We start from the raw sequence: 55548 nt of genomic DNA, 5'->3' as shown, positions 1-55548 counted from the left end.
GAGCGTTCATGTGACGGAGTATCTCGGTGAGCGCCTGCGGCAACGCGTGAGCGACCGCGCGCGGCAGACGATGCCGAATCGCGCGATGGCCGGCTGGCAGGCCGGATTCAGGGGAATGGGAGCGGCGCTGCGTCGTCAGCGAAACACGGGCGCCGACGCGAGCGCGGTCAGCACGACCGGCATCGCGAACGCCGCGGCGACCGTCTGGAACGCGGTGATGCCGGCCATCAGCGGCGCGTCGCCGCCGAGCTGGCGCGCCATGATGTAGGACGCCGACGATGTCGGCAGCGCCTGGAACAGCAGCGCGACCGTCAGCGCGGCATCGCCGAGCCCGAACAGGCGGCCGGCGGCGAGCGTGATGAGCGGCATCGCCATGAACTTGAACGCCGACGCGACGCACACCGGCTGCAGCCACGCCCGCGCCGCATCGAATTGCAGCGCCGCGCCGACGCACAGCAGGCCGAGCGGCATCGACGCGACGCCGAGCGCGCGCACGGCCGGCTCGACGGCCGCCGGGAACGTGACGCCGCCGGCCTGCATCGCGATCCCGAGCACGCACGCGATGACGAGCGGATTCGACAGGATCTGGCGCGCGAGCGCCGCCGCGCCGAGCCGCGTGTCGCCGTAGCGCGCGAACACGAGCACGCACATCAGGTTGACGGTCGGGACGATCGCCGCGACGCATACGGCCGCGAGCGCGATGCCTTGTGCGCCGAACAGGCCGGCCGCGAGCGCGGTGCCGACATAGTTGTTGAAGCGCACGGCGCCCTGGAATACCGACGTGAAGCCGGCGCCGTCCACCCGCACGAACCGGCGGACCAGCAGGAGAAGCGCCGCGGCGAGTGCGGTCGAACCGACCAGCGCCGCCGCGAGCGGTAAAACGGGCAGTGATTGCAGCCGCGCGTTCGCGAGGCCGTCCGCGAACAGCGCGGGCAGCAGCACGTAGTAGCACAGCCGCTCGGCCTGCGGCCAGAACGCGTCGGCGATGAAGCCCGTGCGCCGCAGGCCGTGACCGAACGCGACCAGCAGCGCAACCGGCGCCAGCGCGAGCAGGACCGGGCCGATCATCGACGCGCCTTCACGCGAGCCTTGCTGGCCGCGCAGGCGGTGCGGGCCGCCGTGAGCGACAGGCACGAAAAACGGCGGAGCGAGGCGGGAATCCATCCGGCGGGCAACATGGCGACACGCAATCGAAGGAGTGACGATACCGCCAAGTTAACACGCGCAAGCAACAGGAATAATGGTTAATTATCGGGTGTTCAATGAGAAATTCTCATCGATGACGCGGTGACTTCGGCGGCCAGCGCACGCGCGAAACGTTCGGCCGGACGCGACTGGTGTTCGAGCAGGACGACCGCGCGCCCCATCTGCGGCTGCCCGAACGGCAAGCGCGTGACGGGCGGCAGCCGCGCGAGCGTTGAATCGGGGAGCGCGACGATCGCCGCGCCGAGCCCTCTCGCGACCATGCGCGCGATCGTTTCCGCGCTGTCCAGCACCATCTCCTCGCGCACGCGCACGCCGATGCGACGCAGCTCGGCGGCGATCATGCGGCCGGCCCATGCCTGCGCATCGAAGCGGATGAACGGCAGCGCATCGAGCAGCGTGACCGCATCGCGTTCCGCATGGTCGGGCGGCGCGAGCAGCCAGAAGCGATCCTCGTACAGCGTGGTCCACGTCAGTTCCGCCGGATGCGGGCGCACGGGGCGCGTCGTGATTGCCGCATCGAGTTCGCCGGCCGCGACGCGGTTCGCGAGTTCGGCGGACATCCCGGCCGACACGTGCACGCGCAGCCCCGGGTGCGCCGCGCGCAGCGCGAGCAGCGCGTCGGGCAGCGGCCCGGACAGCGCGGTCTGGATCGCGCCGATCCGCAGGCGGCCGGCCAGCTTCTTCTCGTCGCTGAGCGCATCGGGAATCCGGTCGACCAGCGCGAGCACCTGCTCGGCCTGCGCCAGCAGGATGTTGCCGGCCTCGGTGAGCACCGGCTGCCGGCGCGAGCGATCGAACAACTGCACGTTGTATTCGCTTTCGAGCGTCTTGATCTGCAGGCTCACCGCCGATTGCGTGAGGCCGATGGCTTCGCCGGCGCGCGCGAATGTCCGGTATCGGGCGATGGCGACGAGCGTTCTGAATGCGCGTAATGACATGGGTGAAGTCACGTGAGGGGCGGGATGGACAGCGGACGACAGGCATGCGGAGGGTCCGCGCCCATCGTGCCCGCACGGATTGGATCGGGCAACCGGGAACCGCTACGGCAACGGCAACGGCGGCCGACGCGCGATCGCCGCCGCGTCACACCCACAGCCGGTACATCCAGAACGATTCGTCCTCGATGAAGCGTTGCGTGAATTCGCTCGGCGAGAAACCGGTGATGCGCTTGACCTCGCGGCTCAGGTGCGCCTGGTCGGCGAACCCTTCGTCCAGCGCCAGCGTGGCCCAGTTGAACGCGGCGCCGGCTTCGTACCGGTCGCGCGCCGCGAAGAATGCGCTTTCCGTCCTGACGAGCGTGTGCCATTCGCGCAGCGATCGGCCGCTGTAGGTCTTGATACGCCGCTCGACCTGGCGCGGGCTGTGGGTATGCCGCCATTCGCGCGCCTGCAGCGCGAGGCGCTCGACCCAACTGCGTCCCGCATTGCGTAGCGACGACAGCGTCGTCGCGGGCCGTAACGCCTGCCAGCGCGGCGCAAGATGACGTTCGATCGCCGCCAGCGCATCGGCATCGCGGTCCGCGCCGACCAGCGCATCGAGCAGCGGGTGCCAGTCGTGGCCGAGGCACGCATGTGCATCGAGCACGCGGTCGTGGATGTCCGCCAGCGCGATGCCGAACAGCGCCCGCGCCGCATCGGCGGTGAAGCAGAGCATGCCGATCCGTCCGCCCGTCGGCGCCCAGGCCACGGTAGGGGCCGAATGGCTGCCCGACAGCGTCGCCGCGGCACCGAAGGGGCGCCACCGGGGCCCGTCGGACGCGTGTTCGACGAAGCCCATGTCGAGATCCCGATACCACGACACGCACACGAGCGGCGTGGCCGGAAAATGCGAGAGCCGCTGCGTGTCGCTCAATGCGACCCCGCGCGTGTCGTGCAACACGATCGCGACCACCGCGCCCTGCAGGGCAGCCGGCGCGGGGTACAGCCGTCCATGCGGCGACCGCCCGTCGCTCGGCGCGCGAGGGGCGCGTGCCAGCGGATCGGGGCACGACAGCGGGATCGATGACGGGTCGGGGAACATGACGCTGGAGTATAGGGAGCGGTCCGACGCGTGTCGATGTCGTTTGCGTTCAAGACCGCCGGCATGCCGGTGCGGACAATCCGTCCCATGAACACGCGATCCACATCCTCATGTCCATTCCATACGGGCGCCGCGGCTTCGGCGCCCGTGCTTCACCCGCCCGGCGTATGGCCGCCGGGGCCGCCTGCCGGCCTGACGGGTTGGGGTCTGTTGCGCGCGATGTCGCGCGACCTGCTCGGCACGCTGGCCGGCTGGCAGCGCGAATACGGTGATGTCATGCACTTGCGAATGTGGCCCGAGCATGCGGTGGTCGTGACCGATCCCGCGCTCGTGCGCGAACTCCTGGTCACGCATCACGATGCGCTCGGGCGCTGGGAGCGTGCCGTCCGCGTGTTTGCGGAGGTCCACGGCCATAGCGTGCTGATCGCCGAAGGCGACGCGTGGCGCGACAAGCGGCAGGCGTTGCAGCCGAATTTCATGCCGAAGGCGGTGCAGACGTTCGTGCCGTCGATCGCGGCGACGGCCGGACATGCGCTCGCGCGGTGGCCCGCGCGCGATCCGGACTGGCCGATCGAAAGCGCGCTGACGTCGCTGGCGATGGACGTGATCATGCGCACGATGTTCTCCGATGCGATCGGCGACGATGCACGTGCGGCCGAGGAGGCCGTGCGCGCGGTGAGCGCAGCGGCCAACGCCGATTTTTACTGGCCCGCGAGCACGCCGGACTGGGTGCCGTGGAAGCGCGGCAAGGCGCGGGCGATGGCCGTGCTGAAGGGGCTGATCGACCGGCAACTGCGTGCGCGTCTCGACCTGCCGACGAACGCGTGGCCCGACGATCTGCTGTCGCGCCTGTTGCGGCTGCATCGGGACGATGCGCGGCGATGGCCGCTGCAGGCCGTGCACGACGAATGCATGACCGCGTTCCTCGCGGGCCACGAGACGACGGCCGGGGCACTGACCTGGTGGGCGTGGTGCATGGCGACGAACCCGGCGGCGCAGGCCGCTGCGCGCGATGAAGTGTCGCGCGTGCTGGGCGGTGGCGCACCGTCCGCCGAGACGCGATCGTCGTTACGCTACCTGACGCACACGCTCGAGGAAACGCTGCGCCTGTACCCGTCCGCGCCGATCCTGATCAGCCGCCGCGCGTCGCGGCCGATCGTGCTGGGGCCGTGGCAGTTTCCCGCGCGGACGCTGTTCATGCTGCCGCTGCAACTCATGCAGCGCGATGCGCGATGGTTCGACGCGCCCGACGTGTTTCGTCCCGAGCGCTTTGCGGACGACGCGCCGGCTGCGCCGCGCGGAAGCTACATGCCGTTCGGCACGGGCCCGCGCGTGTGTCTCGGGCAGCATCTGGCGATGACGGAAATGACGGTCGTCGCGGCGATGATCCTGCAGCGCTACGCATTGTCGGCGCCGCACGGCATGAAGCCGCCGCGGCCGGTGCTGAACGTGACGCTGCGGCCGGACCGGCCGCTGCATCTCGCGATCGTGCCGGTGGCGGATGGGCGTTCCGCGTGAGGCGGACGGCGCGGCCGGGCGAGTGGGCCGCAGAGTCGATGGCACATCGAACGCGACGGCAGGCTCGGCTGATTCGCGTGTCGCGAACGCTTGCCGTTCGCGACGCGCAATGAAATCGAATCGTCGGAATATGAATGCGTGCCGGCCGCTGCGTTCAGCGCGACTGGCGCGGCATCGCGCAGCACCTATGCTTGAAGGGCCCAGGCCGGGCGGAGCCCAAGGAGGATGGTCATGCGCATGCTTCTCAACATACGAATCCCTCACGAGCCGTTCAACACGCTGGTGCGCGACGGCAGCGTCGGCGACGTGATCGGGCGAATACTCGAAGCGGTCAAGCCCGAGGCCGTATATTTCACGGAGCAGAACGGCGGGCGCGGGGCGGTCGTGATCGTCGACCTGAATGATCCGTCGCAGATCCCGGCGCTCGCGGAGCCGTGGTTCCTGATGCTGAATGCGGACTGCGAGTTCCGCGTAGTGATGTTGCCGGACGATCTCAAGAACGCCGGGCTCGCGCAGATCGGCGCGAAGTGGAAGTAGAAGCAGCCGGAATCAGCGCATGACGATGCCCCTGCCCGAGAGCCGGGCAGGCGGCATGACGCGGCGTTCGCGCGCGCGGCTATCGCGCAGGCTGCGATGGTTCGACGTTCGCCGCATCCCTGTCTTTCGGTCGCAAGACCAACAGCAGGCCGCTCAATGCCGCCGCGGCGACGAACACGAAAAAGAACCGTTCGTTCCATTGGCGCAGGCTGTCGGACGCCGTGCCGCCGTGATTCCCGGCCGTGGCGCCGATTTCCAGCAGGAACGTGAAGACCGCCGGCACCGGCGCGGAACCCAGGTAGGCCAGGAACGCGAACTGCAGCCGGCCGCGGGTCAGGATTGACCAGACGTCTTTCCCCATCAGGCAGGCGACCAGCATCACGGGCGGCACGATCACGAGCGATGCGGCGCTGATCGCACACAGAAACAGCCAGCCAAGTCCCACGATCGGAATGAGCGACATGAATCGGGATTCCTGCTTTTTGGGCAATCTTGTTGTCGACGGCATATCCGTATCGGCGTCACCGGATGAGCGAGGCACGCGGCGCTTCCCGGAGTGTGCCCGATTCCACGCCGGTTGCCATCCGCCGGCACCGATGCCGTCATCCGGTCGCGTCTTCCCCCAGCGCCTGGATGAAGCGCGAAAACAGCTCCGGCTGCGACGCAATTCCGAGCTTCGCGTACAAATGCCGCCGGTGCACCTTTACCGTTTCGGGTGATATCGCGAGCCGCTCGGCAATCGCCTTCGACGAATTGCCGCGCAGCACCATTCTCGCGATCGACATCTCGCGATCGGTCAGCACGCCCGCGCCGAAGCGCGCAAGCGCCTGCTCGACCCGCGCACCGAGATCGGCGTCGGGCGTTGTGCGCGCCGCGTCGCCCACCAGCCGCCAGTGCTGCCGGATCGCCGCGAGCACCCACGGCATCGCGGCCGTCAGCTTGCCGAGCGGCTCGACGTCGAACCGCGTGCCTGCACCGAGCGACAGCGACAGCAGCATGTCGGCGTTGGGTCGCACGAGGATCTGGATCTCGTCGTCGCCGACTGCATCGCGGAAGTAGCTCAGGAAATATTCGCTCTGCCGGAACAGGTCGGGCGCGACTTCCTCGAGCCGGTAGCAGCCGTCGGCGAGCCCGTCGTGCGCGGCCTGCAGGAACGGGTCGAGCAGATACACGCCGTTCAGGTAGAGCGGCACGGGCGACGCGGCGTCGGTGCCGCCCGTGTCGTATTCGTCGAGCACGAGCGGCACGCCGTCGCGGCCGATCGCGGTCGCGAGCGCATTGTCGAACGGCACCATTTCGTTGAGCAGCAGCACCAGGAACCGCCAGAAGCGCGGCTGGCCGAGATGATCGATTGCGCGGCCGAGCGCCTGGTGCATCGCGATTTCGGAAAAGAGACGATCCATACCACCACCGGAAGGGCGTAACACGAAGGGGGAATAGCGGTCCTGAAATTGGCTTCCTAGACTGCCACGCAATCAATCGGGCCCGAGTATGGGCGTTCAAAAAAAAGTGGCAAAGGATTGGCCCAAGCACAGGAGAACGAAATGGCGATGATGTCGGAATCGACGGGCACGCTGCAAGCGGCGCCTGCAACGGAAGACGCGCCGCGCGCGCTGTCGCAGACGCTCAGCGTGCGCGATGCGGTGATGATCACCGTATCGGGGGTGACGCCCGCGAGCTCGATTTTCGTGATCGCGCCGTTCGCGATCCAGCAAGCCGGCAGCGGCGCCGTGCTGTCGTTCCTGCTTGGCGGCGTGCTCGCGCTGGCATTCGCGCTCTGCTATGCGGAGCTCAGCGCCGCGCACCGCAGCGCGGGCGGCGAGTACGTGATGGCCAAGCGCGTGTTCGGCACGCTGCCCGGCTACCTGACCTTCATCACGGTGCTGTCCGTCAGCGTGTTCATCCCGGCCGTGCTCGCGAGCGGCGCCGCGCCCTACCTGAACAATGCGCTCGGCACGCATTTCAGCAACCAGTCGGTCGCGCTGACGATCGTGCTGCTCAGCTACCTGCTCGGCATGCTGAACATCAAGACGAACGCGTGGATCACGGGCGCGTTTCTCGTCGTCGAGATCGGCGTGCTGATGCTGATCGCGGGCCTCGGCTTCGGGTCGCCGCATCGCGGCGCCGACGCGCTGATCGCGCCGGTCGTCGCGAGCGGCAACGCGCTCGTGCCGGCGACGCTGGCCGCGATCGTCCCGGCGATCGGCACGGCGATCTTCTGCTACAACGGCTTCGGCTCGGCCGCGTATCTCGCGGAAGACCTGCGCGGCGGCAACCGCAATGTCGCGAAGGCGGTGATCTACTCGCTGCTCGTGATCCTCGTCGTCGAACTGATTTCGCTCACCGCGATCGTGCTCGGTGCGCCGTCGCTGACCGAGCTGACGAAGAGCGCCGATCCGATCGGCTATGTCGTGCGTTCGCTGAGCAACCCGGCCGTGTCGCGCGTGGTCAGCGGCGGGATCTTCCTGTCGGTGTTCAACGCGATCATCGCGATCGTGATCACGATGGGGCGGCTGCTGTACAGCAGCGGCCGGCACGCGCTCTGGTCGCGCACCTGCAACCGCGCCTTCTCGACGATCCATCCGCGCTTCGAATCGCCGTGGCTTGCGACGATCGCGCTCGCGGTGCCGTCGGCCGGGCTCGTGTTCGTGTCGAGCCTCGATGACCTGACCGCGTTCACGGTCGACCTGCTGCTGCTGATCTATCTGGTCGTCGGGCTGGCCGCGCTCGCGAGCCGCTTCGTGCGCCGTGACGTCGAGCATCATTACCGGATGCCGTTGTGGCCCGTGACGCCGCTCGTCGCGGTAGCCGGCGCCGCGTATACGCTCTACACCACGCTTGCGACGGCCACGAAACCGACCGACCTGATCATCATCGCCGGGCTGCTGGTCGCCGCGCTCGTGATGTATGCGGTCTGGGCGCGCCACAGTGAAGCTTTCCGCACGCTCTGATCTACGGATCGAAGGCTTGCCGTACCGAAACATCGAAACACCGAACCATTGAAAGACTGGAGGAATTGCATCATGCGCACGAGGGATCTCGGCATCCGCATCGGACTCGGCACGCCGGGCCGCTTCAACACGATCACGGACGTTCCGGGCGTGCGGGTCGGACATTGCACGCTGAACGTCGAGAACGGCGACGCATCGATCCGCACCGGCGTCACCGTCATCGAGCCGCGCGCGGGCGCCGCGCACGATTCGCCGTGCTTCGCGGGCGTGCACGTGCTGAACGGCAACGGCGACGCGACGGGGCTCGAATGGATCCGCGAGGCCGGCCTGCTGACCACGCCGATCGCCTATACGAACACGCACAGCGTCGGCGCGGTGCGCGATGCGCTCGTCGCGAACGAGCGCGAAGCGGCGGCCGGCCGCGTGTACTGGTGCATGCCGGTCGTGATGGAAACCTACGACGGGCTGCTGAACGACATCTGGGGGCAGCACGTGAGCGCCGCGCATGTGCAGCGCGCGCTGGCCGCCGCGCAGTCGGGGCCGGTTGCCGAAGGCGGCGTGGGCGGCGGCACGGGGATGATCTGCCACGAGTTCAAGGGTGGCATCGGCACCGCGTCGCGCGTGCTCGCGGCCGATGCGGGCGGCTGGACCGTCGGCGCGCTCGTGCAGGCGAACTACGGTGTGCGCGAAATGCTGCGCGTGGCCGGCTATCCGGTCGGCGAAGTGCTGCGCCACGTGCCTTCGCCATTCCGTGCGCCGGGCGCGCAAGGCGAGGCCGGGATGGGCTCGATCGTCGTGACGATCGCGACCGACGCGCCGCTGCTGCCGCACCAGTGCACGCGTCTTGCACAGCGCGCGAGCGTCGGGCTGGCGCGCGTCGGCGGCGGTACGGAGGACTCGAGCGGCGACATCTTCCTGGCGTTCGCAACCGGCAACGACGGCCTGCCGGCAGCGAACTACGGCAGCAAGGGAGCGCCGACCAGCGACGTGAAGATGGTCAACAACGACCATATTTCCGCGCTGTTCGTCGCGGCGGCGGAAGCTGTGGAGGAAGCGATCGTGAATGCGCTCGTCGCGGGTGGCGACGTCGAGTCGCGCGGGGCGCGGGTCGAAGGGCTGGGGCAGGCGCGCTTGCTGGATGCGTTGCGCGAGGTGGGCTGGCGGCCGGGGCGCGGCGCCTGAAACGGCCTGCGCCGCTTCAATCGAAGCGGCGTGGGGTGGCGCGGCGATGCGGCGATCGGCCGGGCCGCCGCTCGCCCGCGCAAGCGATGCTGCGGGCGGTGCGGGCCTGGCCGTGACGACGCGGCGTCATGCTTAGCTGCCGAAGTAGATGTTGCAGAAGCTGACGGGGCCGACACACGCGTTCGGATCTTCCTGCTTCGATTGCGAACGATCGACACGGCCTGCGGCCTTCACGGCTTCAGCGCGGTTCGCCGGTTGCTGTGCGACGTCTGCCGGTGCCGGCTGTGCGTGAGCAACAGCAGCGGTGAGCGACAGGGCAACGAGGGCGAGGTGCAGCGGCTTCATTTTGGTTTCTCCTGGGTGATTGCCAGTCTCGCTGGCAGTGAGGAAACTATAGGCTCGCACTGCTTAAAGATTAATCACCGCGGCTGTAGAGCTTATTTCCATCCGGAACAAGGATCCCGTTGCGCGCGCACCGATCGTCAATGGCGGTGCCGGTTGAACGGCGCGTCCTTGTCCAGCAGCGCGCTGCGCATGAAGTGCAGGCAGCCGACGATCCGCTGCATCCGGTGCCGCTCGTTGGGCACCGCATACCACGCCTGCAGCGTGTGCTGCGCCGCGCGGATCGCCAGATTCACCGATTTCAGCGTGCGCGCGTGATGGCCGGGCGTCGGATCGTCGAAGAAGCGCGGCAGTTCGCGCAGCACCGCGTCGATCGAGCCGGTCCAGCGCAGCGTTTGCGGCGGCTTCGATGCGCAGAACGCGTTCAGCTCGTCGCGCAGGTCGATCACCGCGTGGCCGACCTCGAGCGTCGACAGCATCCAGCGCATTGCATCGCGATGCTGTCGCGTGCGCCGCACGAGCAGCGTGCGCAGTTGCGCCATCAGGTCGTGCGTGCTCGACTGGAAGCGCTGCGCGAGGCGATCCGTCGATCCTTCGCACGCCAGCGTGACCTGGCGGCGGAGGTCGTGCGCGATGCGGCCCGTGAGCCACGGCATGTGGGTGGGGAACACGACCGCGAACACGAGCGAGCACGCGAGCATCGCGATGACGATCGCCAGGCCGTTGTTGATCAGCACCTCGGGCGTATACGCGATCACGTTGTCGGGCCCCGCGAGCAGGCAAAAGAACACCGCGAAGCCGATCCCGTAACCGGACAAGCCCGGCCGCATCGCGAGAAACGCGCCGAGGCCGAGCACCGGCGCGAGCGCGGCGCACAGCAGCGGGAAGCCGTCGATGTTCGGATACACGTAGCACAGGAACACGTAGCCGACCGCGGTCGCGAACGCCGCGCCGACGCTCATCTGCGCGACGAACTTCGGCGCGCGCGGCGACGTCGAGCTGAGCGCGCACGCGATCGCGGTGGCGATCACGGCGAGCGGGCCGCTCGGCCATTCGGAGGCGAGCCAGAACGCGCTCATCGCGCCGACGGCGACGATCGTGCGCAGGAACGCGAACCCGACGAAGAACGAATTGGTCTTCACCGCGTAGTGCGTGACCGAGCGCTCGAACGCGTGATCGTCCTGGTCGAGCGACGCATAGGTGTCGGCGTAGCCGAGATATTCGCCGATGAAGCGGTAGAGCAGCTCGATCGCGGTATCGAAGTCGAGCAGGCCGCCGGCCGCGTGCGCCTCGATATCTCGCCGCGATGCCCGCGCGGCTTTCGGCAACGCGCTGTGGAAGCGGCGCAGTTCGAGCAATGCGCCGGTGGCCGGCGCGACGCCGCGCTGCCGTTCGTCGCGCAGTGCGGCGAAGCGCTGCGCGAGCGCGTCGACGTGCGGCGCCAGCGCATCGAGCACCGCGTCCGAGCCATTGGCGCGCAATCGCTTGACGAGCTGGTGCAGCGCATGCAGTCGCGTGCACGCGTTCATGAACTCGCTGTTCAGCCGCGCGAGGCGGCGGCTGCGCGCGCGAATGTGCGGATCCTCGAACGATGCGAACGCGCGGTTGGCCTCGAAGCCGACGATGTCGTCGACGAAATCGGCGAAGCGTCGTTCGAAATCGCCGCGTGCGACGTCGCCCGCGAGCGCGCCGGCCGTGAACGCCGCGAACGTCGCGTGGCGGGTGCCCAGCGAACGCATCAGCGCCTTCGCGGAGCTGAGCGGCAGGATCAGCGCGCTGACCGCGCCCGAGCACGCGATGCCGAGCGCGACTTCCGCGGCGCGGGTGAGCGCGGACTGGAACAGCGTCTGCGGGGTCATCACGGACGGCAGCCCGATCAGCGCGGCCGTGTAACCGGCGAGCACGAAGCCGTACCAGCGGAAGTGGCGGTTGCGCACCGCGAGCGCGATGCAGGTGCCGATCCACAGCGTGATGCCGGCCATGTACAGCTCGGGCTGCTGCGCGAACAGCCCGCCGAGCGCGAGCGCGGCGACGAGTCCGGCCGCCGTGCCGAGCACGCGGTAGAAGCTCTTCGCGAACACCATCCCCGACAGCGGCTGCATCAGCACGAACACGGTCGTCATCGCCGTGCGCGGCTGCGACATCTCCAGGCGCATCGCGATGCCCATCGCGAGGAGCGCCGCGAACACGGTTTTCGCGAGGTGCAGCCAGATCAGCCCATCGCTCGCGGCCCAGTCGCGCGCCGCGTCGCCGAGTGGATCGAGCCAGGTCCTCCATCGTGCCGGTTCGATGGAAGGACGCTCGATCGCAGGTTGTGGCTTCATGAAAAGAGGGGGCCGGTACGGGGCCGGGCAGCGTGCGCGGCGCGTCCGAACGGGTCCGTTCGACTGTTGAGGCGCCGATTGTAGGAGTGCGGCGCTCGCGCATTAACGCAGCTGCGGGGAAACGATAGTTGCAGCCGGAGTAACAATCTGTCGCATCCCGTGGAGGAAAATAGCGGCTCCGCTACAGTTGCTCACAGGAATGGATACCCTACAAAACATGCGGGTGTTTTCGCGCGTCGTCGAGACGGGCAGTTTCACCGCCGCCGCGCAATCGCTGAATTCGACGACGGGCGCGATGTCGCGCGCGGTGTCGGAGCTCGAGGCGCGCCTGCGCACCCGTCTGATGAATCGTTCGACGCGCCGTCTCGCGCTCACGTCGGCCGGCGAAAGCTATCTGCGGCGCTGCCGCCAGATCCTCGCCGACGTCGACCGCGCGGAAGAAGAGGCGAGCTGCGCGCACGAACGGCCGGCCGGCGTGCTGCGCATGCACAGCTTCGCGAGCGTCGGTCATCACTATGTGTTGCCCGCGCTGACGCGCTATCACGCGCAGTTCCCGGACGTGTCGATCGAACTGTCGCTGTCGCAGCGCATGCCCGACCTGTTCGACGGCACGAGCGACATGGCCGTCGTGACCGCGTCGTCGCTGCCCGATTCGGAACTCGTGTCGCACCTGCTCGGCTCGACCTTCAGCATCCTGTGCGCGTCGCCCGACTATGTGAAACGCCACGGCGCACCGGTACGCCCGCAGGATCTCTCCGCGCACGCGTGCCTGACGTTGTGCACGCCGGCGTTCCCGACGCACGAATGGGTGCTCGAAGGGCCGGAAGGCGTCGAGCAGATCCACGTCGCGGGGCCGGTGCAGACCAATACGGCCGAATCGCTTGCCCTTGCCATCCGCGACGGCATCGGGATCGGCATGCTGCCGCTTTACTCGGCGATCGACGCGCTGCGCGACGGTACGCTCGTCCGCGTGCTGCCCGCGCATATCCTGCAGAAGATGAACGTGTACGCGCTGTATCCGTCGCGCCGCTTCGTCGATGCGAAGGTGCGGACCTGGGTCGAGATGCTGCGTGCCCAGGTGCCGGGGATGATCGCGCGCGACGTCGAGATGCTGAACGCGATCGATCGCGAACCGCAGGCCGCCTGAGCGGCGGGCGGGCACCGGCGCATTGCCGCGCTGCCGGCGTCTTCTTTTCAAGCCAATCGAGCCAATCAAGCGAACGCAACCGCGCCGCGCCTGCATGACATCGTTCACGCGGGCGCGGCGCTTCGTCATGCCGTTACGGCGCGGGCTTGGCAGCCGCGCCCGATTCCGTCGTGGGTGCGCCGGCGTGGCCGTAGGCGGCCTGCGCTGCCTTCTGTTCCGCGAGACGCTTTTCGTGGAGTCGTTCCTGCGCCGCCATGATGTCGTCCGGATAGTTGTTGACTTCGCCGCGCGCCGGGTTGTAGCCGACCGACTCGAGATCGATCAGCTCCTGCAGCACTTGCGCGCGCGTGACGGGCGACGTGGCCGACTGGGCGAAAGACAGGGCCGGTGCAGCGAGCAGGACGGCAGCGGCGGCGGTAACGACGAGCGATTTCACGAGGTTCTCCTGGGGGCGGGGTGGGCGGCCGGTTCGACGCGCGATGCGTGACCCCGACCTTTGCTGGCAGTCTACGCAGCGCCCGCGCGCGTAAAAACCCCGATTCCAGGCAGGCTGCCTTCCAGATGGCACAACATTGATGGAGGCCGCCCGCGGCCGGCGAACCCGCGTGCGAACGCAGGTTCGTGGCCGTCGGGCGACGCGGCATCGCGCCGGTCAGAAGCGCGTGCGCATGCCGATCGTGCCGACGATCTGGTTCGCCGTGCTCGATGCGCCGCCCGAGCCGTTGATGAACGCCTGGTAGCCGCGGCCCGCTGCGTGCTGATACATCGCTTCCGCATAGACGTCCGTGCGGCGCGACAGCTTGTAGACGGCCTGCAGGTCGACCTGGTGCCACTTCGGATCGGTGCCGTGCTTGCTGTCGGGGTTCGACACGCTGGCGTCCGTGTACACGTAGGCCGCGCCGAGGCTGACGGCCGGCGTCACCGCATAGCGCACGTTCACGTCGTAGTTGTTGAACGCGACCTGGCCGGTCGAGCCGAACGAGCCCGTGTTGTCGTATTGCGAACGCGTATAGACGAAGCCGACGGTGGCCGGGCCGAACCCGTAGCTGATGCCGCCGCCATACGAACGCATGCGGTCCGAGCCGATCGACCAGCCGCCCTGGTTCAGGCTCTTCGCTTCGGCCGCATCGGTCGCGCCGGGGCTCGCGCTCGTCGAGCCCTTCGTGCCGTTCATCTGCAGGTACGCGCCGGCCAGCTTCAACGGGCCGTTCGTGTAGCTCGCCGCGACGCTGTACGCGCGGTTCGCGCCGAAGTTGGTCGCGTTCGAGAACGCATGCATCGCGCCGACCTTGAAGCCCGCATAGGTCTCGCTCGTGTACTTGACCGCGTTGTTGATGCGCAGCGAGTGGTTCAGGTTGTCGTTGTCGAACGGGTGCGCGAAGCTCGCGTCGCCGAAGTCGCCGGCCGTGGCCGACAGCGGCGCGACGAAGTCGACCATCGTGTCGTACTGGCGGCCGAGCGTCAGCGTGCCGAAGCCGCTCTGGCTCAGGCCGACGTACGCGTGGCGGCCGAACAGCTTGCCGTCCTGCCCGAGCCCGCCGTTGTTCACGTTGAAGCCGTTCTCGAGCACGAACAGCGCCTTCAGGCCGCCGCCGAGATCCTCGGTGCCGCGAAACCCGACGCGGCTGCCGTTGACGGTGCCGCTGTTCAGGCGCCACAGCGACGCGCCGTTGGCGTTGTTGGTGTAGACGATGCCGGCGTCGATCAGGCCGTACAGCGTGACCGAACTCTGTGCGTGAGCGAGCGGGGCGAACAGTGCGGCGATGCATGCGCCGGCGATGAGGGTTTTTTTCAAGTCAGGGCTCCTGCGTGTGGGACTGGGAACGAAAGTTCGGCGCAAGTATAGGAACGCATCGCGCGCGCAAGGCCGCCGAGGCCGCGAGCGCACCTTTCCGGATCCGGCAAGAGTCCTTCACAAAACTGACACGATGTGTCGCGCGCGCCTGATGCCGGCGGTTTTTGCGCGATCGCGCGCGGGTGGCATCCGCTCCTCCGTGACCGGCTGTCGCGCCGCTGCAACATGCGCGGGACCCGGCGCGGCGGTTCATCGGCGTGACCGGCGCGCGGAGAACGGGGTGCTTACGCCGACGACGGGCGTCAAACGCGTATCCGGATCGACGCGGATTTGTCGCAGGCGGTGGGCCATCCCGTGCCGTCCGACGCCATGCATTCATGAAATGCATGAGTCGATTCGAAAAAGACGTTTGTCTCATGATGGGCGCCGGCCTACGATGCGGTCCTGGCGGCGGCGTGCGTGTTGCACGCCGTCTTGTCTAACCCATTCGCCGATCCCATGCGCCCCGATCTCCCGTCCGTCCCCGCATCCTCTCCGCCGGCCGCCAGCCCGTTCGCGCGCATGGCCGTCGTCACGATCCTGACCGGTGTCGGCGCGGGCCTCGGCGGCATGCTGCTCGCGCTGCTGCTGCATGCGATCCAGCACGTCGCGTACGGCTACAGCGTCGCGCAAGTGATCGGCACCGAGAGCTTCCTCACCGGCGTGACCGGCGCCGATCCGCTGCGCCGCGTCGCGGTGCTGGTCGTCTGCGGGATCGTCGCCGGCGGCGGCTGGTGGGCGTTGTACCGGTATGGCCGGCCGCTCGTCAGCATCCGCCGCGCGGTGCGTGCAGCCGATCCACGCATGCCAGTCGTCAGCACGACGGTTCACGCGTTGCTGCAGATCGTCACCGTCGCGCTCGGTTCGCCGCTCGGCCGCGAAGTCGCGCCGCGCGAGATTGGTTCGCTGCTGGCCGGGCGGCTTGCGCACGCGGCGGGGCTCACGCCCGACGACTGCCGGCTGATGGTCGCGTGCGGTGCCGGTGCGGGCCTCGCGGCCGTCTACAACGTGCCGCTCGGCGGCGCGATCTTCGTGCTCGAAGTGCTGCTCGGCACGTTCGAACGGCGTGCGCTGGTCGTGGCGGTCGCGACGTCGGCGATCGCCGCGGCCGTTGCGTGGATCGGCCTCGGCAACGAACACCAGTACACGGTGCCGCCGTTCGTGCTGAGCACGCCGCTGGTGGCGTGGTCGATCGTCTGCGGTCCGCTGTTCGGCTTCGCCGCGTACGGCTTCGTGCGGCTCACCACGCGTGCCCGGGCGAACGCGCCGAAAGACGGGCGGTTGCCCGTGCTCGCGCTGGTCAACTTCGCGATGATCGGCGTGCTCGCGATGGGGTTTCCGTCGTTGCTCGGCAATGGCAAGGGCCCGGCGTCGCTGGGCTTCGACGGCACGCTGACGATCGGTCTCGCCGCGGCGCTGCTCGTGATGAAGGTGCTGATCGAGGCCGGCAGCCTGCGGGCGGGGGCGGAAGGCGGCCTGCTGACGCCGGGTCTCGCGAACGGCGCGCTGCTCGGCGTCGTGCTCGGCGGGCTGTGGAGCCTCGTGTGGCCGGGCGCGTCGATCGGCGGGTGCGCACTGATCGGTGCGACCGCGTTTCTCGCCGCATCGATGCAGATGCCGATCACGGCGGTCGTGCTGCTGCTCGAATTCACGCGCGCGGATCACGACAGCCTCGTGCCGATGCTGCTTGCGGTGGCCGGCTCGCTGGTCGCGTACCGGTTCGCGCAGCGGCTGGCCGAGCGGCGGGCGAATGCGGTTGCGACGGTGCGCGAACACGCAGCGGCTACGCACTGACGCGCGTGAGCGGTCAGGAAGCGGGAAACGCACCGGCATCAGGAACCGGCGAGCCACCAGAGAAATTAACGGTTTGCATCCGTTCTGGTGAATACCGTTGCCGCGACGCTCGTGCTGGACGACGCCGCCGTAACGATCGGAAGTGCAAGCCGAACATCGCTGAAACGAACCGCGCGTGATCGATCTATTGCATCCCGACACACTTCTGCAGCGATCGCCGACCTGGCGGACGCGTTGTCCTCCCTGCGTTATTCACGATAGCTTTGCCAGTTCGCTCAAACTCAAACTATCAGAGAGATAATGGCAAATTCGTACAAGTACGGCATTCATGAGGGCCTGCGCCGTGAAGAATTGCTCTTGCTGATCTTCATCGAAGAAACCGGCAAGGCGTTGGGTGTAGATGATGCCGTTGGCATCGCGATGGTGTTGCTGGGGCAGCGTTTCATCCCCACGCGCGGCAAGTTCGCGAACGCAGTCAAGGGCACCTCCATCGCGTCTGTCGTTTCGCGTCGTATGTTGCCGTACGAGCTAAAGCACCGGATATTGCCTACCGTTACGTCATTCACTAGCCTTATCATGTTGCGCATAAAATTCACGCGGAATATCGGCGCGTTCGTCGGACGCGCGATTCCCGGCGTCGGGTGGGTAATGCTGGCAACGGATGTATCGCTGATCACTTATCACACGGTTAAGGCCTACAACGGCATGGTGAAGCCTGAGGATCGTCTGTATGGCTGACACATGGAAGCGTCTTGAAGCATTTATCACGGGCGATGTCGGCGGGATTCCAGTCCGTCGAATCGAACTGAGTCGGGACACGGATCTCTATCACGATCTCGACATGGAGCCGGACGCGATCGACGCGCTTATCAAGCGATGGGGAGGGACGTTCGGTGTCGACCTGTCCGCGTTCGACATTCACTATTACTACCCGTCCGCGAAGCTCGGCATGGGTTCGTTTCTCGCTGCGGTTGTCAAATCGCCGTTTAGCCTTGATGCGCGGGAGAAGTTGGGCGGCAGGTCGCTGACACTCGGAATGCTGAAAGAGGCGATGGAGCGCGGGCGCTGGGAATCGTAACCTTCTGAAGGTCGCAGGCTGCTGGCCTGACACCTGTTCATGCGAACCACGCCGGATCGCCTCGTAAAACGCAGAACGCCCGCCAGATTCATATCCAGGCGGGCGTTTTTGCGTTTGCACTTTCCGCCATCGATTCCGGTCTGCGCCCGCTGTCGGCGGTGCTTCACAGATGGGTGTTCCGAGGCCCGAATTCCGTGACGACCCTGTGACGGATTCGAGAACCTGAAATTGACCGGCGCGACGACCACCGGAGGCATCAAGGCAGACTGCGCGGTTCTGTGCAAGAATCCGCGCGTTTCCGCGCCTCCACCAACAACGACACGCGCGGACGTCCCTATCAGGAAACGAGGAGCTCAAGTTGATACAGCGCATTTCCCAATTCTTCACGCAGGTGGTCCACCGCGTGTTGCCCGACCCGTTGATTTTCGCGATCCTCCTGACGATCGTCACGTTCGCGCTCGCGTTCGGCCTCACGCCGAACACGCCCGTGCAGCTCACGACGATGTGGGGTTCCGGTTTCTGGAACCTGCTCGCGTTCTCGATGCAGATGGTGATGATCCTCGTCACCGGCCACGCACTCGCGAGTTCGCCGCCCGTGAAGCGCATGCTCGTGGCGCTCGCGAGCACCGCGCGCACGCCGGGGCAGGGCGTGATGCTCGTCGCGTTCGTCGGCGCGCTCGCGTGCGCGATCAACTGGGGCTTCGGCCTCGTGCTCGGCGCGATGCTCGCGCGCGAGGTGGCGCGCCGTGTCGCCGGCAGCGATTACCGGCTGCTCGTTGCGTCCGCCTACATGGGCTTCCTGAGCTGGCACGGCGGCTTGTCGGGCTCGGTCCCGCTCGTCGCGGCCACGAAGGGCAATCCGATGGAGAAAACGATCGGGCTGATTCCCGTGTCGGAGACGATCTTCACCGGCTACAACGCGTTCATCACGATCGGCCTGATCGTGATGCTGCCGTTCCTCGCGCGCATGATGATGCCGAAGCCCGGCGACGTGGTCAGCGTCGATCCGGCGCTGCTGGCCGAACCGCCGAGCGTCGAGCGCCAGCTCGGGCCCGACGCGACGTTCGCCGAACGGCTTGAGGAAAGCCGCTTGCTGTCGGTCCTCGTCGCAGCACTGTGCGCGGCGTTCCTCGTGCTGAAGTTCGTGCAGAAGGGCTTCGCGCTCGACATCGACACCGTGAACCTCGCGTTTCTCGCGGCCGGCATCCTGCTGCACCGTACGCCGATGGCCTATGCGCGCGCAGTGGCTGGCGCGGCGCGCGGCGCATCGGGGATCATGATCCAGTTTCCGTTCTACGCGGGCATCCAGGCGCTGATGGATCATTCGGGGCTCGCGGGCGTGATCACGAAGTGGTTCGTCGATATCGCGAACGTGCACACGTTCCCGCTGCTCGCATTCCTGAGCTCGGCCGTGATCAATTTCGCGGTGCCGTCCGGCGGCGGCCACTGGGTCGTGCAGGGCCCGTTCGTGATGCCGGCCGCTCAGGCGCTCGGCGCCGATCTCGGCAAGGCCGCGATGGCGATCGCGTACGGCGAGGCCTGGACCAACATGGCGCAGCCGTTCTGGGCGCTGCCCGCGCTGGCGATCGCCGGGCTCGGCGTGCGCGACATCATGGGGTATTGCGTGACGACGCTGCTATTCTCGGGCGTCGTGTTCGTCGCGGGGATGTATCTGTTCTGACGGGGCGACGCGAGAGACGGGCGGCGTACACGTCCGCCTCTCGCGATCCCGAATCCGGCCTGCCGTCAGCCGCGCGACCGCGCGTCCGGCCGCTCGTGTCCGTGCCGCAACGCGAGGCTGGCGAACGCCGCGATGACGAGCGCGGCCGCCAGCAGCGTCAACCCGTTCTTCGCATTGCCGGTTGCCTGTTCGATCGCACCGACGACGGTCGGTCCGACGAAGCCGCCGAGCAACCCGCACGTATTCACCAGTCCGAGTCCGCCGGCCAGTGCGTTACCGGCGAGCCGCGACGCGGGAAACGTGAAGACGATCGACTGAACGACGAAGAACATCGACGCGGCCACGCACACGCACAGGAGCCCCGCGGCAGGCGACGCATGCGCGGCGCCGACCATCCCGGCCGCCATCACGACCAGCCCCGCACACAGCATCCGGCGCGAATGCCGCGACTCGCGCGCAAAGCGCGGCAGCGTGGCGGCGCCGCACGCGGCAGCGAGCCAGGGCAGCGCGGTCAACAACCCGACCGCGAACGGCGAGAAGCGTCCCGATGCGCCGATGATGCCCGGCAGGAAGAAGATCACCGTGTAGATGGTCAACTGGTGGCAGAAGTACACGAAGATCGCGAGCCAGATCTGTGGGTCGCGCAGTGCGGCGCCGAACGCGTGGCCGCCGTGCGCGGCGACGCCTGCGTCCTGTTCGGCGGCCAGCGTGCGCTCGAGCGCGCGGCTGGTTTCCGGGGCGAGCCACGGCGCGGCGCTCGGACGGTCCGGCAGCCGTCTCCACACGACGAATGCGAGCAGGATCGCCGGAATGCCTTCGACGACGAACAGCCATTGCCAGCCGTGGAAGCCGAGCGTGCCGTCGAGTTCGATCAGCGCACCGGCCAGCGGCCCGCCGACGATATTCGCAATGCACACGCCCAGCAGGAAATAGCCGGTTGCGCGCGCACGCTCCTCGCGGCCGAACCAGTACGTCAGGTACAGCATCACGCCGGGAAACAGGCCGGCTTCGGCGGCCCCGAGCAGCAGGCGCATCACGTAGAACGACGTCTCGCCGCTGACGAATGCCATGGCGACCGACAGTGCACCCCACGTGATCATGATCCGCGTGATCCAGAAGCGCGCGCCGACGCGATGCATGATCAGGTTGCTCGGAATTTCGAAGAGCGCATAGGTCAGGAAGAACAGCCCCGCGCCGAGTCCGTACGCGGCCGATGAAATGCCGAGATCGACCCCCATCGAATGTTTGGCGAACGCGATGTTGGTGCGGTCGAGGAAGCTGATCACATATGCGGCGATCAGCAGCGGCAGGAGTTTGCGGAACAGCAGCCGGTTCAGCGACGCGCTCGCGTCGCCGGCGGCGGAAGACAGGGCCTGGGCGTGATGAGTGGACATGCGGACGACTCCGGTAAGGGCGAACCGGCGCGCACGGCAAGCACGGTGCGCCGCGTTCGGCAGATGCCGCTGCGATGCATGCAGCGGATGGGCAGACGACGGAGCCGCGCCGGCAGCGCTCGAACGGAGCGGGGCGATGATGGGCGTCCTGGCGCCGGCCGGCTCGGGCCGGCGCCTTGTCACTGCGCTTGCGGATTCTGGTGTTGGGGGGCTACCCGGCGATCAGAAATTCACCGCGTCGCCGCCCTTGAGTGCGAGCATCGTGCGCGCCTCGGCCGGTGTCGCGATCTCGAGCGACAGGCCTTCAAGCACCTGTCGCATTTTCAGGACCTGCGCAGCGCTCGATTCCGCGAGCTTGCCGGGCGCGATCCACAGCGAATCCTCGAGCCCGACGCGCACGTTCGCGCCTTGCGCGGCGCCGATCGTCGCGAGCGGAATCTGGTTGCGCCCGGCGCCGAGGATCGACCACACGTAATCGCTGCCGAACAGGCGGTCGGCGGTGCGGCGCATGTGCATCAGGTCCTCCGGATGCGCGCCGATCCCGCCGAGCAGGCCGAACACGCTTTGCACGAAGAACGGCGGCTTCGCGAGCCCGCGGTCGACGAAGTGCGCGAGGTTGTACAGATGCGAGATGTCGTAGCACTCGAATTCGAACCGCGTGCCGTTCGCGCCGCAGCGCGTGAGGATCGTTTCGATATCGGCGAACGTGTTCTTGAACACGAGGTCGCGGCTCTTCTCGAGATGTTCGCGTTCCCACGGATGCTTCAGCTCGCGAAAGCGCTCGAGCATCGGGTACAGCCCGAAGTTCATCGAGCCCATGTTCAGCGATGCGACTTCGGGCTGGAAGTGCAGTGCGGGCTGGAGTCGTTCGTCGACCGTCATGTGCGGGCTGCCGCCCGACGTGAGGTTGATCACCGCGTCGGTTTGCGCCTTGATGCGCGGCAGGAATTCGGCGAACACGGCCGGATCCTGGGTCGGCTTGCCGTCGGACGGATTGCGTGCGTGGAGGTGCAGGATCGCTGCGCCGGCCTCGGCGGCCGCGACGGCGGCCGTTTCGATCTCGTGCGGTGTGACGGGCAGGTACGGCGACATCGACGGCGTATGGATCGCGCCGGTCGGCGCACAGGTGATGATGACTTTGCGAGCGTTTGCCACGGATGGATTCCTTTCGGTGAACGATGCACGGTGCGTCAGAGCACTTCGACGTTGCCGCAGACGGAGATCGCTTGGCCCGTGATGCCGTGCCCGCCCGGCGAGCACAGGAACAGCGCGGTTGCGGCGATCTCGGCCGGGTCGGTCATGCGCCGCAGCGAGATCTTCTCGAGATAGCGCGTCTCCATTTCGTCGTAACCGATGCCGAGCTGCTGCGCGCGTGCCTGGATCACGCGGCGCATCCGCGGGCCGCGCACGATGCCGGGTTGAATGGCGTTCACGCGAATGCCGAGCGGGCCGAGTTCGATCGCGAGGCTCTTCACGAGCCCGACCACCGCCCATTTGGTGGCCGCATACGGCGTGCGGAACGCATAGCCGAGCCGGCCGGCGACCGACGACAGTGCAATGATCGCGCCGCCGTGTTTCGACTCGCGCAGCAGCGGCACCGCGCGGCGCGCGAACTGGAATTGCGCGGTCAGGTTGATCGCGACGGTTTGTTCCCATTGCACGGGGTCGATTTCGTCGATGCCGCCGGTCGGACCGGCGATGCCGGCATTGTTGACGAGCACGTCGAGGCCGCCGAGCGTGGCCGATAGGTCGGCGAACACGCGTTCGACGGCGGCGGGATCGGATACGTCGGCCAGCGTCGCACTGATCGCGCCGGCTCCGGCGCGCGGCGGCCGGTCGGCGAGCGCTGCAATCGCGGCTTGCGACGCGTCGCATACATGCACGTGTGCGCCGCATTCGGCGAATGCGTCCGCGATTTCAAGACCGATGCCCGATGCGCCGCCCGTCACGAGGACGCGCAGGCCGTCATAAGGTTTCAGCAGGTCGGAAGCTGTCATGCCGGGTTGTCTCCATCGTTGATGTAGTCGGATCGCGGACGCTCGCGACCGGGCGCCCACGGCAGGCGGCCGCTACGGCTTCGCGTTCACGGTCCGCGGGGTCTGTTCCGCCCGAAGCGTCTCGGCGAGATCGTGTGCCGCGCCGCCGATGTCCAGCGCGATGCCTGCGCGTACGCCTGCGCCGTCGCGCCGTTCGAGCGCATCGACGATGGCGCGGTGCGCATCCATCGAGCGCCGCATGTGCGGGATGTCGAGCGCGACCATGTTGAGGAAGGGGCCGACGCGCATCCACAGGTTCTCGACGATCGCGAGCGTGCTTTCGCTCGCGCCGTGCGCGTAGATCGCGCTGTGGAACGCGAAATTGCTTTGCAGGTAAGCGCGCGAGCGGCCTGCCTCGACGTGCGCCTGCATCGTCTCGCAGGTCTTGCGCACGGCCGCGATCTGCGCGCCGCTCATTCGTCCGCACGCGCGTTCGGCGATGCAGCCTTCGAGTGCGATACGCACGTCGCGCAACTCGTCGAGCATGTCGAGCGTCATCGGCGGCACGACGAGCGCGCGATTCGGGCCGTCGACCAGCGCGCGCTCGGCGTGCAGTCGGGTGAGTGCGGCGCGCACGGGCATCGTCGACGAGCCGACCGCCTCGGCGACGCTGCGCAGGCTCAATGCCTGGCCGGGCGCGAAACGGCCGCTCATCAGCGCTTCGCGCAGTTGCTGGTAGACCTTGTCGGCCATCGTTTCCTGTTCAACGGCTTTCAGTGCGGGCGTGACGATACGAGGCGCCAAGACGGGGGTTCTCCGAGGTTTTATCTGTGATGTGTGATCACACTTGAATGTGCAAAGTGTTGACGATCGAAGGCATCGAGTCAAGTCGAACGGGATCGGGGAAAACGCGGAGGAGGGTGGTTGAAGCGGCTGTCAGGCCGGCACCGCGACCGGCCCGGCTACCGCGAACGAGCCGGCGCCCGGCGCGGGCACGGATATTGGCAGCGGCACCCGCGCGTCGTGCAATCGGACCTGCTGTGACGGGGCGCACGCGGCGTCTGCCATGTGGCGCGTGCTACTCGAGCGTCCGGATCGAATTGCTGATCCCGCGGGCGCAGTCGATCACCGCCGGCGCGAGCCTGCGGCACGCGTCGTCGAACGTCCAGCGGCTCGTCGGTGCCACCACGTGCACGGCGGCCACCGGCTGCCCCTGGCTACCGAGCACGGGCGCGGCAATCGACATGTCGCCGATGAACAGCTCCTCCTGGTTGGTGGCATAGCCTTCGCGCCGCGCGCTGTCGAGCAGCGCGACGAGTTCGTCGAGCGCCGTGACCGTGCGCGGCGTATGCGGCGTGCGCGCCATGCCGTCGAGCCGCGCGCGTGCGTCGCCGGGCGGCAACGCGCTCAGGAACGCGCGGCCGCTGCCGGTGCAATACATCGGGATGCGGCTGCCGATCGGCATGTGGATCGGCACGAACTTCGTCGACACGAAACGCGCGACGTACACCATTTCGTCCTCGTCCGGCTCGGTGAGGTTGGTGGTTTCGCCGGTCAGGTTCGTGAGCTCGGACAGGAACGGATTCGCGACGTCGATCAACGTGTCGGCGGCGAGATAGTTGAAGCCGATCCGCATCACGTGCGGCGTGAGCTGGTAACGCCGCGTGACCGGATGCTTGCGGATGTAACCGAGCTTTTCGAGCGTGTAGACCATCCGCTGCGCGGAGCTTTTCGTCATTCCGGCCGCGTCGGCCACTTCCGCCAGCGTCATCGTGCGCCGCTTCGCGCTGAACGCGCGCAACACGTTCAGCCCTTTCTCCAGCGACTGGTTGAACAGCAGGTCGGTTGACTGATCGGGCGACGTTTCCATGGGCAAGGGACCGAATCGATTCGATATCGCATCATATCGTATCGCATATCGATACGTAAAAATCTTTTTACGATATTTTTGATTCGTTTTAAGATCGACTCATCGTCGCAGTGTCGATCCGCGACCGGCCGGCGCACCGAAGTATTCGAGAAGGAGGCACCATGGTTTCGTTCATCAAGCGGTTCGGCGCACTGGCCGCCGGTTTCGCCACCAGCATCGCGCTCGCCACGGCATCGGCCGGCGCCGTCGCGGCCGAGCCCACGCTGAAGGTTGGCGCGACGGCCACCGGCGTGCCGTTCACGTTTCTCGACGTCAAGAGCAATTCGATCCAGGGGATGATGGTCGATGCGATCACCGCGGCCGGGAAGTCGGCCGGGTTTCGCGTCGACGTGCAGCAGACCGTGTTCTCGGCGCTGATCCCGTCGCTCACCACGCAGAAGATCGACATCATCTCGGCCGCGATGCTGAAAACGCCGGCGCGCCAGCAGGTCGTCGACTTCTCCGATACGGTCTATACGTTCGGAGAAGGCCTGATCGTGAAGGCGGACGACCCGGGCCGCTATACGTCGATGGACGACTTCAAGGGGCAGGTGGTCGGCGCGCAGGTCGGTACGGCGTTCGTCGACGCGCTCAACAAGAAGGGCATCTTCAAGGAAGTCCGGACCTACGATTCGATCGCCGACATCATGCGCGATGTCGCGCTCGGCCGCATCAAGGCCGGCTTCGCCGATCAGCCGATCGTCGCGTATCAGATCGAACACGGCGTCAACCGCCAGGTCCGGCTCGTGCCCGAATACCAGAGCGTCGTGAAGGGGCAGGTCTGCTTCATCGTACGCAAGGGCGACACGGCGACGCTCGAGCAACTCAACGGCGCGATCCGGAAAATGAAGGGCGACGGCACGCTGCAGCAGATCCTGCAGAAGTGGCACATGAGCTGAGCGCGCGCCCGGGATTCCCGAGCGGTATCGCCCGCGCATCGCGGGCACCCACTGCGACGGGCCGCCGGGCCATCGCATAGGAGACCTCATGTTTTTTCAGAACGCGATCGATTTCCTGCCGATCCTGCTGAAGGGGGCGGTGGTCACGATCGAGATCACGGCATGCGCGTTCGTGCTCAGCTCGGTGCTCGGGCTGATCCTCGCGTTGCTGAAGGTGTCGCCCAACCGTGCCGTCTCGACGGTTGGGAGCACGGTCGTCAACGTGATTCGCGGCCTGCCGATCATCGTGCAGCTGTTCTACATGTACTTCGTGTTGCCCGATCTCGGCATCCAGCTGTCGGCATTCCAGGCCGGCGTGCTCGGTCTCGGCATCGCGTATTCGGCATACCAGGCGGAAAACTTCCGTGCCGGCATCGAGGCGATCGACCGTGGCCAGATCGAAGCCGCGCACGCGATCGGCATGCGCGGGCCGATGATCATGCGGCGCGTGGTGCTGCCGCAGGCGTTCCGCATCGCGCTGCCGCCTTACGGCAACACGCTGGTGATGCTGCTGAAGGATTCATCGGTCGCGTCGACGATCACGGTCGCGGAGATCACGCGCGCCGGCCAGCTGATCGCGTCGTCGACGTTCCAGAACATGAGCGTCTATACGCTCGTCGCGTTGCTGTACCTCGCGCTCGGCCTGCCGTTGATGTTCGGCGTGAACCGGCTCGGCAAGCGACTCTCGCTGAGGAGAAGCGCATGATCCGGATCGATGCGATACACAAGCGCTTTCAGCAACACGCCGTGCTGAAGGGCGTCAGCCTCGACGTGCAGCAAGGTGAGGTCGTGTGCCTGATCGGCCCGTCCGGCTCGGGCAAATCGACCGTGCTGCGCTGTATCAACGGCTTCGAGACTTACGACGAAGGGGCGATCACGATCGACGGCGTGAAGGTCGATGCGCATTCGAAACGGATCCACGAGCTGCGGATGCAGGTCGGCATGGTGTTCCAGCGCTTCAACCTGTTCTCGCATCGCACGGCGCTCGAGAACGTGATGGAAGGGCCGGTCCACGTGCGGCGCACGCCGGCCGCGCAAGCGCGCGAGCGGGCCCGCGCGCTGCTCGACAAGGTCGGGCTCGCGCACCGGATGAATGCGTACCCGTCCGAGCTGTCGGGCGGGCAGCAGCAGCGCGTCGCGATCGCACGCGCGCTCGCGATGGAGCCGCAGGCGATCCTGTTCGACGAACCGACGTCGGCGCTCGACCCCGAACTCGTCGGCGAAGTGCTCGGCGTGATGCGCGGGCTCGCGCGCGACGGCATGACCATGGTCGTCGTCACGCACGAAATGGCATTCGCGCGCGAGGTGGCCGATCGCGTGTGTTTCCTGCACGACGGCACCATCTGCGAAAGCGGATCCGCACGCGACGTGCTCACGCAGCCGAAACATCCCCGCACGCAGGAATTCCTGCGTCGACTGCTGGCGTCGGACGACGCCGCCAACCCGGATCGAACATGAGTGCAAGGAAGGCGGCACCCGGATGGCCCGACTCCCAGTGGCCAGATTCGCTGTGGGCGGCGACCGCCGCACCGGCACCCGATACACCCGCGCTCGACGCATCCGTGTCGTGCGACGTGGCGATCGTCGGTGCCGGTTTTACCGGCCTGTCGACCGCGCTTCACCTGGCCGAACGCGGCGTGAACGTGCACGTGATCGACGGCGCGCAGCCGGGCTGGGGCGCGTCCGGCCGCAACGGCGGGCAAGTGATCCCCGGCCTGAAATACGACCCCGACGAATTGATCCGCCGGTTCGGCGACGAAGCCGGCGAGCAGCTTGCCGCCGTAGTCGGCGGTGCGGCCGATACGGTATTCGACCTGATCGCGCGGCACGCGATCGACTGCGATGCGCGACGCCACGGCTGGATCCAGCCGGCGCCGACTGCCGCGATGCTCGACACGGTCGCCCGGCGTGCGCAGCAGTGGGCCGCGCGCGGCGCACCGGTCGAACTGCTCGGTCGCGACGAGGTCGCGCGCCGGCTCGGCACGCATGCGTACGCGGGCGGCTGGATCGATCGCCGCGCGGGCAGCGTGCAGCCGCTCAGCTATACGCGCGGCCTCGTGCGCGCGGCGCAGGCGAGCGGGGCGGTCGTGCACGGGCTGACGCGCGCCGTCGGGCTGACGCGTGCCGACGGCCGCTGGCAGGTCGCGACGGCCGGCGGCGCAACGGTATCGGCGGACCGCGTCGTGATCGCGACCAACGGGTACACGGACGGGCTGTGGCCCGGCTTGCGCCAGTCGGTGATCGCGGCGAACAGCTTCATCGTCGCGACGCAACCGCTCGCGCCGGAACTCGGTCGTGACATCCTCGCCGGCGGCGAGGTCGCATCGGATGCACGGCGCCTGCTGCTGTACTTCCGGCGAGATGCTGCGGGACGCCTGCTGATGGGCGGCCGCGGCCCGTTCGCGGAACCGCGTGCGACGAGCGACTGGCGCCATCTCGAGCGTGCGACGACGCTGCTGTATCCGCAACTGAAGGGTGTCCGGTTCGAGTACCGCTGGGCCGGGCGCGTCGCGATCACCGCGGATTTCATGCCGCACGTGCACGAGCCCGCGCCGGGCGTGACGATCGCGCTCGGCTACAACGGGCGCGGCATCGCGATGGCGACGACGCTCGGCAAGCATCTGGCCGCGCACCTGTCGGGCGATGCGCAACTGCCGCTGCCGTTCCGGCGCACGCCGATCCGGCCCATTCCGTTTCACGGGCTGCAGCGCTTCTATATCGCGGCCGGCGTGGCCTGGTATCGGCTGCTCGACAGCCTGTCGTGACGCAGGCGAGACGTCGAGTCGCTATCCGGCGGCGGATCAGGCAGAATCGGCTCCCCCAGTTTCTAGCGACGGAGGCTGCATGACCGACCCGAACGAACCACCCGGGCGCCAGGCATACGCGAGCTTCGCGCAACGCTACGCCGACCTCGCGCCGACGAAGGCGCACAACGCGCTCTACGAACGTCCGGCAACGATGGCGCTGCTCGGCGACGTCGACGGCCTGACGGTGCTCGACGCCGGCTGCGGGCCCGGCATCGGCAGCGCACACCTCGCACGCCAGGGCGCGACGGTGCATGCGTTCGACGTCACGCCGGAGATGGTCGCGCTGGCGAGAACGCGCTGCGCGGGCCTCCCGGTCGACATCGTGGAAGGCGATCTGGAGGGGCCGCTCGCCTGGTTAGCCGACGAAGCGTTCGACAAGGTCGTCTGTTCGCTCGCATTCGACTACGTGCGCGACCTTGCGCCGACGCTGCGCGAATTCCGGCGCGTCGCGCGGCCGGGCGCCACGCTCGTGTTTTCGATGGCGCATCCGATGCGCGACTGGATGGACGAACGCACGCGCGGCGAGGGCACCTATTTCGATACGTCCCGCTTCGGCGTTCACTGGTCGGGTTTCGGTGAACCGAAACCCTATGTCGAAGCGTGGCGGCGGCCGCTCGCCGACATCCTGAACGCCGTGGCCGACAGCGGCTGGCGGCTCGACCGGTTCGTCGAGCCGAAGCCGCTACCCGAGATGAAGGCCGCGTCGGAGCGGCTTCATGCGGAGCTGTCGCTGGCCCCGGCCTTCCTCTGCATCCGCGCCCGCCGCTGACCCGACGCGGCGCGGCGGTCATCCTGCACTCAGTGCGGCACCGGCTCGTCGTTCAGCGTGCCGAGGAACGCTTCGATATCCTTGATATCCTGCGCCGTCATCGCGGGCTTGTCGCCCGGCTTGCGATCGAACGGCGCATCGGTCACGTCGACGTTCGCGCGATATTTCGGCGGAATGTCGTCGTACTCGTCGACCTTGCCGTCCGCGCCGCGCGAATAGAATTTCTGCGGCGAGATGCTGCGCTCGTTGTAGAACGCCATCACCTGGTCGAGGGTGTGGAACACGCCGTTGTGGAAGAACACGTGGCGCGTCGCCGCGTTGCGCAGCGTCGGCGTCAGGAACATCGCGCAATACTGCGTCTGGTCCTTCAGGTCGTCGCGGAACGGCCCGCACACGCCGAGATCGTAGAACGCCGGGTTGCGGTTCTGCGCCAGCTCCTTGTTGCGCGGCGCGCCGAGCGCCTCGTACTGGTAATCGGTAAACATCGGCGGCAGCCCGTCCTTGCCGGGTTTCGACAGGTGGCAGCCCGCGCAATTCGCCTTGTCCGGATCGTTGAACAGGCGCAGTCCGCGCAGTTCGGCCTGCGTGAGCCGCGCACGGCCTTCGAGCCAGCGGTCGTACTTGCTGTTGTACGGATGGAACGACGGATCTTCCACCTGGTAGCGCGCGATCGCGAACATCGCCTCCGACACCGCGAGCTGCGGGCTGTCGAACACACGCGCGCCGAACAGTTGCTCGAGCTGCGCGCGGTGCGACGACTGCTTGAGCTTGCGCGCGACGTCGTCGACGCTCGCGTTCGCCATCTCGACCGGATTCAGCAGCGGGCCGAACGCCTGTTGCTGCAGCGTATCGGCGCGGCCGTCCCAGAACATCCCCCCCTGCGGCACGAGTTGCGGCGCGGCCGACGTGCCGGCCACCTTCTGCGCCTTGACGACGCCGGCCGCCGACGCGGCCTGCTGCGCGACGGTCGGCGCGGCGTCGTTTTCACCGGCATCGGGGCCGATGCTGAAGTTCGGCTGGCGATACAGGTACATCAGCGACGGCGGCGGCCGATAGCCCTGCTGCGACATCGCGAGGCCGCCCGGCTGCACGTCGAGCGCGTTCGGCGGACCGTACGCATGATCGGGGCTGTGGCACGACGCGCACGACTGCTTGCCCGACGCGGACAGCGACGGATCGGCGAACAGCGCACGGCCGAGCTGCGCGACCGCCGACAGCGGCTGCGCGGCGGGCCGCTGCAGCACGACCGGATGCGGGTTCGCGCCGGTCCAGTCGGCGACGACGGTGCCGATCGCCGCGGGCACCTGCGCGGGGAAGGCGATCGCGAACGCGCCATAGCCGAGCACGGCGGCGCCGATCACGAACGCCGCGCGGCGCAGCAGGCGGGAAGGCGAGCGCGGCGCGGGGGTGCCGGTCGTGTCGGGGGACGGGAACGCGGGGCGAGCTGTCATGCTGTCGGTCGGAAATCGGGCGCCGCACGAAGCGGCGCGTTAAACGGAAACGGCCGGCGCACGATGCGCCGGCCATGCGGTCACGACGTACCGGTCAGATCGCCGGGGCCGCGCTCAATGCGGTGCCGAGCGTCGGGTCGAGGTACAGCGGCGTCGTGTTCGGCTTCGACGTGAAGTCGAACAGCGCGCGCAGGTCGCCCGCCGTCGCATCGAACGAGCCGCCGCCGATGCGCTGGCCGCCGAGCCAGTTGTCCTCGATGAAGCGCACGACGGACGCCTGGTCGAGCATCGTGTGGTCGACGTAGTTCTGCTTCGCGTACGGCGAGATCACGATCAGCGGGATGCGTACGCCCGGGCCGCAGCGGCCGTTCACGGTCGCGCCGTTCACGCCGGTGGTGCCGCCCGTGCCGCACTTGCCGTTGCCGTTGACCTGGTCGACCGGGTCCGACGACGCGCGCGTCGGCGCGGTGTACACGTGGTCGTACCAGCCGTCCGAGTCGTCATAGGTGACGATCACGGCCGTGTTCTGCCAGTCGGGCTGCTGCTGCAGGAAGTTGACCACCTTCGTCACGAACGCCTGCTCGTCGAGCGGATCCGAATAGCCGGCGTGCGCGTCCTGGGCGGCCGGGGCCTTCAGGTAGCTGACCGACGGGAAGTTGCCGGCCTTCACGGCGGCGAAGAAGTCGTCCGTGTCGTACTGGTGGTTCGCGGGTTCGGCGGTCTTGCCGTCCGTCTGGAGGCTCGAACCGATCGCGGCGACCGAGCTCGGGCGCGTGTGCTGCGGGTTCGCGGTCGACGCGTAGTACTGGAACCAGTTGTGGTGCGGAATGTAGTCGGCCGTCGCGGCGTTCACGGCGGTGGCGACCGTGCTGCGCGCGCAGCCCGTCGTGCCGTTGCCGTTCGTCGTCGACAGGTTGAAGCCGCCCATGAAGCCGCCCCACGTGATCTTCGCGGCGTTCAGCAGGTCGCCGATGTTCTTGCCCGTCATCATCGCCTGGTCGGTCGTGCTCGAGCACACGTCGAAGCCCGGGTCGACGTCGTTGATCATCGTGAAGCCGCCCTGGCCGTCGTTGATGTAGTACGAGCTGGCGGCGAGCGTCGACGGCTGCTTCGACGTCTTGACGATCTGCATCCCGTTGGTCTGGCCCGACACGACGTTCAGCGCGCCCGGTGTCGACGGGCCGTAGACCGTCGTGAACGTGTTGTCGCTCATCGCGAAGCGCTGTGCGTAGTTCCACAGTGCGGTCACGGTGTTGCCGTCGAAGTAGCCCATCACCTGGCCCTTCGTGCCGAACGCGCCGGCGCCGCCGGACGAGCCCTTGCCGGTGTATTTCGGGAACAGGTCGGCGAGGCCGTTGTCCTCGGCCTGCTGCTCGGCCGTGTACGCGTGGTTCTGGTCGGCGGTCGCGGCCTGCGTGCGGTCGAGGCGGAACGGGTTCGCCGCATCGGTGCCGTTGGCCGTGTTCGTGAAGTTCGGGTTCGCGGTGAGCAGCGTGCCCGTCAGGCCGTTGGGCGTCGGCGTGCCGGACTTGGCGGTGAACGCCGGTTCGCCCGACGGGTTCGTCGCGTTCGGGTAGGTGCCGAAGTAGTGGTCGAACGAGATGTTTTCACCGTAGATCACGACGACGTGCTTGATCGGCGTGGCGGTCTGCAGCGCATCCTGCGACGACACGGCAGGCGTCGACGTGGAATCGTCGCTGCCGCCGCAGGCGAACAGCGCCAGCGCCGCGGCTGCGCAGGCGGTGACGAGCAAGGCTTGACGGAACATCGGGAAACTCCAGGTAAGGTCTTCGATGGTGGAGAGCGGCCCCGTCGCCGTGTCGGTTCGGCGCAGAGCTCTTGAGCGAGCACGCGCATTGGAACAGTCGCGTATGAAGATATGGGGACGGAGTGGTTTCGTCGCGGTTGCGCTGCGGTATCGATTTCATTACGGCGGAATGCGATGCGAAAGTGAACGGAAAGGGGCAGACCGCATGCCCCCTTCGCGTCACATTCCGCGGCGCGCGGGCCGGTTGCCGCGGATGCCGCGCGGGGCGGGCGAAGGGACGTCATCGACCGATGGGCGCACGATGCGGTGCGGCGCCCGTTTTTGACAATCGGATGACATATTCCTACGATGAACGCCCTGCGGCGACGATTTCGCGTGGCCGACCGTCAGCGAGTATTCATCGTGCCGATCCCCGTTCTGTTTGCCGTTCTGTGTGCGGCGTTCCTGCACGCGTCATGGAATGCGCTCGTCCGCAGCAGCGGCGACCGGCTCCGGTCGGCTACGGTGCTGCAGATCGCGATCGGGCTGTTCGCGCTGTCGTTCCTGCCGGCCGCGGCGCCGATCTCGGCGGCGAGCTGGGCGTGCGTCGTCGCGTCGGCCGTACTGCACGTCGTCTATACGCTGCTGCTGGTGCGCGCGTACGAGCACGGCGACCTGACCGTCGCGTATCCGGTCGCGCGCGGCACCGCGCCGCTGCTCGTCACGCTCGGCGCGGCGGCGTTCGCGGGCGAGCACCTGAATGCCGGTGCGCAATGCGGGCTCGTGCTGATCTGCGCGGGCATTCTGGCGATCGGCCTGGAGCGCGGGCGCGGCGCGAAGCACCGGATGATGCAGGTGCTGCCGACCGCGTTCGCGACCGGCGTGTCGATCGCGGCCTACAGCGTGGTCGACGGGATCGGCGTGCGGGAAAGCGGCAACACGGTCGGCTATACCGCGTGGATGTTCGTGCTGACGGGCGCGATGATGGCCGCGTACTACCGGCTGCGGGCGGGGCCGCTGCGGCTGACGCAGGACGTCGGCGAAACGGCGAAGGCCGCGTGTGGCGGCGTGTTCGCGGCGCTCGCGTACGGCATCGTGATCTGGGCGATGGATCGCGCGCCGATGGGGCCGGTCTCGGCGCTGCGCGAAACGAGCGTGGTGTTCGCGGCGCTGATCGCGCGCGTGTATCTCGGCGAGCGGCTGACGCCGCGCCGGGCGGCCGGTTGCGGGGTGATCGCGGCGGGGGCGTTGCTGATCAGTGCGTTCGAAGCGGTGAGATAAACGGGCCGGCCTGCCGCGCGGCCCGCCACATCAGGCTTCGACCGGCATCGCGCTCGTGCACTTGATCTCGTCGAGGCACACGCTCGAATGCACGCCGCTCACGCCGGGAATGCGCATCAGCGTCTCGAGCAGGAACCGCGACAAGCCTTTCAGGTCGTGCGCGACGACCTTCAACACGTAGTCGATGTCGCCCGTCACCGAGAAGCATTCCTGGATCTGCGCAAGATCCGACACGAGCTTCTGGAACTTCGACAGGTCGCGGATATGCCCGCGCTCCATCGTCACGTGCACGAAAGCGGTCACACCGAAACCGAGCGTGTCGGGGCACAGCCGGGTTTCGTAGCGGCGGATCGCGCCGATCTCCTCCAGCCGCCGATGGCGGCGCAGCGTCTGCGCGGGCGACAGGCCGACGGCCTTCGCCAGGTCGAGGTTCGACGCGCGGCCGTTCTCCTGCAGGATCGCGAGCAAGTGGCGATCGAGGCGATCCAGAACCGGTTCATGCATTTTTGTTTCCTCATCCGTCTCCTGGATGCAATCTTATCTCATAATATAGGGTTTGCATGAACGGGTTACGAAACCCGATTTCGCCGTCGCGACGCTAAACTGACGCCGGATTTTCGTGTGCGAACGCAGCACTGCGGGCGCGGCGACGGTCGGCGGCCGGTCTGGCGGGCACGCCGACGCGAATCGGGCGCCGCCACGCGAAGATTGCAGTCCCCAACCCGGCGGCTCCACGAACGGCCCCGGCACAGTAAAACAGCGCCCGGCACACCGAGGCGCGCCGCACCCCGCTGCAGGCGGGGGCGGACAAAGTGGAGAAGACATGGTTTCTGGAAACGAGAGCGACGGCCTGAAGCGCGGGCTGAAGAACCGGCACATCCAGCTGATTGCGCTCGGCGGCGCGCTCGGCACGGGGCTGTTCCTCGGCATCGCGCAGACGATCAAGATGGCAGGCCCGTCCGTGCTGCTCGGCTACGCGGTGGCCGGCATCGTCGCGTTCTTCATCATGCGCCAGCTCGGCGAGATGGTCGTCGACGAGCCCGTCGCCGGCTCGTTCAGCTACTTCGCCAACAAGTACGTCGGCCACTTCACCGGCTTCCTGTCGGGCTGGAACTACTGGGTGCTGTACATCCTCGTCAGCATGGCCGAGCTGTCGGCCGTCGGGATCTACGTGCAGTACTGGTGGCCCGGCGTGCCGACCTGGGTGTCGGCGCTGGTCTTCTTCGTCGCGATCAACCTGCTGAACCTGGCCAGCGTGAAGTCGTACGGCGAGACGGAATTCTGGTTCTCGATCATCAAGGTCGCCGCGATCGTCGGGATGATCGGCTTCGGCGGCTGGCTGCTCGCGAGCGGCCATGCGGGGCCGGAGGCGAGTGTCCGGAACCTGTGGCAGCACGGCGGCTTCTTCCCGAACGGCGTGTCGGGGCTCGTGATGTCGATGGCCGCGATCATGTTCTCGTTCGGCGGGCTGGAACTGATCGGCATCACCGCGGCCGAGGCCGACGATCCGAAGCGCAGCATTCCGCGCGCGACCAACCAGGTGATCTACCGCATCCTGATTTTCTACATCGGCGCGCTCGCCGTGCTGCTGTCGCTGTATCCGTGGGAAAAGGTCGTCACCGGCGGCAGCCCGTTCGTGCTGATCTTCCACGCGCTGAGCAGCAACCTGGTGGCCAACGTGCTGAACGTGGTCGTGCTGACGGCGGCGCTGTCGGTCTACAACAGCGGCGTGTACAGCAACAGCCGGATGCTGTTCGGCCTCGCGAAGCAGGGCAACGCGCCGAAGGTGCTGTGCTCGGTGAACAAGCGCGGCATTCCGCTCGCCGCGCTCGGCGCGTCGGCGCTCGCGACCGGCGTGTGCGTGCTGGTCAACTACTTCATGCCGGGCAAGGCGTTCGAGGTGCTGATGGGCCTCGTCGTGTCGGCGCTGATCATCAACTGGGCGATGATCACGCTGATCCACCTGAAGTTCCGCCAGGCCAAGCGTGCAGCCGGGGAGGAGACTTCCTTCCGCAGTCTGGGCTATCCTTTCACGAATTACCTGTGCCTGGCTTTCATGGCCGGCATTCTCGTCGTGATGTACCTGACGCCGGATCTCCGCCTGTCGGTGTACCTGATCCCGGTATGGCTCGCGGTGCTCGCGGTCGGGTATCGCTTCCGTCAGAAGAATGCAGGCTATGCGGTGCACGACGGCGCATCCGCACGCTGACGCAGGCCACCACCCTCATTCTTCCAAACGAGACCGACTCAAGCCATGTTCGAACACATCGACGCGTACCCGGGCGACCCGATCCTGACGCTCAACGAGAACTTTCAGAAAGATCCGCGCGACCAGAAGGTCAACCTGAGCATCGGCATCTACTTCGACGCCGAAGGCCGGATTCCGGTGATGGGCGCCGTACGCGAAGCCGAAACCGCGCTGCAGCGCGACAGCGGCGCGAAGCCGTACCTGCCGATGGTCGGCCTGCCCGCGTATCGCGATGCAGTCCAGGCGCTCGTGTTCGGCGCCGATCACCCGGCCCGCGCGGCCGGTCGCATCGCGACGCTGCAGACGCTCGGCGGCTCCGGCGCACTGAAGGTGGGCGCCGATTTCCTGAAGCGCTACTTCCCGGATTCGCAGGTGTGGCTCAGCGATCCGAGCTGGGAAAACCATCGCTTCATCTTCGAGCGCGCCGGCTTCACGGTGAACTCATACCCGTACTACGACGAAGCGACGGGCGGCCTGAAGTTCGACGCGATGCTCGCGGCGATCGACGCGCTGCCGGCGCGCAGCATCGTGCTGCTGCACGCGTGCTGCCATAACCCGACCGGTGTCGATCTCGACGAAGGCCAGTGGGAGAAGCTGATCGACGTGATCGAGGCGCGCGGGCTGCTGCCGTTCGTCGACATGGCGTACCAGGGCTTCGGCGCGGGCCTCGACGCGGACGCGTTCGCGGTGCGCGAGCTGGCCCGCCGCGGCGTGCCGGCGCTGGTCGCGAATTCGTTCTCGAAGAACTTCTCGCTGTACGGCGAGCGCGTGGGCGGCCTGAGCGTCGTCTGCGAGGATGCCGCCGCGGCCGACCGCGTGCTCGGCCAGCTCGCCGGCGCCGTGCGCTCGAACTACAGCAACCCGCAAACCTACGGCGCGAAGGTCGTCGCAACCGTGCTCGGCACGCCTGCGCTGCGCAAGCAGTGGGAAGAGGAACTGGCGGCGATGTGCCGCCGCATCGCGCGGATGCGCCAGTCGATCCATGACGGCCTGCGCGACCACGTCAGCGGCGAAGCACTCACGCGCTACGTGAAGCAGCGCGGGATGTTCACGTACACGGGCCTGACCGAATCGCAGGTCGACGCGCTGCGCGAAGTGCACGGCGTGTACGTGCTGCGTTCGGGCCGGATGTGCGTCGCGGGCCTGAACGACTCGAACGTCGCCATCGTCGCGGATGCCATCGGCAAGGTGCTGAAGAGCGGCGTCTGAGCGCGGCGCGCCCCGGCGCGCAACGCGGCTGGCCGAACCGGCTGTCTCCGCAAGGGGGCAGCCGGTTTTTTGTTGGGCGGCCGCAATGTGCGCCACCCGGCTGACGCGGGGCAGGCGCGGCGGTACGATCACGGCATCCAACGCCATTCGGAAGGAGCAACATGGGCATCCGGATCATCCAGCTCGGCACGCCGCGCGCGGCCGGCGAGGGCCTGCGGATCGGAACGGTGCGGCGGCCGCCGCGCGGCGTGCCGAAGGCGGAATTCGCGTCGCGCAACTACTATGATGTATGGTTGCCGACGCTGTCGCCGAGCCCGGAACTCGTCGCACAGGCGCAGGCCGCTGAAACCGATGCCGAATGGAACGCGTTCCGCCGTCACTTCCGCGCGGAGATGGCGCATGGCGATGCGCCGAAGGTGCTCGACCTGCTGGCGGCGCTGTCGGCGACCACCGCGTTTTCGATCGGCTGTTATTGCGACGACGAGCGCCATTGCCACCGCAGCGTGCTGCGCGAGCTGCTCGCGGAGCGCGGCGCGGCGATCGAGCCCGACGCCGGCTGAAAGCCGGTTGTAGCGGCATCGTGCAGCCGCGCCGGCACGCAGCCGCGCCGTGATCGTGCGGCGCAGCGAACCGGTTGACGTGGGTCAAGCGTGCGGGCGCGTGCGCCACTATGCTCTTGTCATGGAGCCATCACGACGATGACAGGCGGACAGATGCAGATTACCTTCCCGCCGGAACCACCCGAATATTGCGCACGCGACCTGGTCGTGGCGTTTTCGGCACTGGTCGACGGACGTTGCGTACAGTGCGCGGTCACGGCCGAGGCGCTGGAAGATCATTTCGGCGCGCCGTCGCTGCTCGAACGGGACCTGCTGGCCGCATTCGACGCGCACCGGCCGGCGATCGAGGCGATGGCACGCCGCATGCTCGAGGAAATCGGCGGCCGGCCGGTGCTGCTGCACAGCGGCCACTTCCGGCTCGAAGACTGATACCGCAGGAGGGCGCATGTCACTGCAAGGCAACATTCACGAACGCGACTGGTCCGTCGAAGTCGAGACGCGCCCGTGCGAATCGGGCGAATTCCGCTGCCGCGTGTCGGTCGAGCACGGCACCGGCGCCGCACGTTTTCATCATACGTTCGAGCACAGCCATGCGTATCCGACCGAGCGCGAGGCGATGATCGAAGGGTTGCGGGCCGGCATGACCTGGATCGAGATGAAGACGTCGCAGACCTTCAACGTATGAACGGACCCGCGCCGGCGACGGCGCGGGCAGACTATCGGCCGGGCAGCGATCGCAGAAATCGCGCCGTGCCACGGGCAACACGTGCCGCCGCCTTTCGGTGCGGGCGGCACATGCAAGGCGGTCGACGAGCGGGCGGCCCCGTCAGGAGACACGACATGGGCGTGGGCATGCAGATCGCCTGCCTGGGATTCGCGGGGACCGCCGCGGTCGAAGCCGAAGCTGGCGCGCAGCTGGTGCGGCTCGAACGGTTCCGCACGCTGATCGACGGCTGTCACCTCGCCATTGAAGCGAGCGCTGCCGCCGATGGCGCTCGCGTGTACGACGTACGACTCGACCTCGTGATGCACGACGCGGCGCGCTGGCCGCTGCCGCCGTGCGTCGGCGGCAACCTGGACGACGCGCTGCGCCGCGCGTTCATGCAGGCCGAACAGGCACTGATCGCGTGCCAGGCAAGCGGTGCAAGGGTGGGGCTGCGCAACGCGGCGGCCGGTGGCGCGGTGCGATGATGCATCGCGCGCGGCGCCGCCGGGCCTGGTCCGGGCCCGTCAGACCCGTGCGAGCGCTTGCGAGTCGATGATGCGCACGCGCTTGCCGCGCGTTTCGACCAGCGCTTCGCGATGGAACCGCGAGAACATCCGGCTCACGGTTTCGAGCTTCATCCCGAGATAGCAGCCGATTTCCTCGCGCGTCATCCGCAGGTTGAATTCCGTCGCCGAATAGCCGCGCGCCTCGAAGCGCGACGACAGGTTCAGCAGGAAATGCGCGACGCGTTGCTCGGCCGACATCGTGCCGAGCAGCAGCATCTGGCTCGATTCGCGGACGATCTCGCTGCTGAGCATCTGGTAGAGGAAGTGTTGCATCGGCTTGATCTCGCGGCACGCCGCTTCGAGCGCACCGAACGGGATGATGCACACGACGCTGTCCTCGAGCGCGATCGCATCGCAGCAATGCCGGCCGCCGCCGATGCCGTCCATCCCGAGCGTTTCACCGGCAATCTGGAAGCCCGTCACGTGCTCGCGGCCGTCGCGATGCATCATCACCGTCTTGAACGAACCCGCGCGCACCGCATAGATGCTCTGGAACGGATCGTCGATGCGGAACAGTGCGTCGCCCTGGCGCACCTGCCGGGTCGTGCAGATGATCGAGTCGAGGCGGCCGTATTCGGCCGCGGTCAGGTGCGGCGGCAGGCACATCGTGCGCATCGCGCACACCGAGCAGCGCGCGGCGGGGTGTTTGGCGGCGTCGGCGCGCGTGACCGCGCGAAGCGGAATCGTCGGCCGAGGCGCGATGGATACGTCGGCGGCGCAGGGGGTGGCTGTGGACATGAGTCACTCCGGCTCGTCAGGGGCGGTGCACGCGAGCGTGCACCAGGGATTCAATGACTTGGCATGCGGCGTCGAATTCGACGGTCTTGTCGAAGAAGTAGTCGGCTCCGGCCAACGCGCATGCCTCTCTGAATGCCGGCGCCGAGTGATTCGTCAGCACGATCGTGACGATGCGCGGCGCGGCCTTCGACAGCGTCCCGATCAGGTCGAGGCCGCTGCCGTCCGCCAGCCGCAGGTCGACGATCACCACGTCCGCCTGGCTGCTGCGGATCTGCGTCCACGCGTCCTGGCCGTCTTCCGCTTCGCCGACGACGGCGACACCGCGGATCGCGCCGACGAGCAGCGCGATCCGCTGCCGGACGGCGACGGCGTGATCGACGAGAAACACCCGGAGCGCGGCGGGTAACGGGCTGGCATTCATGCCGGCAGTATCGTGTTGCGCCGCCGAAAATGAAATCGGCCGAATTGGAAGTTGATGTAGGCCGCTGCGACGCGTTGTAGGGCGATTCCTACAACGCGTACGGGAAATCGCCGGAGCGGCCCCGGGGTGGCGGTGCCGCGAGCGCGGCTGGAGGAGGTCGTTGCAGGGTCAGCCGGCCTGGCGCGCAGCCAGCGCATCGCGCGCCGTGCGGCACGCGGCGAGATCCCACGCCGCACAGCCGACGCTCTTGAACAGCAGCGGCCCGTTGCGGTCGAATGCGCCGCCCAGCACGTCGGCGAGCGACGCGACGTGCTGCCAGTCGACCTGCGCGACGATCAGGTCGCCGGCTTCGTGGCGCGCGCCGGCCGGATCGTCGACGACCAGCCGGCTGGCGCGCACCGTGTTCGCGTCGATCTCGGCCGCGTCCGCGGTGAACGCGCCGACGCCGACCACGAGCCGGCCTTCGCGCGCGGCTTCGCGATAGACGGGCGTGCGGCTCGTCGTCAGCGTGACGACCACGTCGATCGCATCGGGAATCGCGTCGCCGTCGAGCGGCACGAGGCGCGGCGCCTGCGCGCGGTGCGCGGCACAGAATGCCGCTGCGCTGTCGGCGCGCGTGCCGCGCACGTGGAGGCGCGCTTCGGGAAAGATCGCGGCGAGCGCTTCCGCGTGATTGGCCGCCTGTTTCCCGGTGCCGATCAGCAGGATGTCGCGCGGCGCGGCGCCATGCAGCGCCTGGATGCCGAGCGCGGTGATGGCCGCCGTGCGGCGCCCGGTGACCGTCGGGCCGTCGAGCGCGAAGCGCATCTCGCCGGTGGTCGCGTCGTAGGCGGTGACCTGGCCGAGGATCGTCGGCAGCCCGCGTGCGCCGTTGCCCGGGCACACGTTCACGAGCTTGTGGGTCGCGAGGTCGCGCGCGCTCGACGGCATCGACAGCATCACGCCGCCCGCCTGCAGCGGCACGACCAGGCGTTCGGGGCTGACGATCTCGCCCGCCGCATAGTCGGTGACGGCCTGCCTGAGCGTGGCGAGCAGCGCCGGATAGTCGAGCAGCGCGGCCGTGTCGGCCGCATCGAAAACGGGAATCGGGGAAAGAGCGGTCATCGTGTACGTCGTATGCGTCGGTGAGCGTGGACGACGGGCGCATGCCGCGCCCGCCACAGGGCTGCCGGATACCGTGACACAGGGCAGTGTGGATCGAATCTATACCACTTGCTGGCCCACCCGCAACCCAGAAAATAAAGCGCCTCGCCGGTTTTGGTTCTAATATCTGTCCAGAAGGGGCGCCATGGCCTCGATGACGGCGCGCTCCGGTATAGTGCGAACCCATTCCAGATTCACGCCCGCGACCGGGCAGGAGCCATACGATGATGTCCGCGCGTCCCGACACACTCGAAGGCGGTTTCAGGCCGCTGCAGATCTACGAGCAGGTGGCCGAGAAGATCCGCGACGAAATTCGCGCGGGGCGCTATGCCGCCGAGTCGCGGCTGCCGTCCGAGCGCGAGCTCGCGGGGCTGTTCCAGGTCGGCCGGCCGGCCGTGCGCGAGGCGCTCGGCGCACTGCAGAACGAAGGGCTCGTGTTCACGAAGCGCAATTCGGGCACCTACGTCGTCGCGTCGCCGCTCGACGTGCTCGCGCAGCGCGGCGACATGCACCGGGCGTCCGAACCCGATTTCAGCCCGACGTCGACGCTCGACGCGCGGCTGATCCTGGAGCCCGCGATCGCGCGCCTCGCGGCCGCGCACGGCCGCGCCGACCCGGGCGCCGAACGCTATCTGGCCCAGATGGAAACCATTACCGACGTCGACGATCCGCATCAGCGCGCGCTGTGGAACGAGAGCGACCGGCTGTTCCACCGGCAACTCGCGCTGATGACCGGCGACGCGCTGATCGTGAAGATCGCGGACGAAGTCGCGAAGACGATGGATCAGCCGCTGTGGAAACGGCTGAAGGACGACGGCATCTACGACGCGGGCCGGATCCGGCTCTACGTGTCCGAACACCGGCTGATCTACGAGGCGATCGTGTCCGGCGACGCCGATGCGGCGGCGTTCTATGTGGAGCAGCACATCCTCCGCGTGCGGCGCGACATCGCACCGAAGTGACCGCGTTGGGTTCGTTCTGGTCTGAAAAATGACCAGAATCGACATTTTTATTTTGAAATTGCTTGCATGGTGACCACGCGTATCCTACATTGGTTTCACACAAAACCAATCAGGAGACATCATGCGACACCTCGTTACCGCGCTCTCGGTGGCCATCGCCGCCGGCGCGCTGACTTCCGCGCATGCGCAGGAAGTCGTCATGATCGGCCATTCGGCGCCGCTGACCGGCCCGCAGGCCGCGAACGGCAAGGACAATGAAAACGGCGCGCGCCTGGCCGTCGACGAACTCAACAAGGCCGGCATCAAGGTCGCCGGCAAGACCGTCACCTTCAAACTGGTCTCCGACGACGACCAGGCCGACCCGAAGGCCGGCGTGCAGGTTGCACAGAACCTCGTCGACAAGGGCGTGGTCGCGGTGCTCGGGCCGTACAACTCGGGCGTCGCCATTCCCGCCTCGCGCGTGTACTCGACTGCCGGCGTGCCGATGCTGCCGGTGGCGTCGAACCCGGCACTGACGAAGCAGGGCTTCAAGAACATCTTCCGGATCGGCGCGAGCGACGAACAGCTCGGCGGCACGATGGCCACCTTCGCCGCGAAGACCCTGAACGCGAAGACCGCCGCCGTGATCGACGATCGCACCGCGTACGGGCAGGGCGTGGCCGAGCAGTTCATGAACGTCGCGAAGGCGAACGGGATCAAGATCGTCGACCAGGAGTTCACGAGTTCCTCGGCCACCGATTTCCTCGGCATTCTCACCAAGATCAAGGCCAGCAACCCCGACGTGATCTTCTTCGGCGGCTATGCGGCACAGGGCGCGCCGATGGCCAAGCAGATGAAGCAGCGCGGCGTGCGCGCGAAACTGCTCGGCGGCGACGGCATCTGCTCGGCCGACATGGGCAAGGTCGCGGGCGACGCGGCGTCGATCGTCTACTGCGCGCAGGGCGGCGTCGCGCTCGAGAAGACGGCGGCCGGGCGCGAATTCCTGAAGAAGTACCACGACGCGTATCACACCGATACGCAGGTCTACGGCGTGAACTACTACGACGGGATGAAGCTGCTCGCCGACGCGATGGTCAAGGCCGGCACGACCACCGACAAGGCGAAGCTGATCGCGCAGCTCGCGAAGTCGAACTACGCGGGCGTCGCGGGCACCTATTCGTTCGACGCGAACGGCGACCTGAAGGGCGCGCCGACCACCGTCTACGTGATCCGCAACGGCCTGCCGGAACCGTACGCGAAGTAACGGCCAGCCTGCCATCGGACGGCGGCGCGGCCGCCGTTCTTCGTTTCAACGCTTTCGATTCCCCATGAAAATTTCCCGATCCCTTTCCACCGTCGAAGTCCACACCGGCGGCGAAGCGTTCCGCATCGTCACGAGCGGGCTGCCGCGCGCGCCCGGCGACACGATCGTCCAGCGTCGCGCGTGGCTCAAGGAGAACGCCGACGAGATCCGCCGCGCGCTGATGTTCGAACCGCGCGGCCACGCCGACATGTACGGCGGCTACCTGACCGAGCCCGTGTCGCCGAACGCGGATTTCGGCGTGATCTTCGTGCACAACGAGGGCTACAGCGATCATTGCGGGCACGGCGTGATCGCGCTGTCGACCGCGGCGGTCGAGCTCGGCTGGGTGCAGCGCACGGTGCCGGAAACGCGGGTCGGCATCGACGCGCCGTGCGGTTTCATCGAGGCGTTCGTCAAGTGGGACGGCGAGCATGCGGGGCCCGTGCGCTTCGTCAACGTGCCGTCGTTCATCTGGCAGCGCGACGTGTCGGTGGAGACGCCGTCGTTCGGCACCGTGACCGGCGACATCGCGTACGGCGGTGCGTTCTATTTCTACGTCGACGGTGCGCCGTTCGACCTGCCGGTGCGCGAAGCGGCGGTGGAGAAACTGATCCGCTTCGGCGCGGAAGTGAAGGCCGCCGCGAACGCGAAATACCCGGTCGTGCATCCGGAGATCCCGGAAATCAACCACATCTACGGCACGATCATCGCGAATGCGCCGCGCCACCCGGGCTCGACGCAGGCGAACTGCTGCGTGTTCGCGGATCGCGAGGTCGACCGGTCGCCGACGGGCTCCGGCACCGGCGGCCGGGTTGCGCAGCTCTACCAGCGCGGGCGGCTCGCGGCCGGCGATACGCTCGTCAACGAATCGATCGTCGGCACGGTCTTCAAGGGGCGCGTGCTGCGTGAAACGACGGTCGGCGACATCCCGGCCGTGATTCCGGAAGTGGAGGGCAGCGCCCATATCTGCGGGTTCGCGAACTGGATCGTCGACGAGCGCGATCCGCTGACCTACGGTTTTCTCGTGCGCTGAGCGGCCGCGCCGATCATTCACCGTCGCACGGCTTCCCGGTTGTAGTACCAGGTTTGGCGCGTCGTTCCCGTTGCGGGGCACGCGCCTTTTTTGCGTGTGGACCGCCCGCACAGCCGCCCCCTGTGTGTTGCCGCCACGCCATCGCAGTCCGGCATCCCGCGCGAGTTTGGTACGATGCAGCCTTTTCAGCCGAGCTCCACCCGCGTGAATCGCCGAAACGTGTCGTCAGTGCGTGCCTTCTGTGCCAGATGGGTCGCGCGCGCCCAACCCGTCGCGGCTGCCGCCGTCGCGCGGGTCAAGCCTCTCGCCGCCACCGCGTGGCACCATGTCCGCCACCCGACGCGCCGCGGCGTACTGCTCGCCGGTGCCGCCGTGCCGGCGCTGTTCGTGGTGTACGTGGTCGTGCTCATCCCGTTCACGCCGGGCATCGGCGACATCCGCAAGGCACGCGTCGACCAGCCCGCGCAGGTGCTGTCCGCCGACGGCAAGCTGCTGGCCGAATTCAAGCCGTCGAACCGCGAGTGGGTGTCGCTCAAGCAGATCTCTCCGCACATGGTCGACGCACTGATCGCGACCGAGGATCACCGTTTCTACGAGCATCACGGCCTGGACTGGAAGCGCACGGCGTCGGCCGCGCTCCACACGTTCTCGGGCAGCCGCCAGGGCGGCTCGACGATCACGCAGCAACTCGCGCGCAACCTGTATCCGGACGAGATCGGCCGTGCGCCGACGCTCACGCGCAAGGTGAAGGAGGCGATCACCGCGCTGAAGATCGAGGCGGTCTACAGCAAGGACCAGATCCTCGAAACCTACCTGAACACGGTGCCGTTCCTGTACAACGCGTACGGCGTCGAGATGGCCGCGCGTACCTATTTCGACAAGTCGGCCGACGAGCTGGACGTGCTCGACAGCGCGACGCTGGTCGGGATGCTGAAGGGCAACAGTTACTACAACCCGGTGCTGAACCCGGAGCGCGCGCTGCAGCGGCGCAACACGGTGCTCGGCCAGATGGTGAAGTACGGCAAGCTGTCGCCCGCGCAGTTCGCGCAGCTGCAGCGCCGGCCGTTGCGGATCGACTTCGAGCGCCAGAAGGAGCCGCCGGGGCCGGCGCCGCACTTCGCGCAGCAGCTGCGCAAATGGCTGATCGCGTGGGCCGACCGCAACGACTACAACATCTACTCGGACGGGCTGATCGTGCGCACGACGATCGACTCGCGGCTGCAGCAGATGGCGACGCAGGCGCTCACGCTGCAGGGCAACCAGCTGCAGGGCATCGCGAACAACGCGTGGAGCGGCCGCGACGGCTGCGGCACCGACAACGAGGTGTTCCGCACCTTCATGCGCGAGTCGCCCGAGTACAAGGCCGCGCAGGACGCCGGCAAGGACGACGCGGCCGCGATGAAGCTGCTCGCGGCCGACCGCGGCTTCCTGCGCGCGCTGTGCAAGGCGAAGACCGACGTGCAGGCCGGCTTCCTCGCGATCGATCCGCGCGACGGGCAGATCCGCGCGTGGGTCGGCAGCCGCGACTTCACCAACGAACCGTTCGACCACGTCGCGCAGGCACGGCGCCAGCCGGGCTCGACGTTCAAGCCGTTCGTCTATGGCGTCGCGTTCGCGAACGGGATGAAGCCGGACGACACGTTCATCGACCAGCCGGTCGAGATCCCGCTGAAGGGCGGCGAGATCTGGCGGCCGAACGACGACGTGCCGCCGACCGGCAAACCGATGACGCTGCGCGACGCGGTCGCGCTGTCGCGCAACCGGATCACCGCGCAGGTGATGGAGAAAGTCGGGCCGGCTGCCGTGGCCAGGCTCGCACGCGACATGGGCGTGCGCGAAAGCCCGCTCGAACGCGTGCCGTCGCTGGCGCTCGGCACGAGCCCGGTCACGCTGAAGGAGATGGTTGCGTCGTACGCGACGATCGCGAACGGCGGGCTGTATGTCGAGCCGCAGATGGTGACGCGCATCGAGAACCGCCAGGGTGACGTGCTCGCCGAATACGCGCCGGCGCCGCCCGAGCGCGCGCTCGACGCCGAAACCGACAAGACGCTGCTCAGCGTGATGCGCGACGTCGTGACGCGCGGCACGGGCGGCAGCATTCGCACGCGTTTCGGGATCCGCGGCGACGTGGCCGGCAAGACGGGCACGACGCAGGACAACGCGGACGGCTGGTTCATCCTGATGCAGCCCGGCCTCGTGGCCGGTGCGTGGGTCGGTTTCGACGACGGCCGCGTGACGCTGCGCAGCGACTACTGGGGGCAGGGCGCGCACAGTGCGCTGCCGATCGTCGGCGATTTCTTCCAGCGTGCGCAGCGCGCCCGGATCGTCGATACGAAGGCGAAATTCGACACCGAGCCGTCGCCGGGCTGGTTCGCGTCGCTGCGCGAACGCGCGACGGACCTGTTCGATACGTGGTTCCCGCCCGAGGCGAAGAAGGCGCCCGCACCGGTCAGGACGCAGCGGGTGGAGCCGGCGCCCGAGGCTGGTACCGACGAGGCGTCGGCCGCATCGGCTGCGTCGGCGCCCGAAGCGGCATCGGGGGGCATCGTCGAGGAATGGGTGCCGGCGTCCGAAGTGGCCGCGTCGGCCGCCGCGCTGTCGGCAGGCGCATCGCAGCCGCAACCCGCGCAGCCGCCCGCGCAGCCGCCCGCGGGGGCGAGCGCGGCGGGCGGAGGCAGCGCGGGCCCCGGCGCCGCACCGGCTGCCGCTCCTTCGGCCCCACCGTCCCAGGCGCCGGTACCGGCCGCGCCCGACGCGACCGGCGCATCGCAGTAACGGCGCCGTTCAGAACTCGCGCGATGCTGCCGTAATCATGTTGTCATGACAGCTCGCGCGGGCGTTCCGCGCCTCCCCGATGAGGCTATCTACCGACTACGTCCCGCTCACGCGCGACGATCTCGCCGCCGGCGTCCCGCTCGGCTTCGATCTCTACGATGCCGACGGCGCCGCGCTGCTGCCGGCCGGCACGACGCTGCGCGATGCCGCGCAGCATGCCTTCCTGTTCGACCATTTCCGGCCGGTACGGCGGCGCGACGACGCCGAAGCCGCGGCCGAGACGCGCGTGCCTGACGCGGCGCCTCACACGCCGCGGATGGGGTTGTCGGCTGGGGCTTCGATCGGCATCCGCCGCCGGGTCGGCACGACCCGCGGGCTGCAGCGCTGCCGGTTGATCGGCATCGCCGCGTCGGGCGCGCTGTTCGTCGAGCCGCAGCCGGCGGCCACGCTCGACTTCGCGCGTGGCGACGACATCGAGGCCGTGGCGATCGGCCGTGCCGCGGTGTCGCGTTTCGGCGCGACGGTCGAGTCGGTGCAGGCGGCGGGTGCGTCGCGGTTCCTGGTGCTGTCGCCGCCCGGCTTCGTCGACCGGCTGCGCACGCGCGCGGAGCCGCGCGTGCCCGTGCGGATCGCCGCCTGCTGCGCGGGCGGGTCGGAGGGGGCGGAAGGCATCGGGATGGTGCACGACATCAGCTTGAGCGGCCTGTCGATTGCCGTCGACCGGCCGATCGCCGCAATCGGCGAACCCGTGCGCGTGCAGCTTCCGTACGGGGCGGGCGACCGGGTCGAGCTGCTGGCGCTCGACGGCACGGTGCGGGCCGTCCATGCCGATCCGGCGGCGCCCGCGCTGACGCTGCATCACGCGGCGTTCGGCGAGACCGGCGCCGACGACCTGATCCGCCTCAAGGCGCTGCTGTTCGATCGGCTGATGGCGTCGTCGGATACCGACCGGCGGCGCTGATGCAGGGCTGGGCACACCAGGCGCCGTGCCACGGTATTCAGTGCATGAATGCCGATAATCATCTGACGATTCGGCGTATTCCGCCGAGATTGTATGGTTTCCGTCAACAGTGAATTCGCGATTTAAGTATTTACCCTGATAGCGCCGCCTCCTAGACTTCTACTCATGCGCAACGACCCCGAGTCCGAAGCGCCTGACAAAACAATTCTGGAGGTAACGCATCATGAAATCGCTGATCAAGGCAGTTGCACTGGCCGCCCTGGTGGCAGCACCGGTGGTCTCGTTCGCCCAATCGAACCAGCAGCCGCTGACGCGCGCGCAAGTGCGCGCCGAGCTGGTCCAGCTCGAAAAGGCCGGCTACAACCCGAACGACTGGATGAACTACCCGGAAAACATCCAGGCCGCACAGGCAAAGATCGCCGCCGCACAGAACACCGGTGCGCAAGCGGATGCAACGGGCTACGGTTCGAACCCTGCCGCGGCGTCGCAGTCGGGTCAGCGCGTGGTCGTGCCGGCCGCAACCGACCGCTCGTCGGTGTTCTTCGGCCACTGAGCCCGCTCCCGGATGGCGGCCTTCGGGGCCGCTGTCTCAGCCGTATCGGAAAGCCCGCACTCGGTTCATTCGAGTGCGGGCGTTTTTGCGCCGAAACGTTTCGGAAACGATGTTCGGCGCAATGGAGGGCATGACGCCGGATATCGCGCGCAGCGGCGACGGGTTGACGCCCGAGACGGCCGTTCATGTGGTCGCCGTCAATGAAGCGTATTCGTGGCTGGCGGTGAAACACCTTCGTGTGACCGGCCACGCGCTGATCCGGAAGGGCGACCGTCGATACGACGAGATGGCGGCGACGGACGCAAGCGGGCAGTCCCGACACGACTACTTCGACGTGACGCCGTTCTTCGAGCGTTATCTGCCGATGGCGAACCAACCCTGGCGGCCGCCGGTCGCGCGGCGCCCGCTGACAATCCGCCGCGCGTGCGCTAGCATCGCGGTCGATGTCACCGTGGCACGGTGACCGATGCAAACGGGGCGCGGCAACGCACCGGGTTCCACGACTTCAACGAACAACAAGGAGCATCCATGCGTGTCTTGACCGGTCTGCTGTGCTCGCTCGCGCTGGCGGCGAACGTCGCCCATGCGCAGGCGAATTGTGCCGACGCGACGGATCAGGCGGCGATGACGGCGTGCGCCGATCGCGCGTACAAGAAATCCGACGGGGAACTGAACCGCACCTACCAGGCCGTCACCGCGCGCCTGCGCGATGCGCGGCCGCTTGCCGACAAACTCGTGAATGCGCAGCGTGCGTGGATCGCGTACCGCGATGCCGAATGCAACTTCTCCAGCACGAACGCCGAGGGCGGCAGCGCGTATCCGATGGTCGTGTCGACCTGCCTCGACGATCTGACGAAATTGCGCACCGAAACGCTGAAGGGCTATCTGTCGTGCGAGGAAGGCGATCTCGCGTGCCCCGTGGCGGCCAAGTAAGCGGGTAAGCGGGGCGCGCCGCCCGGCCGGCGGCACCTGCCATCCCGCCGCTGCCGGACGTCGTCCATTACACGTCGTCCGTTTCGTCGAGCAGCTTGTGCCGCATCGCGTAACGCACCAGCGCCGCTTCGTGCGGCATCTGCATCTTTTCCAGGATCCGCGTCTTGTACGTGCTGACCGTCTTCGCGCTCACGCACAGCGCGTTGGCGATCTCGGTCAGTGTCTGGCCGGCGGCGATCCGCCGGAACACGTCGAATTCGCGGTCGGACAGCCGCTGGTGCGGCAGCGTCTCGGCTGGCTCGTTCAGGCTCTGCGCGAACTGCTCGGCCATCGCGAGGCTCACGTAGACGCCGCCTGACGCCACCTTGGTGACCGCGCCGACCAGCTCCGCGCTCGCGCTTTCCTTCGTCAGATATCCGGACGCACCGGCGCGGAACGCGCGCACCGCGTATTGCTGCTCCGCGTGCATGGTCAGCACGAGGACGCGCAGCGCGGGCTTCTCGTCCTTGATCTGCTTGATCAGTTCGACGCCGTTGCGGCCCGGCATCGACAGGTCGAGCACGAGCACCTGCGCGGGCGTGGCGCGCACCAGCGCGATCGTCGACGGGCCGTCGCAGGCTTCGCCGGCCACCTCGAATCCGGTGGCATTCTGGAGGATGTGTCGCAGACCGTCGCGTACGAGCGTATGGTCGTCGGCGATGAGCACCTTGATCATCAGGTTTGCTCCGAGAAACCCGCCCTTTCAGGCTGGGGAGTGAAAGGGGAGAAGCCGATTAGCGGCTGCTCCAATGCTTGAGGCACACGCGAGCATGTGACATGGTGTGAGGCGTGGACATCAAGCGCACCTACCGATTCCGGTTCTATCCGACGTCCGAGCAAGCAGCGATTCTTGCTCGGACGTTCGGGTGTGTGCGTTTTGTGTATAACCACATGTTGCGTATGCGTGCCGAATCGTGGCATCAGCGCGAGGAGCGTGTCGGCTATCACGAAACCTCCGCCGCGCTCACCGAGCTGAAGAGAACGCCGGAGCATGTATGGTTGAACGAGGTCAGTTCGGTCCCGCTCCAGCAGGCGCTGCGCCATTTGCAGACGGCATTTGCGAACTTTTTCGCCAAGCGTGCCAAGTACCCAAACTTCCGTCGCAAGGACAGCGCGCAATCCGCTGAATACACGGCAAGTGCTTTCAGGTGGGATGGCTCAGCGCTGAGGCTGGCGAAGATGGATGCGCCGCTCATGATCCGTTGGTCGCGCACGATTCCGAAAGGATCAAGGGTGACGACCGTCACGGTGTCGAAAGACGCGGCGGGTCGATACCACGTGTCGATGCTTTGCGATGACGCGGTTTCCGTAAAACCGAAGTCGACCGGCAAGATTGGCATTGACTTCGGGGTGACAGATTTTGTCGTTCTTTCGACGGGCGAGAAGATCGCTGCGCCGAACGTGTTTCGCAAGAACGAGGCCAAACTTGCCAAGCTGCAACGGAGGCTGGCAAAGAAGCAAAAGGGTTCCGCCAACCGCAGGAAGGCGAGGCTCAAAGTCGCACGCATGCATGTTCGGATAGCAGATTGCCGCCGGGATTTCGTGCACAAGCTTTCGACCCGGTTGATCAACGAAAACCAAGTGATCACCGTCGAAAGTCTTGCTATCAAGCACATGCTGAAGAACCGAAGGTTCGCGAAATCGATCAGCGATGCAAGGTGGTCGGAGTTCGTGCGGCAGTTGACGTACAAGGCCGCGTGGTACGGTCGCACGCTGATCAGTATCGATCGCTGGTATCCATCCAGCAAGCGTTGCTCGGGTTGCGGGCATACCGTAGCCAGTCTGCCGTTGAAGGAGCGGGCGTGGGTTTGTCCGGAATGCGAGACATACCACGACCGCGACATCAACGCCGCGCGTAACGTTTTGGCCGCCGGACTGGCGGTGTCAGCCCATGGAGAAAGCGTAAATCCCATGTCTCTTTGAGGCGATGTTGGGTGGCATTCGGTGAAGTGGGAATTTCCTTCTTGAGGGAAGGATGAGTCAAGAGATGAGTGTTTCCTGTTGGACGGTACTGAGCGGGAGTGCGACGGTGATCGAGAAACCGCGCGCCAGCGCGGTGTCGATCGTCACGGTGCCGCCCAGCATGTGGGCGCGTTCGCGAATGCCGATCAAGCCGAACGATTTGTCTTCATGGGCCGGGCCGCCGGGCGCCGAGCCGCGGCCGTTGTCCGCGACGCGCAGCACGCAGAAGCCTTCCTCGACGTCGAGCCGCAGCGCGACGCGCGTCGCATCCGCGTGACGCGCGACGTTCGTCAGCGCTTCCTGGACGATCCGGAACAACGTGGTCGCGCCCGCGCTGGTGAACGTGAGCCCGCCGGTTTCGATGTGCCGTTCGACATCGATTCCATAGCGGTTCGTGAAATCGTTCGCGAGCCATTCGATCGCGGGCACCAGGCCGAGATCGTCGAGCATCACCGGCCGCAGGTCGGCCGCGATGCGTCGCACCGACGCGACCGTCGTGTCGATCAGCCGCCGCATGCCCTGCAGGTGCGTCTGCACGTCTTCGTCGGGTTGTATGCGACCCGGCACGCGCAGCTGCTGTTCGATCACCGACAGATCCATCTTCAGCGCGGTGAGCTGCTGGCCGAGGTCGTCGTGCAATTCGCGCGCGATGCGGGTCTTTTCCTCTTCGCGCACGTTCTGCAGGTTCGCGGACAGTTCGCGCAATTCCTCGCGCGACTGCTTCAGCGCGTTCTCGGCGCGCTGCCGCTCGGTGATGTCGCGCAGCATCACCGTATAGAGCTTGCCCGACGCGTCGCGGATCTGCGAGATCGACGCCTCGATCGGAAACTCCTCGCCGTTGGCGCGCAGCCCGAACAGCACCCGCTGGCGGCCCATCTGCCGCTCGGACACGCCCGTCACGCCGAACTGGTCGACGTGCCTGGCGTGCGCGGCGCGGAACCGCTCGGGAATGAAGCGCGACAGCGGCGCACCGATCGCTTCCATCGCGGACACGCCGAACACCTGCTCGGCCATCGGATTGAAGATCACGACCGTCTGCTTTTCGTCGATCGTGATGATCGCTTCCATCGACGAACGGATGATGCCCATCATCCGCGCCTCGTTGAGGATGCCGCGGCTGCTCGCGCCCGAATCGGCGGCGGAGCGGGCGCGCAGCAGCGCATGGATCAGCACCGCGAATGCGATCGACGCGATCAACCCCGCGGCGAGCACGGTGCCGGCCGCGCGTTGCGCCCCGGTGGCGCTCGGGCGGCCATCCGCGGAATACGCGAGCGTCAGCACCGTGCCGCCGAAATTCAGTTCGTCGGTGCGCCGCATCAGGTCCGGCGAAGCCGAGGCCTCGTCGGTCGTCGTTTCGACGCTGACGATCGCGCGCCGATCGCCGCCGGCGGTGATCCATACGTCGATCCCGCGTTCCGCGTCGAGCGCCCGCTCGACCAGGCGCCGCGGGCTCAACGCCGCGAACAGCACGCCGTCGGCGCCGGTTTCGCGCAGGCCGGGCGGTGTGGCGGCAGCATGCGGCGACGCGGCAACCGGCAGGAACAGCGTGAAGGTGCGGGCGTCGCGCGACGCGTCGTCGTCGGCCGGGTGGACGCCGAGCGCGACGTCGCCGGTCTGCAGCGCGCGCCCGAGCGGCGCCGCGTCGGACGCGCCGAAACGCACGACCGGTGAGTTCGACGCCGGTGCGCTGAGCGCGGCGGTCGCGAGCGTGCCGGCCGGCACCGGCTTCGCGCCGGCGAGGGCGGTGCGCGTCGCGGGCGGCAGCGGCGCATAGCCGATCTGGCGGACCGGCGAGCGGCCGCTGTCGAGGTCGAGCATCTCCGCATACCGGCGCCATTGTTCGGGCGTCATGCCCGGGACGAGGCTGAACGCGCCGCGCGCGCCTTCGAGCACGGCCGCGCTGGATTGCAGCTCGTGGCGGAGCATCGCGGTCACGTGCGTCGTGCGGCGTTCGAAACGCGTATGGACGGCGCCTTGCCACTGCTCGCGCACGAGCAGCGCGACGCCGAGCGACAGCACGGCGCCGGCGCACAGTGCAACGACGCCGGCCGCGAGCGGCTGGCGTAACATGATCTGGAGGCGCGTGGGCCCTCGGGTGTCACGCGTCGGGGTTCCACTTGCGGTCATTCGATTGGCATTCTGTTGTCAGGGGCTGCTCCCTGGCACCGGGAGCAGCACGGCAAAACCGGGTAAAACTCGCACCGGCTGCACGCAACGTCTATTTTCAAGATGAAATTGTGCGCGATTTACACGTTTTTTGTAATGGGGCCACTAGAAATTGCGGCAACCGGCGGGAAGCAGCGGGCGCGCCGGCCGCGCTTTGACGCGCATCAACGGGCGCGTCGACACGTGGGGCAGACTGTTCGGCAGGCCACCCGGCACCGGGCCGGGGGGCGATAACGGGCCGCCGTCGCGCGACGCGCGATGCGTGCCCGGTCGGAGGGACGGACCATGTACAAGCGGATTTTCGTCGGGCTCGACGGCAGCCCGAGCGCGCGTCTCGCGCTGAACGAGGCGATCCGGATCGCGGCGGCGTCCGGCGGTGAAGTGACCTGCGCGTATGTCGTCGAGCACCGGCCGCAGCTCGTCGACGTCGATGCGGGCTTCGCTGCCGCGCGCGAAGGCGATGCGGCCGCGACCGATGCCGTGACGCCGGTGCTCGACGATGCGAAGGCGGTGCTCGCGCAGGAGCATGTGTCGGGCACCGTGCGCGCGCTCGACGCCTACGGCGAGGATGTCGCCACCGTGCTGATGCGCACGGCGGCCGAAGCCGATGCCGACCTGATCGTGATGGGCACGAGCGGGCGGCATGGCCTGCGCCGGCTGCTGCTCGGCAGCGTCGCCGAATCGCTGCTGCGCGCGGCCGACCGGCCCGTGCTGCTGGTGCGGCACAACGAGCCCGGCACGGCGGCGACCGCGTGACGCCCGCGGCAACGCGCCGACGTTGACGCACGGGCGGTCGCAGGCGGCGACCGTCTCGCGCATTCGTCGGATGACGGCCTGATGAAACGGAAACGCACGATGCACGGTGTGTGAGCGCGGCTGTCGCTTGCGTCACATCGGCCGCGCGAGGGCGGCACGCCCGATGCCCCTTCGTGGCCGCAATCGCGTGCCGGCGGTTGCATCCCGACACGCAGTTCTGGCAGCATCGACCGGTGTCCGCTTGTTCGCCGCGCGCATGGCCGCGGCGATCGACGCAGCAGCATCCGGCGGCATGCGGTCGCGCGCGCGATGAGCGAAGCGAGGCCGTACGCCGGGTGCCCGGTTCCTTACCTTACCGACGTCATCCGCCATGCCGATCTCCGCTACCGACCTGATTCGCCAGTTCGACCTGCAGCCGCATCCCGAAGGCGGCTATTTTCGCGAAACCTACCGTGCGACCGATTCGGTCGTGCGTCCGGCCGACGGCGCGCCACGCGCCGCGTCGACCGCGATCTACTACCTGTTGTGCGACGGCGCGTATTCGTCGTGGCACCGGATCCGTTCCGACGAAGTCTGGCATTTCTACGCGGGCGACCCGATCGAAGTGTGGGTGCTCGACGAGCGCGACGGGCTGACGATCCATCGGCTCG

At 67.7% G+C, this 55548-nt stretch carries 55 protein-coding genes (2 of these 55 running past the window's edge); 32 read left to right on the top strand and 23 right to left on the bottom strand.

The annotated features are described in order from the left end of the window. The 4 genes from CFB82_RS26080 to CFB82_RS26065 all read right to left on the bottom strand — a co-directional run. A protein-coding gene (locus CFB82_RS26080; RefSeq protein WP_089485864.1) for a DMT family transporter crosses the window boundary here: on the bottom strand, nt 1-10 show its start. Its footprint begins 926 nt before the window's first position; only the first 10 of its 936 coding nucleotides appear in the window; its start codon is at nt 8-10; the stop codon falls past the left edge of the window. A 125-nt stretch (nt 11-135) separates the two neighbouring features. Beyond that, nucleotides 136-1068 carry an AEC family transporter gene (locus tag CFB82_RS26075; RefSeq protein WP_089485879.1) on the bottom strand — a complete coding sequence of 311 codons (933 nt, stop codon included), beginning with the start codon at nt 1066-1068 and terminating at the stop codon, nt 136-138. Nucleotides 1069-1259: 191 nt separating this feature from the next. After that, nucleotides 1260-2144 (bottom strand): LysR substrate-binding domain-containing protein, encoded by an 885-nt coding sequence (locus tag CFB82_RS26070; protein WP_089485863.1) that lies wholly within the window; start codon nt 2142-2144, stop codon nt 1260-1262. Between the two features lie 145 nt (nt 2145-2289). Beyond that, nucleotides 2290-3225 carry an AraC family transcriptional regulator gene (locus CFB82_RS26065; RefSeq protein ID WP_089485862.1) on the bottom strand — a complete coding sequence of 312 codons (936 nt, stop codon included), beginning with the start codon at nt 3223-3225 and terminating at the stop codon, nt 2290-2292. An 87-nt stretch (nt 3226-3312) separates the two neighbouring features. On the opposite strand from CFB82_RS26065, the gene CFB82_RS26060 reads away from it, so the two are divergent. Both CFB82_RS26060 and CFB82_RS26055 read left to right on the top strand, forming a co-directional pair. After that, a complete protein-coding gene (locus CFB82_RS26060; RefSeq protein WP_089485878.1) occupies nt 3313-4743 on the top strand; it encodes a cytochrome P450 in 1431 nt (476 codons plus the stop codon). A 231-nt stretch (nt 4744-4974) separates the two neighbouring features. Beyond that, the gene (locus tag CFB82_RS26055; protein ID WP_089447583.1) at nt 4975-5280 is read left to right on the top strand and encodes a panthothenate synthetase; all 306 of its coding nucleotides are present in this window, start codon (nt 4975-4977) and stop codon (nt 5278-5280) included. A 79-nt stretch (nt 5281-5359) separates the two neighbouring features. Here the strand turns inward: CFB82_RS26055 and CFB82_RS26050 are convergent, their stop codons facing one another. Further along, nucleotides 5360-5743: a hypothetical protein gene (locus CFB82_RS26050; protein ID WP_089485861.1), complete on the bottom strand. Its 384-nt coding sequence runs from the start codon at nt 5741-5743 to the stop codon at nt 5360-5362. Nucleotides 5744-5882: 139 nt separating this feature from the next. Next, on the bottom strand, nt 5883-6683 hold the full coding sequence (locus CFB82_RS26045) for a helix-turn-helix transcriptional regulator (protein ID WP_089485860.1): 801 nt from the start codon (nt 6681-6683) through the stop codon (nt 5883-5885). Nucleotides 6684-6824: 141 nt separating this feature from the next. Here CFB82_RS26045 and CFB82_RS26040 point away from each other — a divergent pair, with 141 nt between their 5' ends. Together CFB82_RS26040 and CFB82_RS26035 are read left to right on the top strand one after the other, a co-directional pair. Next, a complete protein-coding gene (locus CFB82_RS26040; protein WP_089485859.1) occupies nt 6825-8231 on the top strand; it encodes an APC family permease in 1407 nt (468 codons plus the stop codon). Between the two features lie 72 nt (nt 8232-8303). Next, the gene (locus CFB82_RS26035) at nt 8304-9413 is read left to right on the top strand and encodes a DmpA family aminopeptidase (protein WP_089485858.1); all 1110 of its coding nucleotides are present in this window, start codon (nt 8304-8306) and stop codon (nt 9411-9413) included. 132 nt (nt 9414-9545) lie between these two features. On the opposite strand, the gene CFB82_RS26030 is transcribed toward CFB82_RS26035, so the two are convergent. Both CFB82_RS26030 and CFB82_RS26025 read right to left on the bottom strand, forming a co-directional pair. Beyond that, the gene (locus CFB82_RS26030) at nt 9546-9758 is read right to left on the bottom strand and encodes a hypothetical protein (RefSeq protein WP_069251508.1); all 213 of its coding nucleotides are present in this window, start codon (nt 9756-9758) and stop codon (nt 9546-9548) included. Nucleotides 9759-9895: 137 nt separating this feature from the next. Further along, the gene (locus tag CFB82_RS26025) at nt 9896-12079 is read right to left on the bottom strand and encodes an FUSC family protein (RefSeq protein WP_089485857.1); all 2184 of its coding nucleotides are present in this window, start codon (nt 12077-12079) and stop codon (nt 9896-9898) included. 199 nt (nt 12080-12278) lie between these two features. On the opposite strand from CFB82_RS26025, the gene CFB82_RS26020 reads away from it, so the two are divergent. After that, the gene (locus CFB82_RS26020; RefSeq protein ID WP_069251510.1) at nt 12279-13226 is read left to right on the top strand and encodes a LysR family transcriptional regulator; all 948 of its coding nucleotides are present in this window, start codon (nt 12279-12281) and stop codon (nt 13224-13226) included. 133 nt (nt 13227-13359) lie between these two features. Here CFB82_RS26020 and CFB82_RS26015 read toward each other — a convergent pair whose 3' ends face one another. Continuing rightward, nucleotides 13360-13662 (bottom strand): DUF4148 domain-containing protein, encoded by a 303-nt coding sequence (locus CFB82_RS26015; protein ID WP_089485856.1) that lies wholly within the window; start codon nt 13660-13662, stop codon nt 13360-13362. A 216-nt stretch (nt 13663-13878) separates the two neighbouring features. Continuing rightward, nucleotides 13879-15021: a porin gene (locus CFB82_RS26010; protein WP_089485855.1), complete on the bottom strand. Its 1143-nt coding sequence runs from the start codon at nt 15019-15021 to the stop codon at nt 13879-13881. A 498-nt stretch (nt 15022-15519) separates the two neighbouring features. On the opposite strand from CFB82_RS26010, the gene CFB82_RS26000 reads away from it, so the two are divergent. From CFB82_RS26000 to CFB82_RS25985, 4 genes are all read left to right on the top strand, one after another. Continuing rightward, nucleotides 15520-16854 carry a chloride channel protein gene (locus CFB82_RS26000; protein WP_089485854.1) on the top strand — a complete coding sequence of 445 codons (1335 nt, stop codon included), beginning with the start codon at nt 15520-15522 and terminating at the stop codon, nt 16852-16854. A 300-nt stretch (nt 16855-17154) separates the two neighbouring features. Continuing rightward, the gene (locus CFB82_RS25995) at nt 17155-17592 is read left to right on the top strand and encodes an STM2901 family protein (protein WP_089485853.1); all 438 of its coding nucleotides are present in this window, start codon (nt 17155-17157) and stop codon (nt 17590-17592) included. Then, a complete protein-coding gene (locus tag CFB82_RS25990) occupies nt 17585-17932 on the top strand; it encodes a DUF1493 family protein (RefSeq protein WP_089485852.1) in 348 nt (115 codons plus the stop codon). The genes CFB82_RS25995 and CFB82_RS25990 overlap by 8 nt, the downstream gene beginning before the upstream one ends. Before the next feature lie 358 nt (nt 17933-18290). Next, complete coding sequence (locus tag CFB82_RS25985) at nt 18291-19613, top strand: TIGR00366 family protein (protein ID WP_046547743.1); 1323 nt, start codon at nt 18291-18293, stop codon at nt 19611-19613. 65 nt (nt 19614-19678) lie between these two features. Here the strand turns inward: CFB82_RS25985 and CFB82_RS25980 are convergent, their stop codons facing one another. The 5 genes from CFB82_RS25980 to CFB82_RS25960 form a co-directional block, all read right to left on the bottom strand. Then, nucleotides 19679-21007: an MFS transporter gene (locus tag CFB82_RS25980; protein WP_089485851.1), complete on the bottom strand. Its 1329-nt coding sequence runs from the start codon at nt 21005-21007 to the stop codon at nt 19679-19681. Nucleotides 21008-21229: 222 nt separating this feature from the next. After that, nucleotides 21230-22162, bottom strand: coding sequence for a 3-keto-5-aminohexanoate cleavage protein (locus tag CFB82_RS25975; protein WP_089447595.1), 933 nt, complete (start codon nt 22160-22162; stop codon nt 21230-21232). Nucleotides 22163-22197: 35 nt separating this feature from the next. Beyond that, a complete protein-coding gene (locus CFB82_RS25970; RefSeq protein WP_089485850.1) occupies nt 22198-23004 on the bottom strand; it encodes an SDR family oxidoreductase in 807 nt (268 codons plus the stop codon). Between the two features lie 72 nt (nt 23005-23076). Continuing rightward, entirely contained in the window at nt 23077-23787 is a 711-nt protein-coding gene (locus CFB82_RS25965) for a GntR family transcriptional regulator (RefSeq protein WP_089485849.1), read from the bottom strand. Between the two features lie 274 nt (nt 23788-24061). Continuing rightward, nucleotides 24062-24853 carry an IclR family transcriptional regulator gene (locus CFB82_RS25960; RefSeq protein ID WP_089485848.1) on the bottom strand — a complete coding sequence of 264 codons (792 nt, stop codon included), beginning with the start codon at nt 24851-24853 and terminating at the stop codon, nt 24062-24064. A gap of 161 nt (nt 24854-25014) precedes the next feature. Here CFB82_RS25960 and CFB82_RS25955 point away from each other — a divergent pair, with 161 nt between their 5' ends. The 5 genes from CFB82_RS25955 (at nt 25015) to CFB82_RS25935 (ending at nt 29406) form a co-directional block, all read left to right on the top strand. After that, a complete protein-coding gene (locus tag CFB82_RS25955; protein WP_069251519.1) occupies nt 25015-25791 on the top strand; it encodes an ABC transporter substrate-binding protein in 777 nt (258 codons plus the stop codon). A gap of 88 nt (nt 25792-25879) precedes the next feature. Next, a complete protein-coding gene (locus CFB82_RS25950; RefSeq protein ID WP_046547751.1) occupies nt 25880-26536 on the top strand; it encodes an amino acid ABC transporter permease in 657 nt (218 codons plus the stop codon). Beyond that, nucleotides 26533-27288 carry an amino acid ABC transporter ATP-binding protein gene (locus CFB82_RS25945; protein WP_089485847.1) on the top strand — a complete coding sequence of 252 codons (756 nt, stop codon included), beginning with the start codon at nt 26533-26535 and terminating at the stop codon, nt 27286-27288. Before CFB82_RS25950 ends, CFB82_RS25945 begins: the two co-directional genes overlap by 4 nt. Then, on the top strand, nt 27285-28595 hold the full coding sequence (locus CFB82_RS25940; RefSeq protein WP_089485846.1) for an NAD(P)/FAD-dependent oxidoreductase: 1311 nt from the start codon (nt 27285-27287) through the stop codon (nt 28593-28595). Before CFB82_RS25945 ends, CFB82_RS25940 begins: the two co-directional genes overlap by 4 nt. A 79-nt stretch (nt 28596-28674) precedes the next feature. Then, complete coding sequence (locus CFB82_RS25935; protein ID WP_089485845.1) at nt 28675-29406, top strand: class I SAM-dependent methyltransferase; 732 nt, start codon at nt 28675-28677, stop codon at nt 29404-29406. 29 nt (nt 29407-29435) lie between these two features. Here the strand turns inward: CFB82_RS25935 and CFB82_RS25930 are convergent, their stop codons facing one another. Both CFB82_RS25930 and CFB82_RS25925 read right to left on the bottom strand, forming a co-directional pair. Continuing rightward, the gene (locus CFB82_RS25930) at nt 29436-30857 is read right to left on the bottom strand and encodes a cytochrome-c peroxidase (RefSeq protein ID WP_089485844.1); all 1422 of its coding nucleotides are present in this window, start codon (nt 30855-30857) and stop codon (nt 29436-29438) included. Between the two features lie 94 nt (nt 30858-30951). Continuing rightward, nucleotides 30952-32625, bottom strand: coding sequence for a phospholipase C (locus tag CFB82_RS25925; RefSeq protein ID WP_089485843.1), 1674 nt, complete (start codon nt 32623-32625; stop codon nt 30952-30954). A gap of 348 nt (nt 32626-32973) precedes the next feature. Between CFB82_RS25925 and CFB82_RS25920 the strand changes: the two genes are divergently transcribed. Further along, nucleotides 32974-33885, top strand: a complete 912-nt coding sequence (locus CFB82_RS25920) for an EamA family transporter (protein WP_089485842.1) — start codon at nt 32974-32976, stop codon at nt 33883-33885. A gap of 30 nt (nt 33886-33915) precedes the next feature. On the opposite strand, the gene CFB82_RS25915 is transcribed toward CFB82_RS25920, so the two are convergent. After that, complete coding sequence (locus tag CFB82_RS25915; RefSeq protein ID WP_039367332.1) at nt 33916-34389, bottom strand: Lrp/AsnC family transcriptional regulator; 474 nt, start codon at nt 34387-34389, stop codon at nt 33916-33918. A gap of 319 nt (nt 34390-34708) precedes the next feature. Between CFB82_RS25915 and CFB82_RS25910 the strand changes: the two genes are divergently transcribed. From CFB82_RS25910 to CFB82_RS25885, 6 genes are all read left to right on the top strand, one after another. Further along, nucleotides 34709-36094 (top strand): amino acid permease, encoded by a 1386-nt coding sequence (locus tag CFB82_RS25910; RefSeq protein ID WP_069251526.1) that lies wholly within the window; start codon nt 34709-34711, stop codon nt 36092-36094. 45 nt (nt 36095-36139) lie between these two features. Further along, nucleotides 36140-37342, top strand: a complete 1203-nt coding sequence (locus tag CFB82_RS25905; protein ID WP_089447608.1) for an amino acid aminotransferase — start codon at nt 36140-36142, stop codon at nt 37340-37342. Nucleotides 37343-37503: 161 nt separating this feature from the next. Further along, nucleotides 37504-37902: a DUF488 domain-containing protein gene (locus tag CFB82_RS25900; protein ID WP_011355271.1), complete on the top strand. Its 399-nt coding sequence runs from the start codon at nt 37504-37506 to the stop codon at nt 37900-37902. 138 nt (nt 37903-38040) lie between these two features. Next, nucleotides 38041-38331 (top strand): DUF1488 domain-containing protein, encoded by a 291-nt coding sequence (locus CFB82_RS25895; protein ID WP_069251528.1) that lies wholly within the window; start codon nt 38041-38043, stop codon nt 38329-38331. Between the two features lie 16 nt (nt 38332-38347). After that, on the top strand, nt 38348-38587 hold the full coding sequence (locus CFB82_RS25890) for a UDP-glucose 4-epimerase (RefSeq protein ID WP_069251529.1): 240 nt from the start codon (nt 38348-38350) through the stop codon (nt 38585-38587). Nucleotides 38588-38742: 155 nt separating this feature from the next. Further along, complete coding sequence (locus CFB82_RS25885) at nt 38743-39093, top strand: metal ABC transporter ATPase (RefSeq protein WP_089485841.1); 351 nt, start codon at nt 38743-38745, stop codon at nt 39091-39093. Nucleotides 39094-39132: 39 nt separating this feature from the next. On the opposite strand, the gene CFB82_RS25880 is transcribed toward CFB82_RS25885, so the two are convergent. From CFB82_RS25880 to lhpI, 3 genes are all read right to left on the bottom strand, one after another. After that, nucleotides 39133-39912 (bottom strand): helix-turn-helix domain-containing protein, encoded by a 780-nt coding sequence (locus CFB82_RS25880; protein WP_069251531.1) that lies wholly within the window; start codon nt 39910-39912, stop codon nt 39133-39135. A 16-nt stretch (nt 39913-39928) separates the two neighbouring features. Next, entirely contained in the window at nt 39929-40333 is a 405-nt protein-coding gene (locus CFB82_RS25875) for a response regulator transcription factor (protein ID WP_069251532.1), read from the bottom strand. A 168-nt stretch (nt 40334-40501) separates the two neighbouring features. After that, on the bottom strand, nt 40502-41437 hold the full coding sequence (lhpI, locus tag CFB82_RS25870; protein ID WP_089485840.1) for a bifunctional Delta(1)-pyrroline-2-carboxylate/Delta(1)-piperideine-2-carboxylate reductase: 936 nt from the start codon (nt 41435-41437) through the stop codon (nt 40502-40504). 263 nt (nt 41438-41700) lie between these two features. Between lhpI and CFB82_RS25865 the strand changes: the two genes are divergently transcribed. The 8 genes from CFB82_RS25865 to CFB82_RS25830 all read left to right on the top strand — a co-directional run bounded on the left by CFB82_RS25865 (nt 41701) and on the right by CFB82_RS25830 (nt 49975). Further along, the gene (locus CFB82_RS25865) at nt 41701-42438 is read left to right on the top strand and encodes a FadR/GntR family transcriptional regulator (protein WP_089485839.1); all 738 of its coding nucleotides are present in this window, start codon (nt 41701-41703) and stop codon (nt 42436-42438) included. Between the two features lie 121 nt (nt 42439-42559). Continuing rightward, nucleotides 42560-43681: a branched-chain amino acid ABC transporter substrate-binding protein gene (locus tag CFB82_RS25860; protein WP_069251535.1), complete on the top strand. Its 1122-nt coding sequence runs from the start codon at nt 42560-42562 to the stop codon at nt 43679-43681. Between the two features lie 64 nt (nt 43682-43745). After that, nucleotides 43746-44753, top strand: a complete 1008-nt coding sequence (gene lhpH, locus CFB82_RS25855; RefSeq protein WP_089447614.1) for a trans-3-hydroxy-L-proline dehydratase — start codon at nt 43746-43748, stop codon at nt 44751-44753. Nucleotides 44754-44927: 174 nt separating this feature from the next. Then, the gene (locus CFB82_RS25850; protein WP_089485838.1) at nt 44928-47528 is read left to right on the top strand and encodes a penicillin-binding protein 1A; all 2601 of its coding nucleotides are present in this window, start codon (nt 44928-44930) and stop codon (nt 47526-47528) included. A gap of 79 nt (nt 47529-47607) precedes the next feature. Then, nucleotides 47608-48489, top strand: coding sequence for a PilZ domain-containing protein (locus tag CFB82_RS25845; RefSeq protein ID WP_089485837.1), 882 nt, complete (start codon nt 47608-47610; stop codon nt 48487-48489). 223 nt (nt 48490-48712) lie between these two features. Next, nucleotides 48713-49042: a DUF4148 domain-containing protein gene (locus CFB82_RS25840; protein WP_069251539.1), complete on the top strand. Its 330-nt coding sequence runs from the start codon at nt 48713-48715 to the stop codon at nt 49040-49042. A 163-nt stretch (nt 49043-49205) separates the two neighbouring features. Next, nucleotides 49206-49505, top strand: coding sequence for a hypothetical protein (locus CFB82_RS44600; RefSeq protein WP_373558851.1), 300 nt, complete (start codon nt 49206-49208; stop codon nt 49503-49505). A 65-nt stretch (nt 49506-49570) separates the two neighbouring features. Continuing rightward, nucleotides 49571-49975, top strand: coding sequence for a lysozyme inhibitor LprI family protein (locus tag CFB82_RS25830; RefSeq protein ID WP_089447618.1), 405 nt, complete (start codon nt 49571-49573; stop codon nt 49973-49975). Nucleotides 49976-50042: 67 nt separating this feature from the next. Here the strand turns inward: CFB82_RS25830 and CFB82_RS25825 are convergent, their stop codons facing one another. Continuing rightward, the gene (locus tag CFB82_RS25825) at nt 50043-50690 is read right to left on the bottom strand and encodes a response regulator (RefSeq protein ID WP_006483707.1); all 648 of its coding nucleotides are present in this window, start codon (nt 50688-50690) and stop codon (nt 50043-50045) included. A gap of 113 nt (nt 50691-50803) precedes the next feature. Here CFB82_RS25825 and CFB82_RS25820 point away from each other — a divergent pair, with 113 nt between their 5' ends. Beyond that, a complete protein-coding gene (locus CFB82_RS25820; RefSeq protein WP_089485835.1) occupies nt 50804-51937 on the top strand; it encodes an RNA-guided endonuclease InsQ/TnpB family protein in 1134 nt (377 codons plus the stop codon). 57 nt (nt 51938-51994) lie between these two features. Here the strand turns inward: CFB82_RS25820 and CFB82_RS25815 are convergent, their stop codons facing one another. After that, nucleotides 51995-54103, bottom strand: coding sequence for a PAS domain S-box protein (locus CFB82_RS25815; RefSeq protein WP_089485834.1), 2109 nt, complete (start codon nt 54101-54103; stop codon nt 51995-51997). A gap of 324 nt (nt 54104-54427) precedes the next feature. Here CFB82_RS25815 and CFB82_RS25810 point away from each other — a divergent pair, with 324 nt between their 5' ends. Next, nucleotides 54428-54898: a universal stress protein gene (locus CFB82_RS25810; RefSeq protein WP_069251543.1), complete on the top strand. Its 471-nt coding sequence runs from the start codon at nt 54428-54430 to the stop codon at nt 54896-54898. Nucleotides 54899-55268: 370 nt separating this feature from the next. Further along, nucleotides 55269-55548: the 5' portion of a cupin domain-containing protein gene (locus CFB82_RS25805; protein WP_069251544.1), read on the top strand. The gene runs 227 nt beyond the window's last position; 280 of the gene's 507 nt are visible here — the first part of the coding sequence; it begins with the start codon at nt 55269-55271; the stop codon falls past the right edge of the window.

It is taken from the genome of Burkholderia sp. HI2714, assembly GCF_002223085.1.
In the GTDB taxonomy this organism is placed as follows: Bacteria; Pseudomonadota; Gammaproteobacteria; order Burkholderiales; family Burkholderiaceae; genus Burkholderia; species Burkholderia lata_D.
The sequence above is the reverse complement of the archived record's forward strand: the minus strand, read 5'-3'. Positions and strand labels throughout refer to the sequence as shown.

Excerpts from the sequence above, each read along its gene's own strand:
- CFB82_RS26075 (WP_089485879.1), bottom strand. The coding sequence starts at position 1,068 with ATGATCGGCCCGGTCCTGCTCGCGCTGGCGCCGGTTGCGCTGCTGGTC.
- CFB82_RS26070 (WP_089485863.1), bottom strand. The coding sequence starts at position 2,144 with ATGTCATTACGCGCATTCAGAACGCTCGTCGCCATCGCCCGATACCGG.
- CFB82_RS26065 (WP_089485862.1), bottom strand. The coding sequence starts at position 3,225 with ATGTTCCCCGACCCGTCATCGATCCCGCTGTCGTGCCCCGATCCGCTG.
- CFB82_RS26060 (WP_089485878.1), top strand. The coding sequence starts at position 3,313 with ATGAACACGCGATCCACATCCTCATGTCCATTCCATACGGGCGCCGCG.
- CFB82_RS26055 (WP_089447583.1), top strand. The coding sequence starts at position 4,975 with ATGCGCATGCTTCTCAACATACGAATCCCTCACGAGCCGTTCAACACG.
- CFB82_RS26050 (WP_089485861.1), bottom strand. The coding sequence starts at position 5,743 with ATGTCGCTCATTCCGATCGTGGGACTTGGCTGGCTGTTTCTGTGTGCG.
- CFB82_RS26045 (WP_089485860.1), bottom strand. The coding sequence starts at position 6,683 with ATGGATCGTCTCTTTTCCGAAATCGCGATGCACCAGGCGCTCGGCCGC.
- CFB82_RS26040 (WP_089485859.1), top strand. The coding sequence starts at position 6,825 with ATGGCGATGATGTCGGAATCGACGGGCACGCTGCAAGCGGCGCCTGCA.
- CFB82_RS26035 (WP_089485858.1), top strand. The coding sequence starts at position 8,304 with ATGCGCACGAGGGATCTCGGCATCCGCATCGGACTCGGCACGCCGGGC.
- CFB82_RS26030 (WP_069251508.1), bottom strand. The coding sequence starts at position 9,758 with ATGAAGCCGCTGCACCTCGCCCTCGTTGCCCTGTCGCTCACCGCTGCT.
- CFB82_RS26025 (WP_089485857.1), bottom strand. The coding sequence starts at position 12,079 with ATGAAGCCACAACCTGCGATCGAGCGTCCTTCCATCGAACCGGCACGA.
- CFB82_RS26020 (WP_069251510.1), top strand. The coding sequence starts at position 12,279 with ATGGATACCCTACAAAACATGCGGGTGTTTTCGCGCGTCGTCGAGACG.
- CFB82_RS26000 (WP_089485854.1), top strand. The coding sequence starts at position 15,520 with ATGCGCCCCGATCTCCCGTCCGTCCCCGCATCCTCTCCGCCGGCCGCC.
- CFB82_RS25995 (WP_089485853.1), top strand. The coding sequence starts at position 17,155 with ATGGCAAATTCGTACAAGTACGGCATTCATGAGGGCCTGCGCCGTGAA.
- CFB82_RS25990 (WP_089485852.1), top strand. The coding sequence starts at position 17,585 with ATGGCTGACACATGGAAGCGTCTTGAAGCATTTATCACGGGCGATGTC.
- CFB82_RS25980 (WP_089485851.1), bottom strand. The coding sequence starts at position 21,007 with ATGTCCACTCATCACGCCCAGGCCCTGTCTTCCGCCGCCGGCGACGCG.
- CFB82_RS25970 (WP_089485850.1), bottom strand. The coding sequence starts at position 23,004 with ATGACAGCTTCCGACCTGCTGAAACCTTATGACGGCCTGCGCGTCCTC.
- CFB82_RS25960 (WP_089485848.1), bottom strand. The coding sequence starts at position 24,853 with ATGGAAACGTCGCCCGATCAGTCAACCGACCTGCTGTTCAACCAGTCG.
- CFB82_RS25955 (WP_069251519.1), top strand. The coding sequence starts at position 25,015 with ATGGTTTCGTTCATCAAGCGGTTCGGCGCACTGGCCGCCGGTTTCGCC.
- CFB82_RS25950 (WP_046547751.1), top strand. The coding sequence starts at position 25,880 with ATGTTTTTTCAGAACGCGATCGATTTCCTGCCGATCCTGCTGAAGGGG.
- CFB82_RS25945 (WP_089485847.1), top strand. The coding sequence starts at position 26,533 with ATGATCCGGATCGATGCGATACACAAGCGCTTTCAGCAACACGCCGTG.
- CFB82_RS25940 (WP_089485846.1), top strand. The coding sequence starts at position 27,285 with ATGAGTGCAAGGAAGGCGGCACCCGGATGGCCCGACTCCCAGTGGCCA.
- CFB82_RS25935 (WP_089485845.1), top strand. The coding sequence starts at position 28,675 with ATGACCGACCCGAACGAACCACCCGGGCGCCAGGCATACGCGAGCTTC.
- CFB82_RS25930 (WP_089485844.1), bottom strand. The coding sequence starts at position 30,857 with ATGACAGCTCGCCCCGCGTTCCCGTCCCCCGACACGACCGGCACCCCC.
- CFB82_RS25925 (WP_089485843.1), bottom strand. The coding sequence starts at position 32,625 with ATGTTCCGTCAAGCCTTGCTCGTCACCGCCTGCGCAGCCGCGGCGCTG.
- CFB82_RS25920 (WP_089485842.1), top strand. The coding sequence starts at position 32,974 with ATGAACGCCCTGCGGCGACGATTTCGCGTGGCCGACCGTCAGCGAGTA.
- CFB82_RS25915 (WP_039367332.1), bottom strand. The coding sequence starts at position 34,389 with ATGCATGAACCGGTTCTGGATCGCCTCGATCGCCACTTGCTCGCGATC.
- CFB82_RS25910 (WP_069251526.1), top strand. The coding sequence starts at position 34,709 with ATGGTTTCTGGAAACGAGAGCGACGGCCTGAAGCGCGGGCTGAAGAAC.
- CFB82_RS25905 (WP_089447608.1), top strand. The coding sequence starts at position 36,140 with ATGTTCGAACACATCGACGCGTACCCGGGCGACCCGATCCTGACGCTC.
- CFB82_RS25900 (WP_011355271.1), top strand. The coding sequence starts at position 37,504 with ATGGGCATCCGGATCATCCAGCTCGGCACGCCGCGCGCGGCCGGCGAG.
- CFB82_RS25895 (WP_069251528.1), top strand. The coding sequence starts at position 38,041 with ATGACAGGCGGACAGATGCAGATTACCTTCCCGCCGGAACCACCCGAA.
- CFB82_RS25890 (WP_069251529.1), top strand. The coding sequence starts at position 38,348 with ATGTCACTGCAAGGCAACATTCACGAACGCGACTGGTCCGTCGAAGTC.
- CFB82_RS25885 (WP_089485841.1), top strand. The coding sequence starts at position 38,743 with ATGGGCGTGGGCATGCAGATCGCCTGCCTGGGATTCGCGGGGACCGCC.
- CFB82_RS25880 (WP_069251531.1), bottom strand. The coding sequence starts at position 39,912 with ATGTCCACAGCCACCCCCTGCGCCGCCGACGTATCCATCGCGCCTCGG.
- CFB82_RS25875 (WP_069251532.1), bottom strand. The coding sequence starts at position 40,333 with ATGAATGCCAGCCCGTTACCCGCCGCGCTCCGGGTGTTTCTCGTCGAT.
- lhpI (WP_089485840.1), bottom strand. The coding sequence starts at position 41,437 with ATGACCGCTCTTTCCCCGATTCCCGTTTTCGATGCGGCCGACACGGCC.
- CFB82_RS25865 (WP_089485839.1), top strand. The coding sequence starts at position 41,701 with ATGATGTCCGCGCGTCCCGACACACTCGAAGGCGGTTTCAGGCCGCTG.
- CFB82_RS25860 (WP_069251535.1), top strand. The coding sequence starts at position 42,560 with ATGCGACACCTCGTTACCGCGCTCTCGGTGGCCATCGCCGCCGGCGCG.
- lhpH (WP_089447614.1), top strand. The coding sequence starts at position 43,746 with ATGAAAATTTCCCGATCCCTTTCCACCGTCGAAGTCCACACCGGCGGC.
- CFB82_RS25850 (WP_089485838.1), top strand. The coding sequence starts at position 44,928 with ATGCAGCCTTTTCAGCCGAGCTCCACCCGCGTGAATCGCCGAAACGTG.
- CFB82_RS25845 (WP_089485837.1), top strand. The coding sequence starts at position 47,608 with ATGAGGCTATCTACCGACTACGTCCCGCTCACGCGCGACGATCTCGCC.
- CFB82_RS25840 (WP_069251539.1), top strand. The coding sequence starts at position 48,713 with ATGAAATCGCTGATCAAGGCAGTTGCACTGGCCGCCCTGGTGGCAGCA.
- CFB82_RS25830 (WP_089447618.1), top strand. The coding sequence starts at position 49,571 with ATGCGTGTCTTGACCGGTCTGCTGTGCTCGCTCGCGCTGGCGGCGAAC.
- CFB82_RS25825 (WP_006483707.1), bottom strand. The coding sequence starts at position 50,690 with ATGATCAAGGTGCTCATCGCCGACGACCATACGCTCGTACGCGACGGT.
- CFB82_RS25815 (WP_089485834.1), bottom strand. The coding sequence starts at position 54,103 with ATGACCGCAAGTGGAACCCCGACGCGTGACACCCGAGGGCCCACGCGC.
- CFB82_RS25810 (WP_069251543.1), top strand. The coding sequence starts at position 54,428 with ATGTACAAGCGGATTTTCGTCGGGCTCGACGGCAGCCCGAGCGCGCGT.